Source organism: Vreelandella nigrificans (assembly GCF_002374315.1).
GTDB lineage: Bacteria > Pseudomonadota > Gammaproteobacteria > Pseudomonadales > Halomonadaceae > Vreelandella > Vreelandella nigrificans.
On sequence record NZ_NWUX01000010.1, the window covers coordinates 57,672 to 115,342 of the forward strand.

Sequence of the window (57,671 nt, forward strand, 5' to 3'; positions counted from 1 at the left end):
GTATGGCCGCGAGCTACCCAATCAAAATGGCGCCCCCCTGCGGCTAGTCGTACCCTGGAAGTACGGCTTTAAGAGCATCAAATCGATTGTGCGTATCTCGCTGGTGGAAGAGCAGCCGCTTAACTCTTGGCAGCAAATCGCCGCCAATGAGTACGGCTTCTATGCCAACGTTAACCCCGAAGTTGACCACCCCCGCTGGAGCCAAGCCACCGAGCGGCGGCTCCCCAACAGCCTCTTTCGCACCAATACCATCGATACCCTCATGTTTAACGGCTACGCCAACGAAGTCGCCGACATGTATGCGGGGTTGGATTTGAGGACAAACTACTAATGGCAGCGCAGCGGGTATGGCTACTTTGGCGCGTGGGCGTGTTTCTGGCCGCGCTAACGCCACTACTGTTCTGGAGCGGGCAGGTGGCGATTAACGCCGCAGGGCCAGAGCCAGGGCGCTACCTGCTGCTTAACATCGGCATTGGCGCGCTATGGATGCTGCTGCTCACCCTAAGCCTTACACCACTCACAAAACTCACCCGCTGGAAAGGTTTTGCACTAATCCGGCGCCAGCTGGGCCTGTGGACACTCGCCTACGCCACCCTGCATATGCTCTGCTATGCGCTGTTTATCCTGGGGCTTAACTGGGCACTACTGGGTAGCGAGATCATTAAACGGCCCTACATTATTGTCGGCATGATAGCGCTGATTGGCCTTGCGGTGCTGGGGGCTACCTCTAACCGCTGGGCAATGAAGCGCCTAGGCAAACGCTGGAAACCACTACACAAGTTTTCCTACGTTATTTTGGGCCTGGTACTGCTGCACTTCTTCTGGGTAGTGCGCGCTGATATGCGCGAGTGGGCAATATATGCCGCTATTGCTGCGCTTATCATGGCCACCCGACTTCCACCGGTAGCCCGCACACTGCCTAAACTGCGCCATCGATTGAGTCGTACTTAGGGCTTGTAAGAGGTATCAAGCGACGAAACCTAGCCAAGTATGCAGCGCAGATGATTACGATAGGCGGCTTTGTCGCGCGCTACATCTGGCGCCTTCATTACGTCGTTGGCAATAAAGGTCGGCAACGCTTCTAAGCCGATAAATTCCTGAGACTTATGAAACGGGAAGTAGACACCATCCACGCCGCGCCCTTCGAAGAAGTTGTCCGGTTCATCGAACGCTTCCAAAGGCGCGTTCCATGTCAGCGATAGCATATAGCGACGGCCCTGTAGCAGGCCACCACTGCCATACTGCTTGGTCGGATCTTGGCGGCTGCGGCCATCGCTGGCGTAGAGCGAACCGTGGCCTTCTGTGAACACCTCATCAATGTAACGTTTAACGATCCAGGGTGCGCCCATCCACCAGCCGGGCATCTGATACACAATAGTGTCCGCCCATAGGTAGTTCTGCACCTCGGTATCAAGATCGTACCCTTGATCAATCACCGTCTCGCGCACCTCGTAGCCCATTTCCTGCAAAGTACTCACCGCCACGCCGTGTAGCGTATTATTGAGTTCACCGCCAGAGTGGGCAAACTCTTTACCGCCGTTAATCAGCAGAATTTTCATTAATCAAACCTCTCACAATAGCTAGCACGCTCATACCAAAAAGCGTTGGCATGGCATTAAGTGAAGGGCATTGTGGATTCAATGAATGCGGAAAAACAGCGACGTTTCATCAAGACACCTTTGATTTAAAATCAACAATACTAGACGGCTATCACTGCCGCGCTGACCACCTTGTAGAGAACATTTTATGAGAAGCACACCATGAAAAGCACTCTTGAAGAACAGCAGGCCTTTGTGACGGTGGTCGATAGCGGCTCAATCACCAGCGCAGCCGAACGGCTAGGCATTACGGTTTCTGGGGTTAGCCGTGCGCTCAACCGCCTGGAGCAAAAACTTGGCGCCACTCTGCTGCGCCGCACGACCCGTCGCTTGGAGCTTACCGAGGAGGGAGAGACGTTTCTTGGCCACTGCCGCCGTATTTTAGCGGCCGTGGATGAAGCCGAAGAGGCAATGCTGGATCGCCACAATCAGCCCCAAGGTCGGTTACGAATCAACGCCGCACCCAGCTTTATGCAGTTTGTGATTGTACCGGTGATTGGCGAGTTTCGCGCCCGCTACCCTGGCATTACCCTCGAACTCGACACCCACGACCGTTTTATCGATCTGCTGGAACAGCGGGTTGATTTGGCCATCCGCATTGGCAAGCTTGAAGATTCATCGCTACACGCCCGTCTCCTTGGCTACAGCCCGCTGCGCCTTCTAGCCAGCCCCGCCTACCTTGATCGCCATGGTACGCCGCAAAGCGTCGATGACCTTCAAGATCACAGCTTGCTAGGTTTCAGCCAACTCGATCATCTCAACCGTTGGCCACTGTGTCGCGCCGATGGTCAACCCCTGCACATCACCCCAACACTGGCTGCTTCCAGCGGCAGTACGCTGATCGAGTTAGCCGTTGCGGGAGAAGGCATCGTTTGCCTGGCCGACTTTATGACCATTCTTCCTCGCCAGAGAGGCACGCTAATTGACGTATTACCCGGCCATATCGAACTACAAACCCAAGCGGTGAACGCCGTGTACTACCGCCAAACCACGCTTTCACAGCGCACCCGGCTGTTTATGGAGTTTTTAGTAGAACGGCTGCCGGGGAAGTATTTGCAGGGGTGAAGGGCAAGCTAATCAACGCCATTGCTTGCCAGAAAAGCACTAGCGCCAACGGTAAACATCTCTACCTTCTTTGGGTTTCCATACAACGCCCATTTCCACTTTGTTCGCCTTTTACCGACGCCACGATCCTTCCGGCATATCAATGTCACGCTGCGCCTCGTCGAGTGCCTGACGCAAACCCTCCTGATCGTACGGTAGGCAATAAGCTGGCTTGGCGCGCTCAAAACGCCAGCCTTCCGCCAGCGGCCCGGCATCAACAACATCGAAGCCAAACTCGCGCACCAAGCTTGCAACGATTTCCTTGGCCGCGTCATCGTCCCCCGCGATAGGCAAGGCGCGCCGTATTCCCGAAGGTAGCGTTTGCCCGCCTTTCTCCAGATCAGTGGCCAGGATTGCGTTAAATGCCTTCACGAGACGGGAATCTGTCAAATGCTGCTCCAGCAGTTCACTCGTCGTCGCCCGGCGCTCATCCAGATTAGGAATCGCTCCATCACGATCTGGATAGTAGTTATTGGCGTCCAACACGATCTTATCGCGTAGCGGCTCAATCGGAAGCGTGGCGTATTGATGAAAGGGAATGGCGATCAGGATAATGTCGCCGAAGCCGATGGCCTCATGCACGGTACCGATCTGGACGCCAATTTTCGCCGGGATGCCGCTGAGTGTCTGCGGCCCCCGCGAGTTACTGATCATGACATCATAGCCTGCCGCAATCGCTAGGCGTGCAAACGCTTGTCCGATTAAACCTGCACCAATAATTCCGATCTGCATGTTTTGCTCCCGATAGTTTTAAGACAAGCAGCACTTTATTCTGCTACCCAAAAGTGATAAACATCACTTAAGTGACTTAACTATCTACTGAGAGCTGATAATGCTGGATCGGTTAACGAGCATGGCTATTTTTGTGAGGGTTGCCGATCTTGGCTCTTTCACGGCCGCCGCCGCAGAATTCGGCCTATCGACGCAGATGGTTTCCAAACACATCATGGCTCTGGAGCAGCAGCTTGGGTCGCGGCTATTGCACCGAACCACGCGTAAACAGAGCCTGACCGAGATCGGGCATCTCTATCACGAAAGATGTCAGGTTATCCTTGCAGAAGTCGAGGCGGCCGAAGCGCTGACGGAACAGGCCCGGGCTGTTCCACGGGGCCGCCTCAGAATCAACGCGCCCGTCACATTTGGCAGTCAAAGCCTGGTGCCTCTTGTCACCCGCTACCTTCGTAAGTACCCTGAGGTGGAGGTCGACCTCACCTTGTCGGATCGTCTGGTCGATCCTATCGAGGAAGGTTACGAAGCCGTCATTCGCCTCGGGCCAATCAACGACAGCACTACATTGGTGGCACGTCCGCTTGCTCCTTATCGGCTCATCGCCTGTGCTTCACCTGCCTATCTAGCTGAACACGGTAAGCCTGAGACACCGGCAGATCTGTTGGTGCATGAGTGCCTGGGCTTTGCCTATTGGTTCGGCACTTTGGGCAGAAATTGGCGTTTCAGTCGCGACAGCTGCATATATGACGCCCCTGTGAACGGGCGGCTACAAATCAATGACTGGAAAGGGCTGCTTCACGCAGCACTGGAGGGGTTCGGCATTACATTGGGCTACGAAGCTGCATTAACGGAGGCGTTATCCGCCGGGCGGCTGGTGCGCATCTTGCCAGACTATGAGGGGCCTTCGAGACCCATGCACCTGCTCTACGCCGCCGATCAACGCATGACACCGAAGCTACGCTATTTCATAGACGACGTTGTGGCCACGTTCGCTTAGTTGGCTATTGAGGGAACAGCTGCTTCAATCTGTACCACTTTCACTGAGAGCGGGTACATGGCGAGGAGGCTTAATCAAGCTTTCTGCTGGAATGCCGAACATCTCATGGAGCTTCCACACCATGGCCAGAGTCAATTTGCGCTTCCCATTAAGTATTTCGTAGACACGGTTGCGTTTACCGATAGCAGGTTCCAAATCCTTAGCGGTAAGGCCCTCCTGATCCATCCGGAACTTGATAGCTTCAATTGGATCAGGCAGGTCTACAGGGAATTGATGAGCTTCGTAGTGCTCAATCAACGTCAGCAAAATATCGAAGCGATCGCTGTCCTCGCTGCCAAGCTCTGGCTCGTTATCGAAGTAGGCTGATACGTCACGCAATGCAGCTTTGTAGTCAGCCTCTGTGCGAATCGGGCGAATGTTCATAAAATCACTCCATTTCAACGGTTTCGGCGTCTATCTTGTCGTACTCAGCGTGGGTACCGATGAACTTGATATAAACCGCGCCATGCCGATAAACAACGCTTACGATAAGCCGGTAGTCGTTGCCTTTAATGTCAAATACGATGCGCTTGTTTCCCAATATGCTGGCTCTTGGGTATCTCGCCTTGATGTCATGAGCACTCTCCCACTGGGCATGCTTTACTTCATCGATCCAGGCCTCCAGCGAACCTTTAGCGCCAGGATGCTTTTCCCAGAAGTCCCTTAGATTTCTAATCGCTATAACTCTCATGCCGTCTCCTTACGGCTCATTTTGTCCCAAATTGGGACTAACTTCAAATCTTACTTACGCAACTGAAGCCATTCTAGCGGGTGAGCTATCAAGAGGCTTGTACAAAAATGAGCAAATACTGTTTAACCCACTACCCACTCATTAAAAGCCTGCTTCTCGGTATCGGCTCCCTTGTGGGCATAGTAGACCAGCCGCAGGTGGCGCTCTTCATCAACGGTGAGCGTGGTATGTTCAAACGCGACAGCGCCGATCCCATCCAGATAAAGATGACGCACTCCCTGGCAAGGCGCGTTGACCTCCTGGGTTTTCCACAACTGCTTAAACTCAGGCGAGACCTTGGTTAACTCGTCGACCAGCTCATCAATGGTGGGGTCTTGCGCCGCTCGGGCAAAGTCGCGCCGAAAGCTGGATAGCATTTGGCTGACCTGCGTTTCCCAGGGTGACAAGCGCTGACGCATGGCAGGGTCGGTAAATAACAACCACAGCATATTGCGGCGCTCTGGTGCATGGTCAGAAAAGTTGAACAGCTTATCGGCCGCGCTATTCCACGCCAGCACATCCCAGCGCAAGTTCAGGATATACGCAGGTCGCGTAGGCAGGTCGTCCATCAATGTTTGAACCAGCGGCGGCACGCTGCACCAGGTTTTACCTAGCTCAGAGGGTAAGCGCTGATGAGTAAGCAAGAATAGATGTCGGCGCTCAGCCGTATCCAGCTTGAGCGCTTTGGATAGATTGTCCAGAAAAGTGGCCGATACGCTGATATTACGGCCCTGCTCCAACCAGGTATACCAAGTCAGCCCCACGCCTGCTAAAGCGGCGACTTCTTCACGCCTTAACCCCGGCGTACGCCGCCGACGGCCACGGGGAAGTCCCACCTCTTCCGGGGTAATTTTCTCGCGGTGTTTGCGTAGGAACTCAGCCAAGTCTTCCCGTGTTCGAGTAAGTATCCGGGCAGCGGTCATCTTATTACCTTTAATAACTGATCATTTTTAACAACTTATCATTTTTACTAACTTAGAAATTTTAATAACTTATCACTTTTAGTAATAGCATAAACAGTTAAATTGTACCCCTCTTAAAGCCTCTCCAGAATAGCCCTTCGCTGGCAAAAAACAGCGCTGGCGGATTCTTTCCTCATGCTTATGCCTGGAGCACGTTATGGCTGACCAATCTCGTTTATCGGTATATCTAGTGGCACTGGGTGCTTTTGCACTTGGGATGGCCTCTTATGTTACTGCGGGGCTTATTCCTCTAATACAAAGCTCGTTTACTGTCTCTGCCGCCACCGCAGCTCAGTTAGTCACCGCATTCACACTCGCCTATGGCTTAGGCTCGCCTATCGTCGTGGCACTACTGCCCGGTCATCGACAACGTATTGGGTTACTTGTGGCATTGGTTATTTTTATTCTCGCCAACATCGCCAGCGCGCTGGCCACCAGCTTTGTATCACTTGCTGTATGGCGAGCTATCGCTGGCATTGGCGCGGGAGTTTATCTCGCGATGGGAATTGCAGCCTCTGCTGCGATTACACCCGAAGTAAATCGAGGTAAAGCCATTGCTATTATTATGGGCGGCATGGCGAGTGGCACTGTATTGGGTGTGCCGATCAGTCTATTGCTGGCGGAACGTTTTGGCTGGGAGTCGGCGATGTGGCTTATTTCAATATTAGGGTTAATTGCCTATATAGGACTACATGCCAAATTACCTGCGCTGCCATCTATACCGTCCCTTCCGCTGTCCCGCAAACTGGCTATTTTGAAAGCCCCCCATGCCATGGGCGTTCTAGCCGTTTCCTTGTTCGGCGCTATTGCCAGCTTGGGCATGTATACCTTTATCGCTCCTTTTATGGCAGCTACTGAGTCAGGTTCCGTTCAATCCATAGCAGGGTATTTGTGGGTTTGGGGGATTGGAGGTGTCGTGGGCAGCTTTTTGATTGGCCCTCTCGTAGACAAATTTAACGGCCTCGTGATTACCTTGGCGATTATGCTACTGCTCTCTATGGCACTTATCTCACTGCCCTTTTCAGCATCGGCTCACCCACTACTGACATTACTGCCTATTGCGCTTTGGGGAGCCGTCGGCTGGGCGTTGCAAGTACCGCAAAATAATGAGCTTGTGCGCACTCGCCTGGCTCATGGCGATGGTAACTTGGCAGTCGCGCTTAACGAATCAGCACTCTATTTAGGCAGTGCCATTGGTGCGGCGAGCGGGGGAATTATGCTTGCTCTCAATCTTCCCGTTGCGTCATTAGCGTTTGGCGCGGGGTTTGTCGCCGTGGTAGGTGCGGCAACGCAGCTAATTATCGTGGCTCGCCATAAGCGTTAATTCTAACAACGCAGAGATGGGCGAGTGGCTTGTGGCATATTAATCTTCTGGCACATAGATCATTCGTCCATCGTCCATGCGGTAGGTTACACCTGCGCGCGCGCCCTGCCCCTGGCCAACTTCCCCGCTGGATTCGTAGCGTGTCAGTTCCTGGCCCTCTTTGATGGTGATACGCATATCCGCTTCGCCGGGATTTTCGATCACCACCACCCGCTCCTGAGAGAATGGGTTGAGCGGGTTCTGGGCGATCACGATCATCAAAACGCCAATAATCACTAAAAAAAGATCGATCAAATTGACGACGGAGAGCATGGGGTCGTTATCTTCCTCATCCAGAAAGCGCATCAGAATTGCCCTCCGGTTGTTCGCGCTGGCGCTCCAGCAAGCGGAGATCCTGTAGTAACCAGCGCCGCCGCACCGTCAGAATAAAAAAGCAGATGCTGGCGGCCAATAGCGCCAGGATAACCGCCGAGAAAGCAGCCACCATATTAGCTCCCACCGCCGCCGCATCGTTCTCACCCAACGCCAGCAGAGCTGGCCCCATGGGGATCATGGTCGCGATTAATCCCAGCATGGGAGCGGTACGCGACACAATACGCAGCCACTCCAACCGGTGCATGATCCACAGCTCCAGGTCATCGCTTGCCAGGAGTGAAGCGCCTCCTTGCTGGGCGTAATAAAAGAGCGCTCGTGGCCGAGTGCTCCAGCGGCGTTGCAGGGACTCAACGACAAAGGCTCCCAACATTATCAGTGCATAAACCAGCGCCGCCATAATCAGCAGCCAAACAGGCCATAAGAAGACGCGCGAAGCGTCGTAGAGCAGGGTTTCCATCTCATTCAATACGGGCATTTCACTCTCTCGCTGGGTACGTTCAATCTTCGTTCGCTGTCAGTAACGCCGACGGCACGCCTGCACTGCACCACCGCTGGCTATCAACACAAGCATCAATAAAATGGCCCATCGTAAGTGATCATCATCGCGGTGAGTGTTGGCCTCTACGGCTTCAAGCACTTGCCCTTCCACGCTCTGCATAACGGGTTGGCTCTCTGTGCTCTGCGTCATGTCGGCATCAGAGGTAGCCTGCGTAGGTGAAGGGGCGTTCATATCCAAGCCAAATCCTTGAACCAAATCGGCAATGAACGCGCGACTGATTGCGGCACCGGTGTCTACCTCGAACTGTTCTTCCAGGGTTTGCCAACGCTGAGCCAGCTCCCGTTGGGTCTGCTCAGAGGCATCCCAGTATCCCTTGCGAATAGCTTCGGCCATGCGCTCCAGGATTTGCGCCTGAGCCGTCGGGTTGTGTGTTTCAAACCACTCCTGGGTGCCCAGGTCACGTGTGTCATTCACATAAGTATCAAACAGGGCCTGCCATTGGTCATCGCGCACCGTGGAGGCATCCATTGCCTGCCAGCCAAATAGATTATTAGTGACATTGAGCACTTCAAGCGTGCCCGCGTACCCCTCTGCCTGCATGGCTTCTATCCACTGTGGGTTTAGATAGCGCGTGCGCAGTTCGTCAGCCAGAAAGCGCGCCAGTCCCGTCGTTTTGATATGGCTGCGCAGGTCTGAGACCAAGAGTTGCGGCGCCTGCCCATCCAGATGCCGCACAGCTGCCGACAAGCCTCCTAAGAATTCAAAGGGGTGATCCGTGGATAACACGCCGTGGAGGTTTGAAGAGCGCGACATAACCGCGGCTTGCGTCCCGCGCAGCTGTTCAGCCAGCAGATTGACCTGCCCAGCTGCCTCGCCCCAGCGCTGGCTTGCATAGGCGTAGCGACTGCTGGCAAGAAACTGCTCTGCCAACACTGCGTCGTCATCCCATTCAGTTGAGCGCATAGCCAGTTCGGTAACACCAGTGCCATACGCCCCCGGGGCACTACTGAAGAGCCGATGCTGAGCCATGGACTGCGCGTCATCGGCTGGTACGCCCTGCTGTTCAAGCTCAGCGGCGATACGTTGGTTATTGGCTGCAATCAGGTTCTGTGGCTCATCCAGTTGGGCAAGCCGTACCATCGCATCGTCGAGCAGCCGCATAAAGCTGTCGAACTGGTCACGATAAACGCCTGTCACCTGAACCACGACATCCGTTCGAGGGCGCCCCAACTCGTCGGCTGGCACGATCTCCAATGAGATGACTCGCCCCCCCTCATCCCATACCGGCCGCAGCCCTAACGCATGGAGTACCTGCGCTTCCGTTACCCCTAGATGCCGAATCGCTTCGGAAGACCACAAACTAAACGCGAGTTTTTGCGGCCATGCCCCTGCGTGCTCATCGCGAAATGCCTGAACCAGTTGCTCATAAGCCTCGGCCCCGGATTCAAACGCAGCACGTGTTGGCAGCTTATCGGCCTCAAATGCGTACAGGTTGCGGCCACTCATCACCTCGGGGTTGCGAATAGGATCACCGCCGGCCCCTGGTGGCACAAAGCGACCCGCTAATCCAGCCAAGAGTGCTTCATTCTCCTGGGTATCCAACAAGCGCTGATTCAGCTCACGAGCGCGGGGGGCAAAGTCGGTGAGACTATCCGGCAACGCTTCGTCATCGGATGAGAGCATTTGTCGTACCGTCTGGTGAGCGGGGTTTTCAGACAAACCATCACCATCCTCCGCAAACAGCTCCTCCACATCAATATCCAGCGCGGTATAAAAAGGCTCCCCCAACTGCTGCATAACGGTACTAATACGATGATCAATATCCGCTGGCTGCCCAAAGGTATGTAGGCCCAGCGGCATAGCCACCCGCGCCAATTCATGCAGGTGGTCATGCAACTCCGCCAGAAAATCCTCGAATGCCATATCGATCTGCTCATGTGACCATCCCAGGTCGTCGTGCAGATTGGCTTCGATCGCCACAGCGGCAATTTGCTCTGTCACCCGTTCACGAACATTGCCTTCATCAAGTTGCTCATACTCATGTATCAGCTGATGTAAATCACGCAACTGATCGTAAAGGCCAGCGGGCGCAAAGGGGGGCGTTTGATGGCTGATGGTGACCGCACGACCTCTCCGTTTGGCCTGGATCGCCTCGCCAACATTGTCCTGAATATAGGGGTAGAACACCGGTAAACTGCCAAGCGCCAGCCATGGGTAGTCACTTACCGCCAACCCTCGCTCTTTGCCGGGAAGCCACTCCTGGGTGCCATGGGTACCCAGGTGAATCAATGCATGGGCATCGTAATGGCGCTGAAGATAGAGATAAGCAGCCATATAGTGGTGGTCAGGCGGCATAGCGGTGTCGTGATAGCCGCCATGGGCAGCGGCATGACGCGGCAACTGGGGCATAATAACCAGATTGCCTAACTGCCAGCGGGGAATAACAAAGTAGCGCTGACCATTGATCTCCCGTAGCGCATGATGGCGCTCAGGCGCGCCCCCCATATGGCGTAGCTCACGTTGATGTTGACGGGGTAGCGCCTCCAGCCAGCGCTCATACTCGGCCAACGGGAACACATCGGCCAGTCCCTCTTCAAGCAGGGTATCCAGGTGATCGCTGCTATATAACGCCTTCAGCATACGCTGACTGGTGTCGATGATCTGTTGCTCTTCAAGCGTATCTCCTACTGCATACCCCTGTTCAGCAAGGGCTTGATGGAGCGAGCGTAGGCTACGTGGAATATTGAGGTGCGAGGCTCCCAGGTTCTTCTCCCCCGCAGGATAGTTCCAGAACATCAGCGCCAGGCGTTTCTCCGCAGCAGGCGTATGCCGCAACAACACCAAACTGTGCAGCTTTTCGATGAGAGCATCAGCCTGCTCAGGCAAGAGTACTTCCCGGCCCTGGGACGTCGCAGAGAGCACCAGTGGATCGCTGATCCCCCATCCTTCCGGCCCCGCCAGAAATACCGCTGTGGTGCGTGGCGCAACACCGCTAGGCGCATCAAGCCATTCGCTTGCATCGCCTTCACGAAAACGCAGTGTTTGGATAACGGGAATATCCAGCGCGAGGAAGTCACGGCTACGAGCCGCACCATCCTGCATATGCGACAAGTTGACCAACACATCAACCTTGGCCTCCTCAAGTGCACCTACCAGCCCTTCTGGTGCTGCGTTATCCAGCCAGAAGACGATAGGCGTCAACCCCGCTGCCTCGGTCCGCTCAATCAGCTCGTCGATCTCATCGGTCACCATGCTGGTGATCATGCCTTGATAAACGAGAAAGGCTACGCGCCCGCTGGGGCCGGGTTCAGCATCGTTACCGTCAGACCGAACATTTTTAGCGTGCCAGGCAAGATAGGATGCAACCTCCTCAAAGGGGTGCGGCGCACTGGAATGATAAAAGCCCGTAGCGGGTAGCTGCTGCGGTGGCTCAAGTAGTTCATCCGGGGGCGTTTCCGTCTCTAGTACAGTGCGGGTTAATGCAAAAAAACGCCGGAAGTTATCTTCGCCGCCGTTAGCGTAAAGCGCGGCCAGAGCACTGCCATGCTCTGGCGCGATCCCCACCCATTGCGGGCGGCCGCCCCCCACGGTCAGCATCGGAGCATTCACGTCTACCGACAGCGCCTCTACATGCTGCTCGACCATTGCCCGGTCATTGGGGCGCGGACCATCAAGCACAATTAACGCTGCCTCATTGAGTGCACCGAGCAGCGTATCGGGCGAGGCATCTTCAACACTCAAATGGCGTATAACCACGCGCTCCCCTTCGGCAAGGGGGGCAAGACGTTGAAACTTCTCTGCAGTGACAAAGCTGTTATGTAGCACCAGCACAATAGGCTGTGAAGAACCATCATCGGCCCAAGCTGAGCAAGCACCTGTTATGACCAACAAACAGCTGAGCGATACCCAACGTTTCAGCATCCAACCCTGCAATAAGCGCCCTATGCTCAGCCACTCTCTACACACTGCTCTACGAATTTCTCTGCACATTTCTCTGCGCATCAGAACCGCACCGTTACACCAGCAAAGTAACGCCGCCCTTCATCTGCCCGGCCATAGACGCTGGCATCGTCATTGGCCAAACGCTCATCGCCGATGTTTTCGACCCCCGCCTGTAGGCTAACGTTAGCGCTTACACCGTAATCGGCATACCAGTTCCACAACGTATATCCAGGGCGCTCATCCTCTCCTGCGGAGCGGTATTGAGATCCAATGTATTCCGTTTGCACCCGTGTCGTGAAGCTATGTGTCGGCGACCAAATCAGTGACGCATTGGCACGGTGGCGGGAGCGATCAGGCAAACGCTCGTCGATTGTCCGATCCTGGGCATCCAGGTAGGTATAATTCGCTTCGGCACGCCACTGGGTGGTGATATCGACACCCGTGGTTAATTCCACCCCCTGAAGGCGCGCCCTGGCCACGTTCTCGTACTCCAGGCAAACGCGACCCGGCTCGTTACAGGTCGGCTGGCGAACGGTTTCAATCAAGTTGCGAACATCATTATGGAAAACAGTGGCGCCAGCCGACCAGCGGCCGGGGGCATAAGTTACCCCCAGCTCATAGGACTGATTGGTTTCCGGTTCCAGGCTAGGGTTACCGCGAATGATGCCGCGCCCCCCCATGGCCGCACGCGACTCAAACTCGGCTGATAATTGCTTGAGGGTTGGCGCTTTAAAGCCACGCCCCGCTCCCGCTCGGAAGGTCAGCTCATCACTGGGGTGGTAGAGCAAATAGGCACGGGGACTAAACTCCCAACCAAACTCTTCATGGTTATCAAAACGGCTCCCCAGCACTATTTCCCACTGCTCGTTGAGATAAATTTCATCTTGGCCGAACAGCGCAAAATGCGACTGTGATGCCTTTCCACGATTGTTGATATTGGGGTCTTCTAAGCTTTCTCGCCTGGCCTCTGCTCCTAACGTCAGCGCATGATAATCACCTGCCTGAAAGTCGACCTGTCCATCGAAAACAGTATCAACAAAACGATTAGGGCTCGTTGTGTCATTGCCATCACTACGCCAAGCGTCACGATCCAGGGTACTGCGATAAAGCCTGATCTGGCTGTTCCCCCACTCCCAATCGCCGTAATGAGCGGCAGAGTAACGCCGCCGCTGAACATGGTTATCGGATTGATAGCGGCTACCCTGAGTGCCTCCCCTGACACCCTCCAGTGTTTCATTGCCTGCATCAACGGCAACGTCTATGCGCTGCAGTGCATCAGGTGTCCAGGTAAGCCCTACGTGGCCTGAGGTGACACGCTGATCATCCAGCGCGGTAAGATCGTTATTGTTGGCATCGCGTAGCGCGTCCCGCTGGCGGTATTCACCCCATGCATTAATGCCTAACGTGCCAGGAATCACCGGGCCACCCACATAAAAACCACTTTTATGTCCGTCGCCATCCAATCCGTGATCATTGATCAGCGCGTAGCTGCTAACCGACCCTTGCCACTCATCCGTGGCAGAACGAGTAATAATATTGACAACCCCACCCAAGGCTTCCGAGCCATACAGCGATGACATCGGCCCACGGACGATTTCAACTCGCTCAATGGCCTCGGCTGGCACCCAGCCAAGCTCAAAATCGGAATGGGCAATGGCGGATGAAGAGGAGTTGATACGCTGCCCATCGACGAGTACCAGGGTGTGCTCGGAGCTCATACCACGAATCGAAATACCACGACGCCCCAAACCAACACTATCCAGATCAACACCCACACTGCCCCTAACAGCATCGGCCAGATCATTAATGGGGCGACGACGTAGCTCCTCCCCTTCCACCACGGTGACACTAGCCGGCGCATCGGTAATATCGCGTTCAGAAGCTGTTGCGGTGACAACGATTTGTGGCAACGCTCCGTTCTGAGATGAGCGCTCTCGCTCAGCCCCCACCGCTCGATCCCCTATCGACTGAGCCCAACTGGCACTCACTGGCATCAACGCCAATAGGCAGGTAATCGCGATATCACGCTTTTTGTTCATCGTTCTCTTATCTCGATTGCTGAGTTTGAGGGGATTAGTGGTGTGTTTTTTCGAAGTGATTCTGTAAAAACATTATGTAATAACATAACAATAATAACAACGAGGTCTGTCATGTGGATAGCGCTACTCTGGCCTAGACCACACCTAATTTATCTTAGCCACAAAGTGTCAGCATTCGATGTGTCGAACGCCCTACCATGGCGTCAACAGCTACTGCCCAGATAGCCGACTCCGGATTGGATTGGATTGGATTGGATTGAATAATACAGCCATCAGGAGACTTCTTAATCCGGTTTGCCTTCACGCTCTATGATGATACTTTCGCTATCTACATTATCTCGTCTTCCCCATGCCAAAGACGTAAGTGCCGCTACTAAAATAATCAGAGTTTAACGCCAATGAACCAACTACTCGCAATGCGCGCGTTTATCCGCGTGGTGGAAACCGGCTCATTTAGCCGGGCCGCTGAGCAGTTGGCACTCCCCCGCTCGACCATTAGCAAGTTGATCATAGATCTTGAAACACATCTGGCGATTAAACTACTTAATCGCACCACTCGAAAAGTCGCCACCACGGCCGAAGGCGTGACGTATTACCATCAAGCAGTGCGTCTGCTCATCGAGGTGGATGCGATGGACAACGCGGTGCGAACCAGCAAATCAAACCCTCAAGGGCACCTGCGCATTGATGCTCCCTCCACCTTTGCCACTAGCCTACTGATTCCCGCACTGAAAGCGTTTCAGCACGAATACCCCGATATTACCATTGCACTCGGGGTCAGCGACCGGGCTGTCAATATTGTCGGCGAAGGGGTGGACTGTGTTGTTCGCGCAGGCCGTCTCGATGAACAGGCTATGGTAGGTCGTCACTTAGTCGAGCTTGGCTATATGACCTGCGCATCCCCCACCTACCTGGAGCGCTATGGAGTGCCCAGCCACCCAAACGAGCTTGAAACCCAGCACGCACGACTAGGCTACTTTATAGCGGCCAACAACCAGCCGATGCCAATGGTGTTTGAGAGGGGGGCTGAGCGGCTTGAGATGGGCGGCGGAACCTACTCTGCCAATGATGGCAACGGTCTGTTGGCAATGATGCTGGCAGGGCTAGGCATAGGTCAGCACTTCACCCGCTGCTTGCAACCCCATATCGATAGCGGCGAGCTGGTACCAGTGCTAACCGACTGGATACGGCCTGGCTTACCGTTTCATATCCTTTACCCACCCAACCGCCACCAAAGCGCTCGGCTAAAGGTATTTATCGAGTGGCTGCTGGCAACGTTTAGGGATAGGTACCCAGCTATCTAAGCAATAATTGCCGTCACACGAATTTCAACGTGCATAGTGGGTAGTCCAAGCGCCTCGACACCGACTTGTGTCCAGATAGGCGCGTGATTAGGCATGTAATAACGGTATAGGCGAGTCATCGTTTCGTTAACTTCCGGAGGGAAACCACCTACATGATAAGAGTTAACGTGAATCACGTGCTCCCAGCCAGCGCCTGCAGTTTTCAGGGTGCGCTCAACATTGCGAAATGCCTGCTCAATCTCTTCCACCAGCGAGGTTGATATTTGGAATTCATCATCCCAACCGCCTTGCCCTGATATCTCCACACGATTATCAACCTTAACCGCCTGAGAGTAATTCAATAGCTCTAGCGCCTTATCCCCATAACCGGGTGTCACAAAAAACTCAGGTTTACTCATGGTGCTCTCCAAGTGAATCAACGATGCAGCTTAGTAACGATGCTGCATAGTAAGGAGAGAGGCCAAGGTACAAAAGATGCGAAACCTGACATGTCTGTGCATGGCTATGGATAATTGTATGGGTATTCGCTATCGAGGCCGAGGCGGTAATTCATTTCAGACAACTCTGACATCCAGCCACAGCCACGCTGTCCAAGAAGTAGGATGCTAGCCATTGCCCATTCTACTGGTCAATTTCACTGCCTCTTGGACTCACGCTACCTAAGTGTAATTTACACACCCCACACAAACTTAATACTAAGAATTCTCATACACATTTACATTCAATAATCATTTTTATATGATCATTCACCCTCAGCATGAGCAAATCTTCAAAAAAGCACCGTAAAAAGCGCGCCTCAGGGGATATTATGAAAACGTCATCACCTCGTGTCTTAAGCACGGCACGATATCGTGTGCCTAACTATGCAGGCTTTGTTGGCGATCTTTCCTGGCGGTGCGCCACGTTAATCGCCGTTGCTTCTGCCTGTGTGCTTGCTGCAGGCAGCGCTGCAGCACAAACCGCTGATGCCAACAGCACGCAAGCGCTGGAAACCGTTACCATCACCGGCACAAATCTCTATGAAAACGTCGGCTATACCCGCAGAAGCACCAGTGCAGGCACCGGCCTAACGCTTAGCCAAAAAGAGCTACCCCAGGCGATCAGCATTATCACAGAACAACGCATACAAGATCAGAACCTGGACTCCATTGAAGCGGTACTAAGCAATACCACCGGCATTTCGGCACGCCATCTGGACAGCGACCGCGTTGCCTTCTCATCTCGTGGTTTTCGCATCAACAGCTACCAGTACGATGGCATTCCCACGCTCAATACCGATAATCGCTGGTACTTCGGTGAAGGTCGGCTTAATACAGCCATCTACGACCGTGTTGAGGTCATTCGTGGCGCTAACGGGCTGGTAAGCGGTTCAGGTAACCCTGGCGCTTCGGTCAACTTCATACGCAAACATGCCGACAGCCACGAATTCACCGGTTCTGTTTCCGGCACCCTGGGCAGTTGGGATAAGCGTGGCAGCACTGTCGACCTGACGACCCCGCTAATCGCCTCTGGCGATGTGCGGGCGCGCTTTATCGGCGGTTACGAGGAAGGCGGCGCTCACCTTGACCGCCAAGACAAACGCCGCACGTTTGGTTACGGCATCATCGATGCCGACCTGACGGAGTCCACAACACTCTCACTGGGCTTCGACTACCAGGATAGCCACACCTACTCCCCCACCTGGGGCGGTTTACCGCTGTGGTTCAGCAATGGCACGCCGACGAACTACTCACGCTCGTTTAGTGTGGCGCCAGATTGGTCTTACTACGATTTCGAGTCCGAGAAAGTCTTCGCTAACCTGGAGCACCGTTTCGATAACGATTGGCGCGTGCGTGTCGCCGCGGCTCATGAAAAAACCAGTATGGATGGTAAGTTGGCCTACCCCTACGTTGAGGGAATGCTGCCTGACCAGATAGACGGTAGCGGCGTTGGGTTTCACACCGGCTGGAACCGAGGCGAGCGTACGGTTGATGCCGTTGATGTACTGGCCTCAGGGCCATTCACGCTACTTAGCCGCGAGCATGAGCTGGTGCTAGGCGGCAGCTACAGCGATCAGGAAAACAACTACGACAACCGCTTTATCTCTGGCATTTTTACCGTTGACGACTTCAACAACTGGGATGGTTCGGCCCCCAACGAAGGCTGGTCTGAATTTACGCCATCGGAAGCGTCCAGCGCGCGTCAGAAGGCGGTTTACACCGCTGGACGCTTCTCGCTATCTGATCCGCTAACGTTGATTGTTGGCGCACGCTACACCGAGTGGAATGGGATGACCCAATTCCACAACCTTGATCGCCAGAGCCAGAGCGAAGTCACACCTTACGGTGGCCTAGTCTATGACTTCAACGACACTTACTCGGCATTTGCCAGCTATACCGAAATCTTCGAGCCACAGAACTACCGCGATAACAGCGGTAGCTACCTGGACCCCGTAGTGGGCAAGAACTACGAGACGGGTATCAAAGCGGCATGGTTCGATGGATTGCTGAGTGGCTCCTTCTCGGTGTTTCGTATTGAGCAAGACAATGTCGCCCAGGCTAACCCGCTTATCCCTGGACAGACCGAGACCACCTACTCCACCGCCAATGGCGTGGTCAGCGAAGGCTTCGAGGTTGAGCTGAGTGGCGCAATCAGCGACGATCTTAATATGACCGTGGGTTACTCCCATTTCACCGCAAAGGCCAACGAAGGTACTTTCAATACCGATCAGCCACGTTCTCTGTTCAACCTGTTCGCAAGCTATAACGTGCCGCAACTGCGCGAGCTGACTGTGGGCGGCGGGGTGAACTGGCAGAGCAGCCTCTTCGCCAGCGGCCTTACCACCCCGGCCGGTATCCCCAGCGAGTTCGAGCAAGGTAGCTATACCCTGGCCAATCTTTTCGGCCGCTATCAGTTCACACCTGAGCTGTCACTTCAGGTCAACATCAAGAATCTGTTCGACGAGAAGCATTACAGCCATATCAATGGCTACGGCGTCTATGGCGAACCTCGCAGCATCACCTCTTCATTAACTTACGTTTTCTAGACGTCCCGCCTTAATTGCGTGTTGCACTGCATCGTTGCCGTCTCCAGTTGGCTCGACGTCCACTGGAGTCTATTCCCTCCTGAAAGAGTATTCGCTATCATGTATCTTTTATAGTTACATAAAGGCATTCGAAGAATTATGGAACGCAAAGAGCTAGAAGCTATTTTTGATCAGCAAGCCGCCACTTACGATCAACAGTGGAACAAACTGGCACCGGTCAAGGACGCAATGCACCTACTTATTGGCGCGGTGTTTTCCTCACTTCCCAAGGATGCACGTGTACTCTGCATCGGAGCGGGAACCGGTGCAGAAATCCTCTATCTTTCCCAGCGTTTTACCGGGCATAACTTCACCGTTGTGGAGCCATCTATTGCCATGCTGGACGTATGCCGACGCCAAGCAGAGGAGCACGGAATCGCCTCCCGCTGTGAGTTTCACCATGGCTACCTGGACTCATTAGCGCCCTCGGCACCTTTTGATGCAGCGACTTCGCTTCTGGTCTCCCAGTTTATCCTGGAGCCAGAAGAGCGCTCGGCGTTTTTCCGAGCCATCGCCAAGCGGCTACGGCCGGGAGGGTATTTGGCTAGCGCCGACCTGGCCTCAGACATAGAGTCTCCAGCCTATCATTGTCTATTGGACACGTGGGTAAGGATGCTCAGCGCTGGAGAGGTGCCCGCTGATATGGTTGAGCGGTTTCGTACTATGTATGGCCGTGATGTAGCGGTTACGCCCCCCGAAGGTGTCAGTGCACTCATTGAATCGGGGGGGTTTAGTACACCGGTACCCTTTTACCAGGCTGGACTGGTGCATGCTTGGTATGCCACCCGTTTAAAGGATGTGTAGCGGCTAAGTTAGCCGCTTAACACCCAAACATCAGCGTACGGTGTGCGGAAAGCCCCGCCATAGCACCATCAGCTACCGAAAAGGAGACTGATCCCATGGCACGGGCCACATCACCGCAGGCGAATACACCGGGAACTGAGGTTGCCTGCAGCGCATCAGTTTTGACGATACTGCCCAAAGGTAACTCTTCAAGTTCACACCCCAATTGCGCCACCAGTGGACTAAGATGAATGCGCGGCGCGACGAATAACCCCGACAAGGGAAACACCCGGCCGTCCTGCATCATTAGCTCAACGCCATCTGCCTGCTCATCGAGACGTGCCGCTGCGCCATATTCTATCTGGGTGCCGCGTGCCTTTAACTGAGCTAACTGCTCAGCATTAGGTTCAAAGGCATCGTTAAGAAACAACGTCGTCGCGCCCCAGTCGGGCAGCATTAAGCCATGGTGCATCGCAAGCTCTGAGGTTGCCAGCACACCTATTCCCTCTTTTCCCAGCTCATAGCCGTGGCAATACGGGCAATGGAAAACGCTCTTACCCCACTGCTCGGCAAGCCCTGGCAAGCTTGGCAGTTCATCGGTAACGCCAGCAGCCAGGATAATGCGGCGCGCTTGGTAAGTGCTGCCATCGGCCAGCTCAACCAAGAAGTTATCCACTCCCCCCGTTACTGCTTCTACTTGCCCCGTACGCCACTCAACCGTTGGGTACTCCATCAACTGACCACGAGCTTCCGCTGCTATCTCTGCAGGCGGCGTGCCGTCCTGAGTTAAAAACCCATGGGAGTGAGAGGCAAAACGGTTACGGGGTTGTCCTGCATCTACTAGCAATATGTCCCGTCGCCCCCGGGCGAGCTGTAACCCTGCGGCCATGCCTGCGTAGCTACCACCAATAATTACTGTATCAAAACTCATTGCTTTTGCTCCGATTGTGCTCAGCTTTGAAAGCCAATTCCTAACTCATCAATATCATGTATCTTTTATTGATACATTAAAAAGCACACAGAGGTCAAATCCGTAATATTGGGGAACGCTGGCTAGCGTCAGTCAGGGAGACAGAGGGGTATTAAGGCGTCGGCAGTTGGTAGCCTTTGCGCGTCGCAATATCATCGAACTGAGCGGCCAGCTCCGCTAGCGTGACCGCATCCAAGCGGTCGATCAGTAGTGCTTCCGCTTCGCGCATGGCATCAAAAAGCGCCGCATTAACCACTTGCTCTACCGCACAGTCGGGGTTATCACGGTCGGTGCCGATAGCAAAAATGCGTGGCCCACCCACCGCATTGTGGATATCCAGCAGCGTTACATTGTGCAGATCACAGGCGATGCGCCAGCCGCCATTGTGGCCTTTTTCAGACTTTACATAGCCCGCCTTACGCAGGCCTGCCATGGTACGGCGCACCACGGCAGCATTAGTACCAAGCATGGCGCCAATCTGTTCAGAGGTAATTGGCTGGGATTCCCGTGCGATGTGCAGCAGCACATGTAGCATACGAGAGAGGCGGCTATCAGTTCTCACAGGCAACAATCAACTATTCAGCGGATAAACAAAAAGGAGTGCGGCGAACCCGGACTTTAACACATCCATTTGCACGGCTAAGCATGCACACTCGTCAATGTAGTCATACCACTACTATATCCCCTCGCGCGTTGCTATAAGGCAAGATTAGCTTACGCTTTCTATACTGCTGGTTATTGCAACGTCAGAAACGATCGCGGTGCTACTGACCATCAGAGAGTTAACCTACTAATATTGTTTCTATTATTGTTCACCAGCCATGCAAGGATATTATGGGTCTTCAGGAAATCGCTGTCGGTGGCATCCTTATTAGCCCACTGCTGATCTATGCCCTATTGGGCTTCATCGTCACGCTGGTGACCCGCACGCTGCTTCACTGGGTGCTGGGGCAGCATACATTGTGGTACGCAGCGTGGTTCGACCTGTCGCTCTTCGTCATTCTTACGGCTGGTATTACCTTTGTATTTACTATCTTGCTCGGGGGTTCTTGATGCGCCATTCGCTCCGGCTGCTACTTACTCTGGTTATTGTCGCAATTGCTATTGCTGCCGGTATCTGGCTATGGCGTTACTATCTTTACACTCCCTGGACCCGCGACGCTCGCATTCATGCAGAGGTCGTAACTATTGCACCCGATGTATCGGGTTGGGTAAATACGCTCAATGTCACCGATACCGACTACGTTACCCAGGGCGATGTGCTGTTTGAAATTGATGACACACGTTATCAAACTGCAGTCGACAGAGCCCAAGCTACCGTTGAACACCTTCAGGCAACTTTAGAGCTCAGCCGAGCCGAGGAGAGCCGGCGCAACCAACTGAGCAGCAATCGTGCGATTAGTGCCGAAGCCCAGCAGATTGCTCAGATCAACTCTCGCATTGCTGCCGCCGACCTTAATCAATCCCAGGCCGACCTCGCCGCTGCCCAGCTTGATTTAGAGCGAACGCAAGTAACGGCTCCGGTCAGCGGCCACGTGCTTAATGTACAATTTGCGGCAGGCAACTACGTAAATCGCGGCACCTCGGTAATGGCACTGATCGCCGCCAACTCTTATTACGTGGTGGGCTATTTCGAAGAGACCAAAATGGCGTCGATCAACGTAGGCGACCCGGTCGAGGTCATCCTGATGAACGGCGACACTCATCTAGAGGGTCGGGTGGCAGGTATTGGCCGAGGCATTGCCGATAGCAACACGACCCTTAACCAGCAACTGCTACCACAGGTGGCACCAACGTTTAACTGGGTGCGCTTGGCCCAGCGTATTCCAGTGCGTATTTCGTTAGACAACGTCCCTGATGACACGCTACTTAGCGTCGGTATGACAGCAACAGTACGCGTCCACCCTGCCGAACATACTGAGTGACCCATGTCACCGTTTGTTAACACTTACCTGACGCCTAACGCCACAGCGGTCAAGTTCGCTATCAAAACCACCTTGGCGATGATGCTGGCACTGTATGTGGCTCTCTGGTTCGACCTGGAAAGACCTTATTGGGCGCTGATGTCGGCTGCTTTTCTCCAGGTTCGACCGATGAGCGGCATGGTGATCGAAAAAGGCATCTGCCAGCTTAGCGGCACTGTTATCGGTGCCGTTGCAGGCATCGTGATAATGGCGCTGTTCGCCCAGGCCCGTATACCTGCGCTAATCATGTTGACGGTCTGGATTATGCTGTGCACTTATGTCGGTTCACTGTGGCGTAATAACTACACTTACGGCTGCCTGATGGCTGCTGTCACCGCGATGCTAATTGTGGTGATTTCCAGCGGTAGCACACCAGCGGGTATTTTCGATATCGCCGTGGCCCGGCTTTCCGAACTGGGGCTAGGTGCAGTCTGCGCGATGCTGGTCAGCTCGCTACTCTGGCCATCTCATGTGGGTACGCACCTCGCCACCCAGGCCGACAGCGTCATCAACGAAGCCTTCGAGCATGCCGCCCTGCGCTTGGAAGCCAGCAACGATATTCCAGCGATGCAGAAAGCCCTGCGGAGTAGTCTCGAGCCATTAACACTGCTGGAAACCGATAGCCAAGCCGCCCGTTTTGAGGGCCCTGTCGGCCCCGGCCGAGTACGCGCCACTCACGTACTAACGCGACGCACGCTGCGCTTTTTCGCCAACCTCCAAGCGCTCCATCAACTGATGTGCGACCACGCCGATCGGCTCGACTCACAAAGTATCGAGCTTGCATGCCGGGTCGCTCAGGGCTTTCGTGAGGCAGAGCACGTCAAGGGGGTCGCTAAAGCAAGAAAAGCACTCCAGGCACTACGCCATCAGGTTCATGAAAGTGACCAGGAGAGCGCCATCGCCCCACTCGACCAGCGCCTCCGCTTGGGACTGCGCGAATCGATTGGCCATGCGCTGGTGATGCTCGACGCCCGCGAGGCAATTGCTTCACCGGGGCGCCATAAACTACGCTCATCGCCGCTGGCTTGGCACCGTGACCACCTCGCCGCCAGTATTAACGCCCTACGCTCGGGGTTACTGTTTGCGCTACTGGCAACTTTCTGGATTGTTACTGCTTGGAATAGCGCCATGATCGCTATGATGCTGGGCACGCTGTTCTCAGCCTTCTTCGCCAGCCGCGAAAACCCAGTAGCTATCACGATGATGTTTTACAAAGGCATGTTGGCGGCGATTCCCAGCGCCTTTCTGTTCGGCCATGTACTACTCTCCCAAGCCAATGGTTTTCCGATGCTAGCGATGCTGTTTGGCACGCCACTATTTTTAGGCTTACTGGGAGCCACTAACCCGGCCACCATGGGGTACTGCTTAGCCTTTTCTATTTTCAACATTCTGCTGACCATGCCTGGCAACGGCATGGATTTCTCTTTCGACATCTTCGCCAACCGGGTGGTGGCCGTGGTGATTGGGCTAACCTGCGTCGTTATGGCTTTTCGCCTACTGCCAGGGCCAGGTGCACGACTTAGGCGGAGGCGTCTGATTAAAGCAATTTCCCAGGATATCTATGGGCTACGCCGACGTTCGGTTCGAGATGCGGAAACCCGCTTTAGCGGCCATATGGCCGACCGACTTCTGCAGCTCGCTCAGCATGACGATATGCTCCCCGAGGACCAACGCCATCTGTTTATTTTAGGCCTGACTGGGCTCGATTTGGGTACCGCGATGTTGCGCCTGCGTGACCGTCTTGACGATTCGCCACATCCATTAATCCGCCGAACGCATCAAGACCTACTGCAGACGCTAGCCAACGGTTTTGCAGAGAGTGCCAACGGGCGGCCGCCCCAAGGCATTCGCGAAGCCGGTCAGCAGTTGGAAGCGGCGATTGAGACCTACGGCGACATCCCCGCCGAACGTCGCGTGCTACTGGAAGGTTTGGTTGAACGACTCGAACTGGCCCTAGAGCGTCTAGCGCGCATTATGGCGGAGCGGCCACATAGTAAGCCTTCAGCTAAGCAGCGCTTGTCGACACCCGCATCACAGTGAGCGAATAAATCAATCTTACAGAGCGTTTCGCCTTTGCCAGCTAGATTGCCGAGAACCTCCTTGCCCTAACTAAAGCGTAGCTGCTGGGGCGCTTTAGATTGATCAAAACGGAGGCTCATCACTATCAGTCCAATAAAAATCACCCCAAGCATCAGCCATGCCTGCTCAAACCCTCCCAGCAAGTCTTTTATCAACCCCGCCGCGATAGGTGCTAAAGAGGCAATGAGATAGCCGATGCCCTGTACCCAAGCAGTCAGTTGACCAGCTAGCACGGGATCGTCTGAGTGATCCATAGTGATGATCAAGCTTAAGGGAAATAGGCCACCAATTCCTAACCCCAGCAGCGCGGTTGCCAACCAAGCCATTGTTTTAGGCATTAGCCCAAGAAGCAAAAAGCCCGCCACCGACAACAGAAGTACCAGCAATAACACCGGGCGACGGTCTTTCATTTGTTGAGCCAGTATCGGAAACGTTAGGCCAGCCATCACCTCGATGGCCGTTAGCCAACTAAGCGCCAGCCCCGCTTGCGTTTCAGACCAACCTAAATGGATAAAGGTGGGCGGAATCCAAGCCAGAAGGCAGGTATAACCCGCCGTGCCTAAACCAAAGAAAATCGCCAACGACCAAAACCGAGGCTGCCGCGCCATCGCTGAAAAAGCGATGCTAACTCTGTTGTTTTGACTAGGGGCTGGCAGTACTTGCTGCCTGCGCATCACCCAGCAAACGAGCCCTGCAAGTGCTAAAAGTCCCCATAACGCCAAGGCGCTCTGCCAGCCAATATAGTCGCTCACTACAGGGGTAATGGCAGAGGCGAGCGCCGCGCCCCCCATAATGGAGGCAATGTAGAACCCCATCACCATTGGGGTTTTCTCACCTGCCGCCTGCTTTATCACCGCAGGAAGTGCGGCCTGGATAAACGCTATGCCAATGCCGGCACCCAGCGCGGCTACCCATAAGCCTGTATACCCGAAGCCAAACCAATGCAACGCGTCCGATAAAGCAATCGACGCAAGCGCCAGAGTAATCACGCTGTTAAAGCCGATCCGCTTTGCGAGCAATGCGCTAGCAAAACACCCCAGCCCCATCGCTAGTACCGGCAACGTGGTTAAAAGCGACAACTGTGTAAATGAAAGGCTTACATCGTGACGGATTGCCTCAACCAGCGGCCCAATAGCCGCCATGGATGGCCGCAGGTTGAGCCCAATCAGAATGATCAGCAGGATCGTTCTTACCAACGGTATTGATCTCGAATTGCTATTGCGCATACCCACTGCCCACCCTTTATCGGCCATTGCTAAATAAGAATCGGCGCTTACTGTAAAACCTCAGGTTAACTTGAGGTCAAGAGAAATAATGGATCAGCACATAGACTCTGGCGAATGGGCATTGAGTGTGGGCGAGGTGGCGAAAAGGAGCGGACTTAAGGTATCGACGATTTATGACTACGGCGCTGAAGGACTAATAACAAGCTGGAGAATTGAAGCTTCGTGGTCAGGTAGGATGCGTATTGTCTATGGCGGCCTGTCTCTTCATCAATACACGTTTCATAACCCAGGAGATATCAGGGCGCTTAACTTTACTGTTTTCTTATTTCTGTTTCTTCTGAAATGCATCGCTAAACGCCGCTGCTAAAATGCCGGTGGGTATCGCAATAATCCCGATGCCCGCCACCGCCGTTAAACCCGCAAAGAACTTGCCTAACCCTGTGATAGGAACCATATCGCCATACCCCACCGTCGTCAGCGTAGTAACACTCCACCACAGCACACGGGGCACGCTGCCAAAAGCAACCGGTTGGTCTGACGCTTCCGCCAAATACAGGCAGAAAGAGGAAAATAACAGCAATAACATCGCCAAACCCACACTCAACCACAGCTCATGAGAACGAGACTTCAGCGCCTCTGTCAGCGCTGCCCAAGCTTGGCTGAATCGACCTAAACGAGTTAGCCTCAGCATTAGCCCCAAACGCAACAGGCGCAGTAAAAAGCCGTTGTCTTGAACCATAATCCCAAGGAAATAAGGCAAAATCGCCAGTAAATCCACCAAAGCCCAAAACGAAAACACATAGCGTAACCGGCCTCTTACCCCGCGATAATGAGGGTCTTCACCGACAACATACAGGCGCAATAAATACTCACCGATAAAGATCACCACAAACACGGTTTCTAAAGTAGGAAAAAGGCGCGGCGAAAGCGCCCGCAGCATTGGCTCCGTTTCCAAAATAGCCACAAACGATGCCAGCAAAATCAGTACGCAGATAACTCTGTTTATGGCCGACAGCCCCTGACGCAAATGCGCCTCCAAGGCTAACTCCCGGTATAAATCAGCTCTTTTTATGTTCATTTTCAAAACAACGTAGTTAGTGGATACAGCGACCTAAAACTCCAGCAACCGCTTACGCACTGGGCGGATAGAAAACAGTACCAATGCGCCTAAGGCCAACCACTCTAGCCACTCAGGTAGCAGTTCCTGAACTTGGCTGGCCTGTTGCACAGGATCCCACCCTGTCATCGCCAACCCTTGATCAAACACCCAGCCAATCAGCACCGTCACCAGCAGAATGCTCCCCAGATAAATCACCAACGCTTGGCTGCCAAACTCACGACGCAAAATAGCCAGCGTTGCTAAGCTCGTCACAGGGCCAGCAAGTAGGAAAACTAACGCCATCCCCGGTGAAATGCCCGCCAATAGTAAGCCTGCGGCAACCGGTGTGGCTGCGGTAGCACAGATATACAAAGGAATGCCGATGACCGCCATAAGGATTAGCGCCAACAAACCACCCGAAAAACCTACCAGGGTTTCTGGCGGCACAAAGGTAACCAGCACCCCCGCCAATAATAAACCGGCAAACATCCAACTACTAATGTCATCCAATAAATCACTAAAGGCATACTTTAATCCTGCGATTACCCCCGTCGGCTCAGTGGCATGTGCGTGAGCATTGCCATCATCAGACCCTTTTGATGCACAGCAGCTGCTAACAGGGGTGCTTTTCGGCAGCACTGCTTGGCCGGTAAAGCCCACTAAAATACCCGTCACTATCGCGGTTACCAACGCTCCCAGCACCCGTGCCAGCGCCATTAATGGACCTAAAAGCACACTGGTGATGAGCATTGAGTCCACCCCAACGCCGGGGGTACTAATCAGGAAAGACGTGGTTGGCCCACGACCCGCTCCCCCCCGATGCAACGCCAGCGCGGTGGGAATCGCCCCACACGAACACAGCGGCAACGGCATACCAATCACCGAGGCGCGTAAAATGCTGCCCAGCCCACGCCCCCCCATCCAACGTTGCAATAAGTGTTCTGGCATCAACGCTTTAATTAATCCCGCAATCACCAGCCCCAGCATTAGCCAAGGCGCAGCACTTAGCGCAATACTCAACAGCTCATTGATCAGACTCATCGTCGGTTACCTGCTTGTTAGCCAAGAGAATAACGACTAGCCTAAACCCTGTAATCGTTACAGGGTCAAGCCAATGAAACGCTACTATCGTATTGGGGAAGTCGCCAGCCGAACCGGATGTTCGCCAGAAAGCATTCGACACTATGAAAAGCTGGGGTTATTGGCACCGCCGCAGCGAGGTGAACAAGGCTATCGGTTTTACGATCAGGCAGCGCTGGAGCGCATTGGCTTTATTCGCCATGGCCGCAGCCTAGGGCTAGACCTGCACAGTATTCAGGAGCTATTAGCACTTTCCGACACCCCCGATACCGACTGCACCGCCGCCGATGACATCGCCAGCCGCCACCTAGAACACCTGGAAGAACGCATCGCTGCCTTACAAGCACTGGCAGGGGAACTGCGCCAAGTGGTGCATCAATGCCGAGGCGGCAAGGCGGCTAACTGTCAGATAATTCAAACGCTGTATGACCACCAACCCACCTGCACCGAGCGAGGATGCGGAGAAGTGACGGCGTAAAGACTGCCCCCTGCAATGTCGCAGTTCAGTATCGTAACAAAGGAACACCGCATGATTGAGACAAGGGAATAACTCGACGTCATTAAAAAGTCATGCTATTCGATGGTGACCAAAAGCGCAGGGATCTCGGCAGGCACCGCCATTATTCCCATACCTGGGCTGGATATCGGCTCAGACGTGGCCATCTTGATGCGCATAATTCCCAAAATTAATGCCCAGTTTGGTTTATCGCCTGAACAAATCGAAAGCCTAGATACTGAAACCAAGCTTTTTGTAATGACCGCCATTTCCAATACGGGAAGCAAGTTAGCCGGAAAATACATCACCAAGACGTTAATCATAACGCTACTGAACAAGATGGGCGTTAAAGTTGCTGCCAAAGGTGTTTCTAAGTTTGTTCCCTTTATTGGCAGCGCTGTGGCGGGCAGTATTAGCTTTACTGCCATGAAGTACATGGGCAACAGACATATCGAGGATTGCTACAAGATTGCCTTGGCAACTCTGGAAAACAAGCAGCTACCTCCAGTGGCAGAGCCTACGACCTTTATCCCTGCCGACCACCCTGCTAATTCCCATTAGCGGGTAGCGTACGGCCTGACAGAGTAGTTTCCACCTTGAGACATCGATTAACACGCCTAGAAGAAGTTACAGTGTCATCTATGGACTGGAACCAGGGCTATATCGTTGGCCTGCATGAATATTACCCATGAGCAGCAAGCTTAGTACGCCAAAACAGGCGAGCCCTGCTAACAACATTGCCAAATGAAAACCACTTTCCATCGCGCGGGTAAAAAGGTCTTGAAGAGCGATTGAGGTGTTGGGGAATACGTGCTGAGTAATAGCCTCACGCGCAATCTGTTCCACACTACCCACTCCTTGCTCAACTCCTCTCTCAGCTACGGCAGAGGCAAAAACATCAATCGCCCGCTCACTCATTAATGTACCAAGCAGCGCAATACCAATTGTCATGCCAGCTTGGCGAAGTGCATTCATTGTTGCAGAGGCGGCTCCCGATAGTTCAGCCGATGCCAAGCTCATCACGGCAATGCTAGTGGCAGGAACGGCCAGCCCCACCCCGACACCGAGTAACGCAAACCATACCCCTACAATCCAGTAAGGTGTTTGTGCCGTGGCCGTTGCCATTAATAGCAAAGCGAGCCCAGCGAAGCCGTATCCTACTGCCGTTAACCGCCGTAGAGGAATCAGCTTATTTAATCTTCCGAATAGCAGAGAAACGCACAGCGTCATGACAAATTGCGGCATCATGCGCCAGCCAGCCTCAACAGGCGACCACTGCTGAATCTGCTGGAGAAAAATCGAGAAAAAGAACAGGCTGCTGTAGTAAGAGAATCCCAATATGAACGAGGCGAAATTCGCCACTAAAAAAGCGCGCTCCTGCAGAAGTGCTATCGGCAGTAAAGGCCGTTCTACTCGACTTTCTACCACCGCGAACAGTACAAAGCTGATCACGGCGACCATCAATGCAATGCCTCCCATTTTGATATTTTCGCCTGCCTCAATCATGCCAAAAGCCAATGCGCCCAGGGCTACCACACTAAGAATTTGGCCCAACGGATCACGTGCAGCGTGTTCGGGATACTTACGCTCGGTAATGCCGTACATGCCTAGCACAACGACCAATATACCCAGTGGAAGATTAATCAAAAAAATGCTCTGCCAGCCAAAATGATGCAGCAATAGCCCCCCGCATAACGGCCCCAGGATTAGCGCCAAGGCGTTGGAGGCTGACCAAGCACCGATTACGTGCGAACGCTCCTTTGGATTGGGAAAGGCAGAGGTAAGAATAGGCATAGCACCACAGATCAGGAAAGCGCCAGCAGTTCCCTGGATGGCCCTACCCACCAGCAACACCGGCAATGACGGCGCCCAACCGCACACTGCCGAGCCCAGCGTGAACAGGATAACACCACTGAGCCAAGCGCGCTTTTGACCATACCTATCCGCTATTGGACCCGCAGACAGCATGAACCCAGATAGGCAGATCGCATAAGCGTTGACTACCCACTGCAGCCCTACGATATCGGTGCGTAATGCCGTCTGCATGGTAGGGAGTGCCACGTTGACGATGCTGATATCAAGTGTGGCAATAAAGCTTCCAAGACAAACAGCGCACAATGCGCCGTAGCGGCGAGAAGGCTGCATGACAGTTCCTTACGGTGAGATAGAAAATTGCGTGCTCTTTGCTTAAGCATACAAATCGACCGACCGTCGGTCAATAAATTATACTGTATCGATCGCCTATGCTCTGAGCCTTAGCTCGCCTAAACTAGGCCGTATTTTCTAAGGGATGTTGAAGCCAACCAAGAGTTAAAAATCGACATAATGGATCATAAGACAACGAAGCCAACGCCGCTGGCAGCTAAAGCGCCAAGAACCAAACCGGCTGAAATTCGCCTAAATGAGCTGATGACTGCCGCCGAAAAGCTCTTCCTGGCCAAAGGCGTTGAAGCCACAACAATCAACGAAATTGTTAAGGAAGCCCAAGTTGCCAAAGGCACGTTCTATCACTACTTCTCATCCAAGAACGACATGCTGGTTGCTTTGGGTGAACGGTACACGGCTGACTTTCTAGCGCGCCTCCAGAAAGCCCTGGATGCCTGCCCAGACCACGATTGGCTGCAGCGATTGAGAACATGGATTGAAGTTAGCGTCGACGTGTATGCACAAACATACCGAACGCACGACATCGTCTACACCAACCATCACCATCATGATCGTTCCAACCAAGCCAGGAACGCCCTTCTTGATCAACTGCTAGCCATCATTGAAGGTGGACAATTGGCGGGCACCTGGCGAGTGGAGCAACCAAGGGTAGTGGCTCTGCTTATTTATTCAGGAGTGCATGGCGCCACAGACGATATCATTGCAGCCAAGGCTAACGACCGTGCACGCTTTGCACACCAAGTGGCAGATGCTTGTCTGCGTATGCTGCCCCCTCCGAAAAAGACAACCAGATAAACTTTTTTATCGCGGATTTCAGCGCCTATGATTAACGCCTTTGCCGTATCCAACTATCGCAGTCTGAAAAACGTTGTCTCTCCCCTAACAGGCCTCAATGTGGTTACCGGGCCCAATGGGTGTGGAAAATCCAACCTGTATAAATCGCTGCGGCTACTGGCAGAGACGGCTAAAGGCAATCTGATCTCATCGATTGCCCAGGAAGGCGGGCTTGATTACACCTTCTGGGCTGGCCCGGAAAAACTCACCAAAAGCATGAAAGATGGCACTGCGCCCATTGAAGGCTCCGCCAAGAGAAACAATCCCCGCCTTAGACTGGGTTTTGTGGGTGAAGACTTTGGTTACGCCATTTCACTGGGAATGCCCGCGCCGCAGGGGTTTGCTGGCTACGGGGACCCTTCCATGTTTCAGTTCGACCCCGAGATAAAGCGCGAGTGTATCTGGGCTGGCGACGTCTGCCGCCCCAGCAGTTGTCTGATCGACCGAGTCGGATCAGTGGTGAAAGTACGTGTTGGCCGCAAATGGCAGGTTTACGACGCCCACCTCAATAGCTACGAAAGTATTTTGAACGAAATCAGTGATCCGATCGCCGTGCCTGAGGTTCATGCGGTCCGGCAAGCCATTCGTAGTTGGCGCTTCTATGATCAGTTCCGAACCGATTCGCAATCTATTATCCGCACACCACAGATTGGTACCCGCACCCCGGTGCTGGATCACGATGGCCACAGCCTAGTGGCCGCATTACGAACCATCCACGAGATTGGCGACAGAGAAGCGTTGTACGAGGCGATTGAAGACGCCTTTCCCGGTGCAACCATCAATTTTGCAGCCGACGCCGGTAACCGCTTCCTATTACAATTTCTTCAGGATGGACTGCTGCGCCCCTTAAACCAGTCAGAATTATCCGACGGCACACTTCGCTACCTACTTTTGGTAGCAGCGTTGCTCACCCCTCGGCCACCTGCCCTGCTGGTGTTAAATGAGCCGGAAACCAGTTTGCATCCGGATCTGCTACCTGCCCTAGGACGCCTGATTATCCGCGCATCGCAGGAAACCCAGGTCTGGGTGGTTTCCCACGCCCCGCGCTTAGTGGTCACTCTGGAAAAAGATGAGAGTTGTAACTCGATCGCTCTCAATAAAGAGTTTGGTGAGACCGTTATCCTCGGCCAGGGATGGTTGGACGAACCGCCCTGGCATTGGATGGATTAAATGGACGGATTAAACGAAAGAAAGCAACTCGCCATTTCAAGTACGATCAGTAATAAACCTCAAGCAGGCTGAGGCTTATTGAATTCCTCACCGACCAGCTTACCTGGTAGAGGCCCTGTCATCGTTTCTTGAGGTTGATAATGCATAACCGAGCGAATCGCTTCACCTCGGCGCAACAGATCAAACGCCATATTGATATTATCGTGGGTCATGTTGTGCGTAATATAGGGATCAACATCGAAACTCCCTGACAGCCACTCATCAACCATGCCCGGCAGTTCGGAACGCCCCAGCACACCGCCAAACGCGCTGCCCCGCCAGACCCGGCCAGTCACCAGCTGGAAGGGACGTGTCGAAATCTCCTCACCTGCCCCAGCCACGCCGATGATGATACTTTCTCCCCATCCCTTGTGGCAGCACTCAAGCGCAGCACGCATTAAGCGAACGTTGCCAACAGCTTCGAAAGAGAAGTCAACGCCACCATTGGTCATCTCGATGATCACCTCGTGTAGCGGCTCGGGATAATCGTTAGGATCGAGGCACTCCGTCGCGCCCAGTGACAAGGCGAGCGGAAACTTGGCCGGATTAACATCAATGCCGATGATCCGCCCAGCCCCCTGGAGTTTGGCCCCTTGAATAACGGCCATACCGACGGCGCCCAATCCAAACACGGCCACCGTATCGCCCTGTTTCACCTTGGCGGTATTTCTCACCGCGCCGATGCCGGTGGGTATCGCACACCCCATCACACTCGCCTTGGCCAGGGGAGCTTCACGGCTGATCTTGGCTACGGCGATTTCGGGCAGCACCGTGTACTCGCTGAAGGTGCTAGTGCCCATATAGTGGTGCAGCATTTTACCTTTATAGGAGAAGCGACTGGTGCCATCCGGCATCAACCCTAGCCCTTGGGTCTTACGAATAGTCTGGCTTAGGTTGGTCTTACCCGAGCGGATATAGGGGCAATTTGGATCCTCCGGCGTATAGAGTGGAATCACATGGTCGCCGGGTTTTACCGAGGTTACCCCGCGCCCGAGCTCCTCAACGATGCCTACGCCCTCGTGGCCTAATACGCATGGAAACAAGCCCTCGGGGTCTTTGCCGGATAGCGTAAACATATCCGTGTGACACAGACTGGTAGTGACAATCCTGACTAAGACTTCGCCCTCTTTCGGCCCTTCCAGATCGATTTCTTCAACTTCTAGTGGCCGATTGGGCTCCCAGGCAATGGCTGCACGTGTCTTCATCATCATCTCCGCGGGTTGGATTGGGTATTAACGCGTTGTGCTCCCAGCAAGCCTTGATATTCAAGACACCAATTATGTTATGTTATAACATAATTGATATGCAATGAGAGCCACCGATGAACATTTGGATACAGCTAGAGAATGCCGAGCGTGGCGAGCGCCGACCGCTAGCAGCGGTGATCGATGCTATTCCTTGGAACGCCGACGGCTTGATCACCGCCATCGCTCAGCAGCACGACAGCGGCGAGGTACTGATGCTGGCCTGGATGAACCGCGAGGCGTTACTCGAAACGCTAACAACTGGTCAAGTGTGCTACTGGTCACGCTCACGCCAGACCCTGTGGCGCAAGGGCGAGAGCTCCGGTCATCGCCAGCGGCTGGTCGAGTCGCGGCTAGATTGCGATGGTGACGCGATACTGCTGCGGGTTGATCAGCACGGACCAGCCTGCCACACCGGACGACCCAATTGCTTCTACAACGCCATTCGCAACGAGATGGTTGAGGTCATTACCGCGCCGTTGAGCCATTGACATATAAGCCACCTAACGCCTAACAGGACACAACGCCACAGGAGCCAGATGCAACTCTTCAACACCCTGACACGCCGCCGTGAGCCACTGCGCACCGAGCAACCGGACCGCGTGACGCTCTATGTCTGCGGGCCCACCGTCTATAACTATGCCCATATTGGTAACGCGCGTCCGGCAGTGGTGTTTGACCTGTTATCACGGGTACTACGCCACGACTATAAACGTGTCGTTTATGCACGCAACTTCACCGATGTGGACGACAAAATTAACGCGGCGGCACTGGCTGCTGGTGTGCCAATTGGCACCATCACGGAGCGCTACATTGCCGCCTATCACGAGGATATGCAGGCACTGAGGGTACTATCGCCAGACCTAGAGCCCAGAGTCACGCAGCATATTGCTGATATCGTTTTGCTGATTACGACGCTCATTGAGCGTGGCCATGCCTATGAAGCACAAGGGCATGTGCTGTTCCACGTCCCCTCTTACCCCGAGTATGGTGAATTATCCCGCCGCCAACCAAGCGATATGCTCGCGGGTGCTCGAGTAGAAGTTGCCCCTTACAAACGTAACCCGCTGGACTTTGTATTGTGGAAACCATCAACCCCAGAACAGCCAGGCTGGGAGAGCCCATGGGGCCGCGGGCGCCCAGGGTGGCACGTGGAGTGTACCGCCATGATTGGCAGGCACCTGGGCCACACTATCGACATACATGGCGGCGGCCAGGATCTGATTTTTCCCCATCATGAAAATGAGATCGCCCAAGGCACCTGCGCCCATGGTGCCCGCTACTGCCATACCTGGGTACATAACAGCTTTGTTACCGTAGATGGTCAGAAGATGTCCAAATCCCTCGGTAACGTGCTACTGGTGCGTGACCTGCTCGCCCAGGCGCCTGGCGAGGCCATTCGCTTGGCGCTGCTCGCTACCCACTACCGCCGCCCGCTGGACTGGAATGCCGAACGTTTAACCCGTGCGCGGCGTACGCTAACCCACCATTACCAAGCCCTGGCCGAGGTGGAAACGCTTGATGTTGGTAGCAATATCCAACCTGATGGCGCTCTACTCGACGCGCTGCACCATGACCTTAACGTGGCTAAGGCGCTAGCGCGCCTTCAACAACTAGTTGATGGATTAAAAGCCGCCCAAAGTGATAACGAACGCGCTCATGCCAAGGGATGTGTGTTGGCCTCGGCCAAGCTACTTGGCCTACTGCAGCAAACGCCCGCAAAGGCCCTGGAAGCACTTATGCCGGAGCACTCCAGCCTGCCGGTAGCCCGCATCGAGGCGTTGGTCGCCGAGCGCGAAAGTGCCCGGCAACAGCGTGATTTCGCCCGCGCTGATGCGCTGCGCGATGAGCTGATCGAACTGGGCGCCGAGGTTCGCGACACGCCTGAAGGCTCTCACTGGCAGCCACTCTCACGCGACCCAGCCTTGTATGCAGACAACCTCTAATGACTCTGTCTGTACCTACAACGTCATCAAATACGAGAATCATGTCATGACCGACACGCCCTTCACTGCCACCGGCGAGCCTCTTACGATCACCCTACCGGATGAGCGCCAGTTGACACTGACGTCCCCCACTTGTATCGCCGATATTGCGGCCGCTATTGGCCCCGGCCTAGCCCGCCAATCGCTGGCTGGCCGAGTAAATGGCCAACTGGTAGATGCCTGCGACCCCATCACCCATGATGCTCGCATACAGGTCATCACCCCCAACGACCCCGAAGGGCTGGAGATCATCCGCCACTCCTGCGCCCACTTAGTCGGGCATGCCGTTAAGCAGCTTTACCCAAGCGCCGAGATGGTGATTGGGCCCGTTATCGATGACGGCTTCTATTACGATATCGCCTATGAGCGCCCCTTTACGCCAGAAGACTTGGAAGCCATTGAAACGCGCATGAAGGCGCTGATCGATCAGGAGTACGAGGTTGTCAAACAACGCGTACCACGAGACGAAGCGCTGCGCCTCTTCCACGAGCGTGGTGAGAGCTACAAGCAGCGGCTGATCGAAGAGCTGCCTGACGAGGAGAGTCTTGGGCTCTACTTCCATCAGGAGTACGTGGATATGTGCCGTGGCCCCCACGTACCCAACACGCGTTTTCTCAAGCACTTCAGGCTGACCAAGCTCTCCGGTGCCTACTGGCGAGGCGACGCGCGCAACGCTCAGCTACAACGCGTCTACGGTACCGCCTGGGCTGACCGCAAAGCACTTAAGTCCCACCTTAAACGCCTCGAAGAAGCTGAAAAGCGCGACCATCGCCGCTTGGGTCGCCAGCTAGGGTTATTCCACTTTCAAGAGGAAGCCCCAGGCGCTGTTTTTTGGCACCCCGATGGCTGGACAGTACTACAGACGCTAATCACCTATATGCGCCGCCGCCAGCAAAACAGCGGCTATATAGAAGTGAATACGCCAGACATTATGGACCGTAGCTTGTGGGAGACCTCCGGCCACTGGCAGAACTACCAAGAGCACATGTTCACCACCCAGACCGAAGATGGCCGCTCACTGGCGCTCAAGCCTATGAACTGCCCTGGCAGCGTGCTGCTTTTTCGCCACGGCCTAAAAAGCTATCGCGACCTACCGATCCGCATGGGAGAGTTCGGCAAGGTGCATCGCTACGAGCCATCCGGTGCGCTACATGGCCTTCTGCGAGTGCGTCACTTCACCCAAGATGATGCCCACATTTACTGCACTCCTGAACAGATGAATGACGAGTGCCGCCGAGTGGTAGCGCTGGTACTCGACATTTACCGCGAGTTCGGCTTCGAGGATGTGCGCCTGAAGCTCTCTACTCGACCAGAGAACCGCATGGGTAGCGAGGCCGTATGGGATCGCCTCGAGGGTGCGCTGACCGCATCCCTGGACACAATGGGCCTGGACTACCAACTCAACCCTGGCGAAGGTGCTTTCTACGGCCCCAAACTGGAGTTCGTGCTGCGCGATGCCATCGGCCGCGACTGGCAGTGCGGCACCTTGCAAGTGGATATGAACCTACCAGAGCGATTTGGGCTCGACTACGTCGATGAGCATGGCCAACGCCAACGTCCAGTGATGCTGCACCGCGCACTTTTCGGCTCATTAGAGCGCTTTCTCGGCATTCTTATCGAGCACCACGCAGGCAAGTTGCCCCCATGGCTGGCACCGCAACAAGCCGTCGTGATGTCGATCACCGAGTCCCAGGCAGATTATGCCAACACCCTGGCTGCAACACTGTGCGGCGCGGAAATTCGTGCCAAGGCCGACGTCCGCAATGAAAAGATCGGCTACAAAATCCGCGAGCAGACCCTACAGCGAATTCCCTTTTTGCTGATCGTCGGCGGCCGCGAGGCGGCAGAGGGCAAAGTTACCCTGCGCCATCGTGACGGCACTGATCTAGGTACTCTGCCCGTGGATGAGGCGATCACGCTATTAGTAGAACATAGCCGTGCCCCCGACCTTGATGCCCAGCGCCGCGAACAAGCCAGCCGCCTGGAGCGCCTGCGCGCGCCAACATCCGCAGTGGAGACTCCGGCATGACCACTACCGACGACCTAAGCGCACGACTAGCCCGTCGCCACGCCGACCTGCTGGTGTTCAATGGCCAAGTGGTCACACCTGCCGGTACCGAACGCCTGGATATCGCCTGCCTGGGTGGGCGTATCGTCGCATTGGGGGAACTGCGCGCTAGCTGGACGGCTGACAGCACCCTAGAGGCCATGGGCCTGCACGTACTGCCTGGCGTCATCGACACCCAAGTGCATTTCCGCGAACCGGGCCTAACCCACAAGGAGACCATCGAAGCAGGCACACGCGGTGCCGTGCTAGGCGGCGTTACCGGGGTCTTCGAGATGCCCAATACAACGCCGCTCACCCTTACGCCAGAAGATCTGCAGGCCAAGCTCGACCTTGCTCAAGGCCGCGCCTGGTGCGACCACGCCTTTTATATCGGCGGTTCGGCGGTCAATGCTGAGCATTTGGCTGAGTTGGAACAACTGCCCGGCTGCGCTGGTGTGAAAGTCTTTATGGGCAGCTCTTTCGGCGACCTGCTGGCCGATGACGACACCGTTTTGCAACGCATTCTACGCCATGGCCAGCGGCGCATGGCCGTGCACGCCGAAGATGAGGCCCGGCTACGTGATCGTCGCGCCCTGGTCGAAGCCAGCGGCGACGTATGTGATCACCCACACTGGCGCGACCCTGAAAGCGCCCTGATGGCTACCAAGCGCATTGTGAAGATGGCCGGTGAGATTGGTCGACGGCTACACGTATTGCATGTATCCAGCGCTGATGAGATGGCCTATCTCGCCCATCACAAGCGCCGCGTTAGCGTCGAAGTCACCCCTCACCATCTAACACTCTGTGCCCCAGAGTGTTACCAACGCCTGGGCAGCTTGGCTCAGATGAACCCACCGGTGCGCGATGACACCCACCGACAGGCCCTCTGGCAAGCCATACGCGACGGCGTGGTCGATGTGATCGGTAGCGATCACGCCCCGCACACCCGAAATGAAAAAGACAAGCCCTACCCAAACTCCCCCAGCGGTATGACTGGCGTACAAACCCTAGTGCCGATCATGCTCGATCATGTTAACAAGGGGCGGTTGAGCCTGCAGCGGCTAGCCGATCTCACCAGCGCAGGGCCCGCCCGGCTATTTGGCATTGAAGGCAAAGGACGCATTGCACTTGGCTATGATGCCGACCTTACTCTGGTCGATCTGAATACCGAGCGCCTTATCACTAATGAGTGGATCGCCAGTGTTAGTCGCTGGACCCCTTACCACGACAAACCAGTGACCGGCTGGCCGATAGCCACCGTGATACGTGGGCAAGCCGTCGTACGTGATGGTGTACTAATAGGGGACCCTCAAGGACAACCCATGGCATTTTTAGAATCGTCCATATAAGCGGCCCAGCCAGGAGACAACATGCCCTTACTTGATAGCTTTACCGTTGACCACACGATTATGAATGCCCCGGCGGTGCGCGTTGCCAAAACCATGCACTCACCCTCCGGTGACACCATTACCGTATTCGACTTGCGCTTTAACAAGCCCAATGAAGACATGATGGGTGAGAAAGGTATCCACACCCTAGAGCACTTATTTGCCGGTTTTATGCGTCATCATTTAAATAGCGAAAGCGTCGAAATTATTGATATTTCGCCGATGGGCTGCCGTACCGGGTTTTATATGAGCCTACTGGGAAGCCCAAGCGAAGAGAGTGTGGGCAATGCTTGGCTCGCCGCTATGCGCGATGTGCTAGCGGTAAATCGAATGGAAGAGATTCCAGAGCTCAACGAGTTTCAGTGCGGTACCTTCGTGATGCACTCTTTAGAAGAAGCCAAACAGATTGCACAGAGCATCATTGAGCAAGGTATTGGGGTAAATAAAAATGACGACATCGCCCTCAGCCCCGAGCAGTTAAAAGCCTTAGGTAACGATGTGAAGTAGCGCCACTCAAAGCCACCTTCGAGTATTGCCACATTCAGAAGAGGGACTCCCCCAGGCGCCGCTACTATAAAAATTAGGAGGCCGAAGCCTCCTTTCAACGCATCATCGACGCTGCTCTTTTTTATAAATCAGGAGGTGACCTTAATGAACGGATCGAACCAGAAATATCCCCTGCAATTGCCTTTATCGTACACCACGAACTCAAGCCCATAACTCAGGGTTCCATCGGAGTCCCCCATGGCGAATGTTACGTAGGGGTTATGGATGCGTGGTGTCGTGGCCTTGCCGTCCTGCCCCGCCATCACTCCTCCATCATGCCAGTACTCGAGAAACGGCGAGCTATCGTCGGACCATATGGGCTGTGTGTCAGCGTAATCGAATCCATACTCATCGAGATGCTTCTCCATAAATGAGGGTATGGTGAGTGGTTTGTCATCTCCAAGCACATTAATTTGTTTTTCAGGATTGCTCGGCGTACCTGTTACGAAGACCTTAGCGTTAGCGTCACCTTCACCTTGCCACGTGTGTGCAATAAACCGCACCGGCGCTATCAGAATACTTGGCTTCCGGTCCACATCTTCCAGCCAGATATGGATCTGCTCTTCCTGAGAGACAGACACAGGATGATCACCATCGTAGGAGGACGAGGTGCCATCCCCCTGGTTAACGAGCATATTGGGATGCTTAATCGCCACGGGAGCATCAAAACTTCCGCCTTTTTGAATATCATTAGCCTTAGAGTCCAGTGTAAAAATAATCTGTATACTCATTTATTTACCCTTTGTTTGAGTTATTCGTTATCGCACACCAAGTAGCTGGCTATATATATGACTCAAAAACATACAGCAAAACAAAATTAGACTGCAAAAGTTATCAGCGCAAGCTTCTCGACATCGAAAACCATCTACCTTATATACTGCTGAGTAATTACAACCAAATCAGATAGAACTTTCCAGGTTAACAACTACATAGCGGAGATCACAAAAATCTCCTTACAAAGTTTTCTATAGCTTTGATATTACGCAGTTTAATATCATCTACCACTCATGGGCCCATCACTCACTCCCAAGCAACACAGATAACAAAAGCCTTCTAATAGCTAATTTTTTTATCTAAATTCAATCTATACAAATCTTAAGGTAGGTATGCAACCAAGATAGCGACAATATTACGAGCCTTAGTTAAGAGCACAAAACAAAACCCTTACCATAAAACAAACAAAAAATCATAAGCAACTGTTTTTAAACAGCTAATTATTCATGGAAAGAAAAAAATACTTACAATCAACACATAAATAAAAAATAACAATAATTTCAACATCTTGAAAAAACACATCAATATACACAACACCTAAAAACCAAAAGTGAAATTAATTCCATCACAAGCCTGCAGCTTATGAGAAACCTTTCAATTTTTTCAGATGATCACAACCAACAGCGATGGTGTTTTTTTACCTCTCCAATGCCTACCATCGACACACAAACCATCACATGGAAAATTTAATATATTGAATTAAATAATCATATTTACAAAGCAAACCACTTAGTAAGTACATCAGTATTCACAGACAACCAAGACCAATACTGAAAAAACCAACTCACAACAAAATAAAATTTAACATTGACACTTCCAACTCATCAAACCAATACTCATCCAGGTCGACTTAGAGCGACCAGCACCACTTAAATAAAATGACTAAAAATCTAAACTTCAATAAATTTTAATAACTTAAGTCTATATTTGGGAGAGAATACAATGAGCGATATCTTGACAGCTGAATTAATGGCCAGCGCACCGCTGAAATTCAGCTATCCAATAACCCCTGAAGTTTCTATCGACACCACTGTGACCGGAGATTCTCGCCAGTATGCTACGGTATCGATTGTCTATGGGTCGATGCAGATTTGGTCGGGCACAATGACTCAGACTGCTCCCAAGCTCACTATCCCCTTCAACATCGTCGCGGGTTCTATCACCATCGAAGAGGGTGGCACCTTCATGCTGACGATACCAACCCCACTACAGAACGGGTCAGTGGTAGCAAGCCTGACGATCAAGTCGTCCACCAGTACAGTGCCTTTCAATGCCTTTGTCGCAACCTGGCCGCTCTCCTCAGCGAGTTAATCCCAACCAAAATCCTACGCTTTGGCTCACATGCCAGAGCGTAGTCTTTGCACAGTTTCTGCGTAGTGCCGTAGTCATCCTGGCGCGCGGACTGGGTTTATCATCGATCAGACAGGACCTGCTGCCATGGCGCAAGCCGAAAAACTACTCAATGGGCGTCCTCGTGCACTCAGCACAGACGAGGTGATTGAGTTTTTCAACGCCCTTGCCCCGCATCAGGCCTCCGCAGGGCCTCTTACTATTGAGGCAAAAATCGCCCCGAACATGGGCCAGGTGGTTGTTAAGCTAGTATTGGCTGGCCGAGAGATGGGCAAGCACCTGCTCGGTTATACGGCACCGATGCTCATCCTGGATCTCGCCAATGCAGGCGCCACTGCAACGGGAAAAATCGAGCTTGAGCTTAGGCCCCCACCGCTCTTCTCTTCTTTACAGGCAGACGTCAGCGCCAAGCAGTCGGGACAAACCTTTTGCTTTAAAGGCGATATCGCTTCCTGGCAAGCTAAAGGTCAGCCGATAGTCGGCCACTATATCACCCAGCTCGACGCTACTCTCACCGCCACTACCACGGTGCGGGGCGTCTCCGCCAACACAGCCAATTTCGAATTTCGCATCCAAGGCAACGCGGTTGCCGCCATGACGGCAACCCAGCTCGCACCGGTGCAGGTCTATCCGGATGAGATCAGCATCGGCGACCTATATATCGCCAAGGGCGCCAAGATCACTCTGGCCGTGCCAACCGAAATCGGGCCCGGCATGCTGTTCCTACAGTGTTTCTTTCAGACAGCTACCACCCCCGAAACACAAGTCTCAGCCTCGGTGGCCAACATCACCTGGCCTCAGATCGCCGTCCCCAAAATGGTGTCCGACGACGCGCGCGAAGGAGATCCGCATGACTAGCAAGCCACTTTTCACCCAGGACTTCGATAGCGCACTCTATACGCTGAAACCGAGTAGAGACACAGTTGGGTGGGTAGGCTTTATCTACCGCAGTGACAGTAATCCGCCTGCGACGTTGAGCCTTTCAGATGCCTTCAACAAAGGCTACTTTCTGTTTTCCCCCTCCTCACCTCCGCTAACTGACAAAGCAGGAGCGGAGACCTTTATCACTGCCGTACAGGAGTGGCTGGACGACAAGTTCGGTATCGGTAGCCCGCAACGCTTTTCCGGGTCGGCGGTACTCTGGATACCTGAAACTGCAACACCAACCTTTGGAGCAGCAGACGAAACCACAATCACCTTCTTCGAAGGCCTTAGTGCCACCTCCACAGCCAGCAATTACAACCTGCATTTCGGCCAGCGGCTTACCCTGTCGATCCCCCAGCAGGTCATACTGACGATGCGGGACGAAGGGCTATTCTTCCGGCAATCTGGAGCGCAGCAGATTGTCTTCATCACGGACGACGGCATCGGCGCACCAGAAGCCAAGGGCGATCTGGTTATTCCATTCCAGGGAGATCTCGCTGGTTGCCTAACCATTCAGGGGCTAATGTCGCGGACGGACATGCAGAGTAGCCCGATAAGCTATTTCGAGACGGGTTTTCACTATCTCTACACTGGCAGCGACGGCAGTGAACAGCGGCAAATATACCCGCTGTTTGAGGTGGCCAAGGGGCTGCCTCCACTCAGCTTTTCCACCGCACTTGACCCCCTGGATAAGCTAAATAATGGCGTACTCTCCGACCCCGGCGCGGGTCTTTACCGCAGCTTGTTTGGTTTTACCGGAGGCACCGACATCGCCAGTTGGTTTCGTGATAAAAACGGTAATCCGGTCGGGCTGGTGGCGCTAGGTGGCTACAGAGAAGATGGCCTACCTGTGAGGAATTGCGGGGCACTGGTATTTCAATCTCGTGGTAGAGCGAATGACCCACTTTCGCAGGTCTACTTCGCACCAGCTGGCGACTATGCTTTCAGCACTGATGATACCGGCCTAGTACTACCAGGGCTGTTCGGCTCGGAACTTTTTCAAATCGATCCTTACCAAGCCGGAGCCTCCTACGACCGGGTACAGTTCCACCCCAATCGCTCAGCTTACGCGCCAATTTTCCCCTTCCCCAGTGCCAGTCTCGATAATCCGGAGGCGGCCGTTCCAAAGCAGCGGCTAGTCACAGATTACACCACCAGCCATGGCGCTATTATCAATGGCCCGAGTGGTGCAGCAGCCTATCTAGCGCAGCCCCAAGGCAGCCCACTCTATGCTCCGACTGCAGACGCCACAGCCGGAAATCTCGCCGTTTTACCGCCGTTGCCGACGCCATCACCAATTGCCCAGCCAACGAACGAAAAGTTACTGCTTCCCTTCGCACCTTATGCGGGGCTAACCAGGGGCAACAATGGCTTCGCTGACGATCTGGTCGGTACTTTCGAAAGCCAGATCCTGAGTGCGGAGCGCAAAACCCTACTAGGGGTATCCAGTATCCGCGCCGTGGCCGAACTTCGGGCGGCGAAGAAAAACAGTGCGATGCTGAACACCCACGATGTGACACATCAGTCGACGACCCCTCAGGGGCTTTACGCCGAGATCGCCACCGCCTCATCGGGAGGGGCTGAAGCGCTCTACCAGAAGATATTTTTGGCCAAGTCTAACGCCAAGAAGCCAGCAACTGGCGAGGTGAATTTTGGTTTTCTCGAGCCCGATGCCAATTTGCAGAACCTTTTCCAAACCAATCAACTATTGGCCGTCATCGTCAATCCAGAGCACCTTGGTGAACCCTCTCCAGCCGATGCCAGCGCTATCTTTGAGTGCAATGTGGTCATCGCCGACTGGGGCATGACGGCGGCAGTTGGCAATAGCCTCAATACCACCGCTTATAGCAATATTCTGATTCTGAAATACTGCGATGGGTCGCTGACCGAAAGAGTCAAAAACCCTAATCAGTGGGTCGGTGTGGATGACTTTTCGCTAACAGGCAAGGGTGATGCCGCTACAGCACTGGCTGGTCTTTCGTCCTATTTGCAAGCTTATCTAAGCGAAGGAATCAAAGAGGCAGAAGAGAGGGGCAATACGCTTTACGCTAACTTCGCCCAAATTGTGCAGGATCCAAATTGGCAAGGCTTTATCGTCCTAAAGGCCAAGGTGGACCCTTCAGGCTTCCCTGACCAGATCAAAGGGCTCACGGCAGGCATCGACTTTTCTCGCTTCGAAGCACATCACTTCGGTGCCACTGCCAGCCGGGTGAGCGTCGACGGCACCCAGGTTACCATGCAGGTGCCGAGTAGCCTGTTCGGCCTAATCGATTATCAGCTTCCCCAGTATCAAGCCTATGTCGCTGCCGGTGGCAATCCAGAGATGCCCCAGGCGCTCGCTACCCAGGGTGACTTTGGCTTCACTGTGTTGCAGTTGCAGGCGCTGTTCGAGAATGCCGCGCTAACCGACTTTCGCAGCCGCATTCAGCTCACCATGAACCAATTGTTTATGTCGCCGGTGACCACTGGCTACGGTTCAGTCGGTAAGTTGCCTGCGACGGCGGTGGTTCTACGCGGCAGCTACCAGCGCCAAGGGGCAACTCCCGTCTATGTGTTCGAGCAAAACAGCACCAATGTGTTCGAATTGAACAACAGCGCTTTGCCGAGCCTAGCGCTGCAACGGGTGGTATTCAACACCTTATCGACGGATAAAGATGGCACCATCCGCAGCCGCTTCGTCATGAGTGGTATTTTTGAATTCGCTCAACTTTCCGTGGCCGTCGACGACGCCACTCGCCACGTCGATCTTCTATCTTTCGGTCTGCCTGAGGGTGCCAAGGTCAACGATGCACCGAGTGGTCTCGTGTTCTCAGGCCTCGAAGTGGCAATGAGCTCGCCACTTGATGCGCCTAACGCGGTGACCTTTACCTTTGAGACCGAACGGCTCGGGCTGGATGCGGGTGCTAGCAAGGCTCGTGACCATAGCCTGTTCAAGGATCTTGCCCTTAGTGTCTCAGGCTTCATTGCCGGAGCAGAAGACAAGCGGCCAATCGACTTTGGCTACCTGCCCGTGGGCATCGAGCCGAAAATCCAGGCAATTTCTGGCCCCTGGTACGGCATCAGCTACACGGTGACCATGGGCACACCGGGCGCTCTAGTGTCAGCTGCTGGTTTTTCCTCAAAGATGCTGCTGGCCTGGGCACCAAGTTCGGTAAAAGGTGCGGCGGCGCCAGCGGTGTTCGTCGGCCTGCAACTACCGGGCGCATCGCCAGGCGCTAAGCTGCTCTCCATTCAGGGGGTCATGAAGCTTTCCATCGACAGCCTACTGCTGCGCCAAGAGGCCATCGTCTCTAACCAGAAGGCTTTCGTGTTACGGCTCAACAATATCGCACTCTCCTTCCTCGGGTTGGCGAAGTTGCCCTCAAGCCCGATTAATTTCTTCCTCTTCGGTGACCCAACCGGCAGCGGTGCCTTGGGCTGGTACGCCGCCTATATCGACAAGGATGCGGCTCAGAAAGAATTGCTGGCTCCAGTGAAGCAAATAGGCCACGCACCTGATCAGCCGCAGGACAAGGAGACATCGTCATGACTCGGGTAATGGTTTGGAATATCGACAAGTTTGATATTCACAAAATCAACCAGTTAAGCTTCAGTGAAAACCCGGCATTCGGGCTGAGCGAGTGGGAAGTTTCCACGGGGATATTCGGCTACATTATCGACAATCTGTCGCTGACGCTTCCCGATGGAAACCGCATCTTTCCCGACATCTTCGTTGTCATTGAAGTGTCGACTGAGTTCAATGCAAACAATCTGACACCAGGCCTTCTCGACACTGGGCTCGGTGGCGAAGGTTGCCTCTATTTACTGGAGGGCCTGCGCGAGGCCAGTGGCAATCCGAGCTGGATGTTGGTACCTCCCCTCCAGACTGGTGCCTTTGATTCCGTTGCCGTGTTCTACGACAGCAGTACTCTCTCCTTCGCAGGCCCTCGAGTCTGGCCCGGAGCGCAAGGCCCAGCCGTTGATCCGAACCAAATACCGGCTCCCACCACTGCGGCCTACCCGAATATGTTTGATGGTGCACTGCCAAACCGGCAAGTTCCTGTAGGACTACCGAACGCCGGTGCCCAGGAAAATATCTGTGCCGCAAACCCTGTCTTTCACATGAAAGCCGGAACTCTCGATGCAGGGCAAGAAATAGCTTTCAACAGACAGAGAACTCCCTATCAAGTGACCTTTGGCGAGATAGATGGCGATGGCACGGTAGTACGCATTCTTAACTTCTTCATCGTGCACTCTCCAGCCAATACAAACGATGCCACTCAGTTCATCAGTACTATGGCTGAAATTGAGGAAATTTCTTCCACTCCAGCTATCAACGAAGTCAAAGCAGTGCTGGGCGACTTCAACCTGAATCTGACTGATTACGACGAGGCTCAAACCCCTCCTATATTGGTGCAAACCCAAGCCTATGAGCCACTGACTGATCTCGGCTACGTCATGGCGCTCACCTCGCCAACTCCGGTTCCGTTTGATCCTCGGAACAAGGCAACATTTAACGGCTATACCGGTTATCTGGCAACACATCTGAAACCGTTGAAGAAAGCTACCTATCGCTATGTAGGAACAATCGCTGATTACTATCCCTGCTTCGGCATAACCGGATCCTCACAGTCCTCAGCTAAGAACTATAGTCTCGACAATATCCTGGCGCGCTATGGCACCACTGCCGCAGGCCCAATGGGCGAAGTCAGCATCATGAATGGCACAGTTCCCCAGCCCTATGATGTGGTTCCGGCGCCACTGTACAACCCGCCCGAAGGTTTCTACTCCTGGCCGATGCAGATGGCAGCCCCAGAATACCAGGCACCACCGGCGCAAATTACGAAGACCAATAAAAATGCAAACAATACGCCATTGCCAGCATTGGATGTGCTTCGCCAGTGGAACAACTACGGACGCATCTTCACCACCTCCGACCACATGGCGCTGATCGCGACGATTTAGGAGCTCCCCCATGGCTGATCCAACTCCGATCCAAAAACTGCGCGACGCCTTCGCCAATGCGCCAGACGGCCCAGTGATTCTCAACGACACCTTCTGGACCAACGCCGGGTTGGTGCCGCCGAGAAACTTTACGGCTGACATAAAAGCTGCCTTCCGGCTTGGCGACGATACCGATGGGTTGGAGATCACCTACAGTCGCGCCTCGGTAAGCGAAGTAACTAACGGGGCGTTCTCTATCCCGGAGGTCTCCCTGACCTTCCTGAATGCGCCGACCAGCCAGACACATATCACAGGCAAAGGTAACGACAGCGACACACCAATTCTCGGTATCGATGTCACGCCGCAAGGGTGGCAGTTGAAGGATTTCTTCACCGCCATGAGTGGCTACCCCTACACCGTACTGGAGCAGATTGACCAACGGTTTTTTTATACCACTGCGGATCAGTCTGTGGACGTCAACCAGGCACACGTGCGCATGGCTGCGGGCCAGAACCTGTATGGCACCTTTCGTATACCCAGCACCGTTAAGGTCATTCTCGACCTAATCCAGAACCTGCCGAGCCCTTCCAACCTAGTACTATCGGGACCCATCAAGCTTAGTTCGGCTGACCTGGAAAATACCTTCGTTCCAGAAATGGATGTCTCCGCTGGCATTCCTTCGGCAGGCGACCTCCAGCTGTTTTTCATTGATGTGGCACTGCCACGCATCGGCTTTGTCGTCAAAACAGTGGAAGGCGAGCTACCGGCGGAAAAGGGCGAAGCTGCCGAAAAAACCTACAACCAGAATCCGCAATATTTTGTCGAAACCGTTGTCACGCTGCAGTCCGCAGACGAAGGGACAGAGGTTCCGGTGCTGCTACGTAGCCTGATTCCTAAAGCCGCCGAACCGTCGTCCGGAACCAGTGCCCGGTACAGTTACGCCTTCTCGATTGCAGCCGCCGACAGTGACAAGCCGATTACGCCGAGCGCAGTCATCGCGCTGATGGCCGGCCAGAGCTATTTCCGTTCGGTGCCGCCGGTGCTGCAGGAATATCTCGCCAGCGTGCAGATGCAGGGCTTCCAAATTGCCGGACCAGCCAGCCCAAACATGGGGGTAACAAACCTCGCCGCTCGGCTTGGTTCGGTGCAGGGCAAACCAATCCCGCTGTTCATCGATCCAACATCCGGCGAACAGTTCGAGATCCAGGCCTTCTCGTTCAACTGGCGTATGCAGATGGCGGGCGATAAACCCAGTAAGACCTTCGCCAACTTCTCTGCCACTTTCACGTTATTCCCCGACATTTTCCGCCAGAAGGATGGCTCGCCGGGTGGCGAATTCCGCATTCAGATCGACCAGGACCTTAATTTCAACGGCAACTTCGATGGCAAAGCGTCCATGAATGACGTCTTGATGGGGGTCACCGGCGGCGCCATCGGTATGCCACAAGGCGTTGAGGTCGAATTTTCCGACATTATGATCGCCGTTCAAACCAGTGAAAAAGCCTATCAGTTAGGCTTTACCGTCGATGCCTCTCTGGACGTGCCTTTTATCCAGACACCAGATGGGCAGAAGCTGATCGAAATCAGCAACATGGCCTTTAAGCTCGGCGCCAGTACACCGAACCGCACGGATAATCAAAAGGGAGTAACTGTCTACACCGGCTCTATCGACGGCGAAGTCCGGGTTGGGCCGCTCTCTGCTTCTATGCGCGTTGACTACGACGGCACGGCACAGCCACCAATCTGGAGCCTCGATACTGCTCTTTTGGAGCCGATTTCCATCAGCGATTTGCTGAAGCAGTTTTTTGAGGCCTACCAACTGCCCGATTTTATCCCCGGCGATCTGACCGTCGAAGCATTTGCACTGAATGCACAAATCCCAGTGGCCCCTTCCAAGCACAACGACAACAACGCTAGTACTGCGCTTACTCGTCCCGCCAGACATGTGGCGGGCCGCCACCAGGGAGCCGGCTGGACAAGCCCAGTACGCCCGGTGGGGGCACTGACCAATGCCCAGTACCGTGCAGCGCTCCCGATACTCGCCGAAAAACAACAGCAATCGTCTTACAAAATCTCAGGCAAACTCAGTTGGAACTTTCAGCTGACGCAAGACTTTCCAGTGGCAACACTGGCTGACATCGGTTTGCAATATGATGGCAACCGCAACGCAGGAACAGAGTTTTCTGGCCAGGTCATTGGCACCATTACCCTCGACACCATCGGTGCCACGGTCGAGATCGGCTACCGTTTCGGCCCAGCCAAAAATGATGTCCAGAGCCTTGTCATGCCAATGACCCAGGCGATGCGTGCCGCCGTCGCGGCCGAGCAGTACAGTCAAGTTTTGTGGATGGCTTGGAAGGGCTTTCGCGCTGAGTATTCCTTCACGGACGAGACCATCACCTTTTCGATGAACGGCTGGACTGTTGGCGGCCTGGTGACGGCACTGATGGAGATGTTGGGCGACCCCTATTTCACCCTATCAAGCCCCTGGGATATGCTCAATACGATCTCACTCGACGGGCTGTCGATCAGTTTTGATCTGAAAAGTGGCGTTAAAAATCGGGTTAGCGCGAGTTACAAACTACCATCATCGATCAATCTGGGCTTCCTCACCATCAAGGGCTTCGTTTTCCGTCAGGTCGACGGCAAGACCACGCTGATCATCGATGGGACAACGCAAATCCCCGGTCTTGAGAACGAGCCACTGTTCAACAAAGAGAGCGAAGGGCAGGACGTCAAGAACATGCCGGATGTTCCTGGGCGCGGGAACAGCTACTTCCATCTTTATATGATGGCACTTGGCCAGCGGGTGGCCATCTATGATCCAGGTGCTTTCGATTCCACCAAAGCCGTGATTAAAGCGCTGGCGGATATTCCAGCTTCCGACGGCCCTGGAATGCCCTTCGACCCAAGCCAGCAAAAGAGTGGACAGCCCTACTATAGCCCCTCTTCCAACTGGTTGGCGGCGCTCCACTTCGGTGTGCTCAAGATTCCGGCCACTAGCACCTACTCGGTTGATATGCAGATCGTCTTTAACGATCCCAATCTTTACGGTCTGCGCATTGCGCTCAACGGGGAAAAGGTTAAGGTCTTAGATGGCCTTGAGATAGACGTTCTCTACAAGCGTATCACCGATGATATCGGGCTTTATCAAATTGAGTTCACGCTGCCAGGGGTTCTGCGCAACCTCGATTTTGGCGCCTTTAAGGTCACCCTGCCGGTTATCGGCATCCAGATCTACACCAATGGCGATTTCCTAATCGACTTCGGTTTCCCAAAAAACATGGATTTCAGCCGCTCTTTCAGAGTTGAGGCAATCATCTATGGTGTTCCGGTGCTGGGTTCCGCTGGCTTTTATTTCGGCAAGCTGTCCAATGCTACCGCACCTAATCTACCGGTGACGACGAGAGGTACTTTCCACCCGGTCATCGTGTTCGGCTTCGGCGCGGAAATTGGTCTAGGGCGCTCGGTTGAGTACGGCATTCTAAAGGCCGGTTTCTCAATCACTGTCTTCGGCATCATTGAGGGCACACTTGCGGCCTGGCACCCCTATCAACTAACCCATTCCAGCAGATCAAACGAAGTGCAAGGTGACTATTACTTCAAGCTGACGGGCACCTTCGGGCTAATCGGCCGACTTTATGGGTCGATCAACTTTGCAATTATCAAGGCTGATGTGGATATCACGGTTAAGGTTTACGTCCAGATCACCTACGAAAGCTTCCGTAAGATCCCCTTGATGCTGGCCGCTGAGGTTAGCGTCTCGGTCAAAATAAAAATCGACCTCGGGCTCTTCTCTATCTCTATCAGCCTGTCATTCGCAGCGACAATTCGCCAAGAACTGACCATTGGCAGTGATAGTCAGGCGCCGTGGGACGATCCGTCACGTCAACTGCCTGAGGCAGTGTTTATTGGCGTGATCGCTGCTGGTGCTTATCAGCGCCAGCGGCGTTTTCCTGTGCCCCGCACGCTATTCGACTACGGCGTTTATCACCGCGCCTTCCGCCTCGATGCCACACAAGGGTTAGCGCGACTGAAACATTCGAAAGGCCGCTCCGCGACAAGCCCAGATACGCTGGAGATCACCCTGGCAACCCAGATGACGGTTCTTGGTGCGGAAAGTGCTGGCTACGCTCAGCAAGAAGGTGCCCTTATTGCCCTGTTTTCAATGGATGCACCGGAGCAGCCCACTGAGGGTAAATCCCCAGCAGGAGATGGCGCTGACACCTCCTTTGGTAAGCTCTGTGCCCAACTGTTGCCATGGATCCTGAATAGCGTAACGCATGAGACCGGGCTGCCATTGCCGAGTACGGCCACCGGCACCCTGTCGCGTGCGGCGGTTGAAGGCATCCTGCAAACCCTGTCGGACCCTGACGTCGAACCCTTCACTCCTGCACAGGTTGAGGCCTTCCTAGCAGAAAACTTCACGGTGAAGATCAGCTTGCCTGACGCCAATCTGAGCGAGGAGCGGCGAGCGGCTCTCAATGCTGGTGCTACGCTGTTCCCGGCGTTGCCATTTTTGCGCCTCAGCGTGCCGGATCCTTCCCAGGACACGGGCGAAGTGACGATCGATTTAAGTGCCTATGTTAGCGCGGACACCGCCTATCAGGGGTTAATACGCCAGATTTTTGCCGAGACGGCCGCCAATGTTGAAAGCGAGAGCGATGGCGGTGGCACACAGACACTCGATCAAACCACCAATTCTTCAGTGCCGATGTCGGCCATGATACTCACCGACTACACCATTTTGTTGGCCCGGCAGTTGGTTCAGCGGGCGCTCGACGTCTTCGATGACTATCCCTACCCGCTGACCGACAAGACCTCGATCAATACAATTGTGGACTGGGCGAATGGTCTGCTGGCTAACCAACTCGATGCCGCAGACCTGATCGCGTCCAATATGAGCTATCCGCTAACGGCAGGGCTGACACTGAAGCTGGCGAGTATCCACTATATGGTGCAGTCAGGTGACACGCTGCAAGCCATTGCTGACCGCTATGCCATTGAGCCAGCGAGCCTGATCACTACGAACCGGAGCCAAAATAACCTGATCGCCTCCGGAGTCACTATCGAGCTCAACGATAAGGTCTATCACACTCAACCCGGTGACGACTTCAATGCTATCGCCGCTGGCGTGGATCTAACCCTTGAGGTGCTGGCTCAGCAAACAACGCTTTACACCCAGGCAGGACTGCTTGCCGCAGCGGTACAGACCCTTGTGCCCGATGTTGCCTATACGACCGGGGATGGCGATACCGTCGCGACGATTCTGGCGCGCTATCATGTACCGAAGGAAAGCTTCTTGACCCCGAGTACCATGGCACAGGAGAACCTGTTCCAGGCTGGAACGGATCTAGCCTTCGCCGTACCACGGCTTTCTGTACTCCCCGAGGAGAGCCTTTGGCCGTCCATCGTCGCCACCGGCTCACTCGGCCAAACCGCCGGTATGGCGGCGCGCTATATGTTGCACGGTATGCGGCTTCCTGTGGCACCAGGTCTCACGTTGCCGAAAGAGTTTCTCTACGGCGCACCCTATTGGGATACTCAAACCGCCTACGGCCTCTATCAACTGACCGGCCAGCAGGTACCACTGGCAAATCGCAGCGATAACTATACGATCACCCTTAGCCGCCCCGATACGCCAGACTACGGCTGGGTCAGTATTGGCAGCGGTACGTCAGCGAGTTTCGATAATATTGCCCAAGCGGGTTTGCTGACTCAGGTAGTCGATACCGCCCGCACCGATGGCTACAAGCCAAGCGTCGAAGCGCTGATGATAACGCCAGAGACGGAACTAGAGCCACGTAGCTATGGTATGGCCACTTATGTGCCGTGGAAGACCGCCGATAGCGCGGGGCTTGCGGCGGTTTGTGCGCCCCTGGCAGGGCAAAGCAAGGTCGCCGACCAGTCCAGTGCCCCTCAGGCAAGCCCCATTCTCTTTGGCCTATCTCCGGCGCTACAACAGATCATCGAGGCCAACCAAGCCGCGCTCGCAGCCCAAGGTTTGTCCTTCAGTGAGATGCAACCTTATCTGCCGCCGCTGATTCCCGAGGTCGGTACCACAGACCCGGCCACACAGAAGACCGCCTTCCTAGCGGTTGATGACTACAGCTTCGCGACACGGATCGACTTCCGCATCAAAGCATTAGCACAGACAGCTGATCTAGCACCACAACGGCCTGACGCCAATGACATAGTGCCGCCGGGGCCAGGGAATAGCGGCTCGCCAGCACAGGACTTCGCGCCTTATGCCTATGAAATTATTGGCCCCAATCCAGGGGAGTCGGTTCTGCTCGAACGACTGCTTACCGCCATGGCAAGCATCGGCGAAGACCTCGTCAGTGGCTTGTTCCTGACCTATGCCGACATCAACAACGGCGTACCGGGGCTGACCAGCCAAGCACCATCCGACTTCCTGTCTTACATCGTCCAGTCGAACCTTTCTACCGAGACCAACCCACCGGCAGGTGCATTCCGAGCCAGTGCCCTGTTGGCCGAGGAGCCTCCGACAGGGATTGCGATGGCCCCAGCGGAGTTCATCAAACTACTGTGGGAGCTGAGTACCGTTAATTCAGGTGGCAGCTTCCTGTTCTATCAAAACCTCGTCACTGGCTCTGGCCTACCAACGGGCTTATTCGATACCGACGGCACCGCAACGCTAACACTGGTGATCACCTTACGCCGTGACGCCGAGTTGCAATCGGCAACCAGGGTATTTAACGCAGTGAACGCCCTGGTGACCTCGGCGCCGATCGATCCAAAATCCTCGGTGGTACAGCTCACCGGCACTTCGGCACCAGCCCCCAGCGGCGACGTCTCCGGTTTGACACCAGCCGAGATTACGGCGGCCTATGGGCTCGACTTAGCCGGTCTGGCCAAGGCCAACTCCAGCGTGACGCTTACCGCTGGCGCCCATGTCCCCATCTCCGGCCTCATTGCCCAGTTAACTCCGCAACAGGCGGCCACCGCCGACCCACTGCAGACGCTTGCCGACTATTACTCTGCTGGCAGCGTACCAGGGCAAGGCGTAACCAAGACCGATATTACGACTTGGAATCCAGGTGTTCCGGTAGCCCCTCTGTCAGTCTTCCGTATTCCGCCTTTCACTTACCAGGTGGGTGGTGCAGCAGGATCAACACTCACCGACATGGCGCGCTATTTCAACACTTCGCTGGCCTCATTAATTTACGGCGCGCGTAATACAGCAGGACTCATCGGAGATGTAGTCAATATCGACCCCCTAGCCTTGGCAGCCAAACCCAACCTTGGTCTCGGTAACGCTGGCTTCAGCCTACAGCGCGAGCGCGGTGCGATACCGCAACTACCAGAGAACCCGACAACAGCAGACCTGAAAACCTATACCCAAGACACGCTGCTGCAGCTTTATCAGTTGCTTAGTGCGCAGATCGTCGCTACGCCCTATTTCGAGGCCAGCCCTATGGGCGCCTCTTTCGGCCCGAAGGATCCACCGGCCGAGCCGACCTCTGCGCCACGCTCGCGGGTGCTGACGAGACAAGCACTGGCAGAGGATACGCCTTATCACTACAGTCAGGCCCTCGGCTTCACCGGCAAGGCATTGACCAATGCCGTGCCAGGCGATACCAGCCTGCTTGATCCTTCTGGCAACCCTTACCTTGGTGTCGGAACGCCGCTAACACTGGCGTTAGACTGGCTCGACCTGTTCGGCAACCGAATTCCCAACCCCTTCAACACGGTTGAGCAGGAAGCCTCACCGCCTTATGGCACACTAGGGACAATGCTGACCTGCTCCGATGCGCTAATCCCTATCGATGCCTGGCCCTCGACTACCCGAGCCCATATGTACTCCGGCGATGCTGGAGCACCCCAACTGAGCATCGAGCTGGTATTCGACCCGACGCCCTACGAGCCAGAGACCCAACTCAGCCGCGCCAGTGACCTGCATATCGTCCGCGCTGGAGACACACTACCGGTATGGCAACGCACCGCGCGCAGTGATCTCTCTCAACTGACACGGGTCTACTTCCAACTCATCCAGGACTATACAGCGCTTGGCATGGTGGGGCTGGATGGCCCAGTGGTCACCATGGCCTTCGAAAACTCGCTGATGCCCCAGCAGACCCAACCGCTGACGGCAGCCGAACGTGCACAGGTTCTAGACTATCTGAGCACGGCGATTACCTATCTGACTGCACGTGCGGATGGCCAAACGGCAACGCCACCCAATAAAACGACGATTACCCGCAGCATCGACCTCAACGAGATCGACACCACCGCAGATATTCATCAGCTTGAGCTAGGCCTCAGCTTTACACGCCAGGCCGAATGGGTGGCACCTAACCTACGCGCCGTACGTGGTGGATTACGGGAGGTTTCCAGCATTCCCGCCAACGGCCTCATCGAGCTGCCACAGCCGAACCTTAAAGCAGCAGATGAGGCGCCAGCCTACCCGGTAGCACTGACCGAGTTCGCGCTACGCTTCGAAAAGGCCTTCCAGACTGAGAATTGGCAGATGAGAGTCGGTACTGGTTCACCTGACCCAAGTGCATCCAGCACCGGTAACGGCTCGACCGTCTGGGCGGTGCGCATGGCCAAGCCTAATGCAGCAACACCGGCAGGTATCGGCTACCAGATTGGCAACACGGCGAGTTATTTTGCACCGTTACCTATCGCGTCGAACTTGGTCACCATAGAGGTCGACTTGCTCCCTTACGAAACGGGTACGCCCTACCCGGCTGCCGACTTAGGCACACTCACTACTTTCACCAGCGTTGATCCAAATATTTGGTTGGAGGAGGTGTTAACAGCGGTCGATGATGTGCTGGCTGCAACTTTCTCCACGCCGCTCTACCAGCTCGACCGGCTACTCGGTTTAACCGACGACCCCGAAACCCAGAATGGCTTGCCCATCGAGCCCGAAAAAACGGGGTACCTGTGGCGCCTGCTTGAGCACAAAAAAACGCTTGCGAACGCCATTTCCTCAACCGCTACCTCAGTACTCGTTGGCGGTGACGATAGCCTGCGTCCAACGGCAACGGAGAAACTGAAACAGGCCCTCTTAAATCGGCTCAGTAGTGCGAACTCGTTAACGGCAGTGACGGTGCTGCCGGTTACGGGTACGTCCTATACACCACCACTGGGTCGTGCCGATGTGCCACCGCGTTTGTTCGGCCAACCCGGCGCGACACTGACAGGAGCAAGCACGAAGCTACCAAACGACAACTTCTCCCTCGCCACCGGTAAGATCCCGTTGACCCAGGGCGAAGACACCAGCACGCTGGCCTTTCTTGCCACCTCCCGATCAACCGAATCGGAAAGCTATGTAGAGTTGCAGCTTGATTACACCCTCACTCACATTGAGTACGACATCCACGGTGTACCAGGGATCGAGAACTATGAGCAATCCAGCTGGATCTCATTCCTCACCGGGCCGATCACAACAGCCATTAAACCTGCCAAGGGCGATAGCTTCTCCATTCCGGTAGCGTTACGTGCTTTGCCACAGCCTGCTACGGTTGAAGCGCAGACCGGCACCCCAAGTATGGCCGCACCGCAAAGCCCTGCCGAGCTCAAATCCTGGCGCTACGATTTCGCGTATCTGCTACAACAAGCGGCCCAAGATTCGGTTATGGCCGATGTCGTCTTTAACCAGGATGCCAGTATCTCCGACGATGACCTGGTAGGCGCAAATAAAGATAAGGCACTTTTCGATGCCTTGGCCCAATTTGTAGCAATTTACCCAGCGGTAGCGCGTGATCTGGAGTCTTACCTGCGGCCAATCAGCGGCAAAACGCCTTCCACAGACCCATCCGTTGCCTTAGCCAAGGATGCCATTGCAGCCTTCGAAGCCGTGACGTCGAATGTCGCCACGGCCTACGATGAGTGGGCCAGGGGAGTAC

At 54.4% G+C, this 57,671-nt stretch carries 43 protein-coding genes (2 of these 43 cut by a window edge); 25 read left to right on the plus strand and 18 right to left on the minus strand.

What is annotated here, in order from left to right; genetic code table 11:
- Both msrP and msrQ read left to right on the plus strand, forming a co-directional pair.
- Positions 1 to 331, plus strand: partial view of a protein-methionine-sulfoxide reductase catalytic subunit MsrP gene (gene msrP / locus CPA45_RS12445; protein ID WP_096651866.1) — the end only. 686 nt of this gene lie to the left of the window's left edge; 331 of the gene's 1,017 nt are visible here — the last part of the coding sequence; the start codon falls outside the window, past its left edge; the stop codon is at positions 329 to 331.
- Positions 331 to 951: a protein-methionine-sulfoxide reductase heme-binding subunit MsrQ gene (msrQ, locus tag CPA45_RS12450; protein WP_096651867.1), complete on the plus strand. Its 621-nt coding sequence runs from the start codon at positions 331 to 333 to the stop codon at positions 949 to 951. Before msrP ends, msrQ begins: the two co-directional genes overlap by 1 nt.
- A gap of 29 nt (positions 952 to 980) precedes the next feature.
- Here msrQ and CPA45_RS12455 read toward each other — a convergent pair whose 3' ends face one another.
- Positions 981 to 1,559 (minus strand): NAD(P)H-dependent oxidoreductase, encoded by a 579-nt coding sequence (locus CPA45_RS12455; protein WP_096651868.1) that lies wholly within the window; start codon positions 1,557 to 1,559, stop codon positions 981 to 983.
- Between the two features lie 201 nt (positions 1,560 to 1,760).
- Here CPA45_RS12455 and CPA45_RS12460 point away from each other — a divergent pair, with 201 nt between their 5' ends.
- Complete coding sequence (locus CPA45_RS12460) at positions 1,761 to 2,663, plus strand: LysR substrate-binding domain-containing protein (RefSeq protein ID WP_096651869.1); 903 nt, start codon at positions 1,761 to 1,763, stop codon at positions 2,661 to 2,663.
- A 111-nt stretch (positions 2,664 to 2,774) separates the two neighbouring features.
- Here CPA45_RS12460 and CPA45_RS12465 read toward each other — a convergent pair whose 3' ends face one another.
- Complete coding sequence (locus CPA45_RS12465; RefSeq protein ID WP_096651870.1) at positions 2,775 to 3,434, minus strand: NADPH-dependent F420 reductase; 660 nt, start codon at positions 3,432 to 3,434, stop codon at positions 2,775 to 2,777.
- Positions 3,435 to 3,534: 100 nt separating this feature from the next.
- On the opposite strand from CPA45_RS12465, the gene CPA45_RS12470 reads away from it, so the two are divergent.
- Positions 3,535 to 4,428 (plus strand): LysR family transcriptional regulator, encoded by an 894-nt coding sequence (locus CPA45_RS12470; RefSeq protein ID WP_096651871.1) that lies wholly within the window; start codon positions 3,535 to 3,537, stop codon positions 4,426 to 4,428.
- Between the two features lie 24 nt (positions 4,429 to 4,452).
- On the opposite strand, the gene CPA45_RS12475 is transcribed toward CPA45_RS12470, so the two are convergent.
- From CPA45_RS12475 to CPA45_RS12485, 3 genes are all read right to left on the minus strand, one after another.
- The gene (locus tag CPA45_RS12475; RefSeq protein ID WP_096651872.1) at positions 4,453 to 4,851 is read right to left on the minus strand and encodes a helix-turn-helix domain-containing protein; all 399 of its coding nucleotides are present in this window, start codon (positions 4,849 to 4,851) and stop codon (positions 4,453 to 4,455) included.
- Between the two features lie 4 nt (positions 4,852 to 4,855).
- On the minus strand, positions 4,856 to 5,158 hold the full coding sequence (locus CPA45_RS12480) for a type II toxin-antitoxin system HigB family toxin (protein WP_096651873.1): 303 nt from the start codon (positions 5,156 to 5,158) through the stop codon (positions 4,856 to 4,858).
- A 122-nt stretch (positions 5,159 to 5,280) separates the two neighbouring features.
- Positions 5,281 to 6,120, minus strand: coding sequence for a helix-turn-helix transcriptional regulator (locus CPA45_RS12485; protein WP_096651874.1), 840 nt, complete (start codon positions 6,118 to 6,120; stop codon positions 5,281 to 5,283).
- A 196-nt stretch (positions 6,121 to 6,316) separates the two neighbouring features.
- Here CPA45_RS12485 and CPA45_RS12490 point away from each other — a divergent pair, with 196 nt between their 5' ends.
- A complete protein-coding gene (locus CPA45_RS12490; protein ID WP_096651875.1) occupies positions 6,317 to 7,483 on the plus strand; it encodes an MFS transporter in 1,167 nt (388 codons plus the stop codon).
- Positions 7,484 to 7,522: 39 nt separating this feature from the next.
- Here CPA45_RS12490 and CPA45_RS12495 read toward each other — a convergent pair whose 3' ends face one another.
- From CPA45_RS12495 to CPA45_RS12510, 4 genes are read right to left on the minus strand one after another with little or no spacing between them, the layout of a single operon-like run.
- Positions 7,523 to 7,828 carry a DUF2149 domain-containing protein gene (locus CPA45_RS12495; protein WP_096651876.1) on the minus strand — a complete coding sequence of 102 codons (306 nt, stop codon included), beginning with the start codon at positions 7,826 to 7,828 and terminating at the stop codon, positions 7,523 to 7,525.
- Positions 7,812 to 8,333 carry a MotA/TolQ/ExbB proton channel family protein gene (locus tag CPA45_RS12500; RefSeq protein WP_096651877.1) on the minus strand — a complete coding sequence of 174 codons (522 nt, stop codon included), beginning with the start codon at positions 8,331 to 8,333 and terminating at the stop codon, positions 7,812 to 7,814. Before CPA45_RS12500 ends, CPA45_RS12495 begins: the two co-directional genes overlap by 17 nt.
- A gap of 39 nt (positions 8,334 to 8,372) precedes the next feature.
- A complete protein-coding gene (gene cobN, locus CPA45_RS12505) occupies positions 8,373 to 12,359 on the minus strand; it encodes a cobaltochelatase subunit CobN (RefSeq protein WP_244287597.1) in 3,987 nt (1,328 codons plus the stop codon).
- Positions 12,359 to 14,338, minus strand: a complete 1,980-nt coding sequence (locus CPA45_RS12510; protein WP_096651879.1) for a TonB-dependent receptor domain-containing protein — start codon at positions 14,336 to 14,338, stop codon at positions 12,359 to 12,361. The genes cobN and CPA45_RS12510 overlap by 1 nt, the downstream gene beginning before the upstream one ends.
- Positions 14,339 to 14,736: 398 nt before the next feature.
- Between CPA45_RS12510 and CPA45_RS12515 the strand changes: the two genes are divergently transcribed.
- Entirely contained in the window at positions 14,737 to 15,642 is a 906-nt protein-coding gene (locus tag CPA45_RS12515) for a LysR family transcriptional regulator (RefSeq protein WP_096651880.1), read from the plus strand.
- Here the strand turns inward: CPA45_RS12515 and CPA45_RS12520 are convergent.
- Positions 15,639 to 16,040 (minus strand): RidA family protein, encoded by a 402-nt coding sequence (locus CPA45_RS12520; protein WP_096651881.1) that lies wholly within the window; start codon positions 16,038 to 16,040, stop codon positions 15,639 to 15,641. The genes CPA45_RS12515 and CPA45_RS12520 overlap by 4 nt on opposite strands.
- 410 nt (positions 16,041 to 16,450) lie before the next feature.
- Here CPA45_RS12520 and fhuE point away from each other — a divergent pair, with 410 nt between their 5' ends.
- Together fhuE and CPA45_RS12530 are read left to right on the plus strand one after the other, a co-directional pair.
- Positions 16,451 to 18,667, plus strand: a complete 2,217-nt coding sequence (fhuE, locus tag CPA45_RS12525) for a ferric-rhodotorulic acid/ferric-coprogen receptor FhuE (protein WP_096651882.1) — start codon at positions 16,451 to 16,453, stop codon at positions 18,665 to 18,667.
- A gap of 138 nt (positions 18,668 to 18,805) precedes the next feature.
- Positions 18,806 to 19,510, plus strand: a complete 705-nt coding sequence (locus CPA45_RS12530) for a class I SAM-dependent methyltransferase (protein ID WP_096651883.1) — start codon at positions 18,806 to 18,808, stop codon at positions 19,508 to 19,510.
- Positions 19,511 to 19,526: 16 nt separating this feature from the next.
- On the opposite strand, the gene CPA45_RS12535 is transcribed toward CPA45_RS12530, so the two are convergent.
- The gene (locus CPA45_RS12535; RefSeq protein ID WP_096651884.1) at positions 19,527 to 20,420 is read right to left on the minus strand and encodes an NAD(P)/FAD-dependent oxidoreductase; all 894 of its coding nucleotides are present in this window, start codon (positions 20,418 to 20,420) and stop codon (positions 19,527 to 19,529) included.
- A gap of 151 nt (positions 20,421 to 20,571) precedes the next feature.
- Entirely contained in the window at positions 20,572 to 21,021 is a 450-nt protein-coding gene (locus tag CPA45_RS12540; RefSeq protein WP_096651885.1) for an Rrf2 family transcriptional regulator, read from the minus strand.
- Positions 21,022 to 21,293: 272 nt separating this feature from the next.
- Here CPA45_RS12540 and CPA45_RS12545 point away from each other — a divergent pair, with 272 nt between their 5' ends.
- From CPA45_RS12545 to CPA45_RS12555, 3 genes are read left to right on the plus strand one after another with little or no spacing between them, the layout of a single operon-like run.
- Complete coding sequence (locus CPA45_RS12545) at positions 21,294 to 21,512, plus strand: DUF1656 domain-containing protein (protein ID WP_096651886.1); 219 nt, start codon at positions 21,294 to 21,296, stop codon at positions 21,510 to 21,512.
- Positions 21,512 to 22,384 carry an efflux RND transporter periplasmic adaptor subunit gene (locus CPA45_RS12550; protein WP_096651887.1) on the plus strand — a complete coding sequence of 291 codons (873 nt, stop codon included), beginning with the start codon at positions 21,512 to 21,514 and terminating at the stop codon, positions 22,382 to 22,384. Before CPA45_RS12545 ends, CPA45_RS12550 begins: the two co-directional genes overlap by 1 nt.
- A 3-nt stretch (positions 22,385 to 22,387) precedes the next feature.
- Entirely contained in the window at positions 22,388 to 24,463 is a 2,076-nt protein-coding gene (locus CPA45_RS12555; RefSeq protein ID WP_096651888.1) for an FUSC family protein, read from the plus strand.
- A 65-nt stretch (positions 24,464 to 24,528) separates the two neighbouring features.
- Here CPA45_RS12555 and CPA45_RS12560 read toward each other — a convergent pair whose 3' ends face one another.
- From CPA45_RS12560 to CPA45_RS12570, 3 genes are all read right to left on the minus strand, one after another.
- A complete protein-coding gene (locus CPA45_RS12560) occupies positions 24,529 to 25,728 on the minus strand; it encodes an MFS transporter (RefSeq protein ID WP_165771551.1) in 1,200 nt (399 codons plus the stop codon).
- 322 nt (positions 25,729 to 26,050) lie between these two features.
- Positions 26,051 to 26,767, minus strand: coding sequence for a potassium channel family protein (locus tag CPA45_RS12565; RefSeq protein WP_244287598.1), 717 nt, complete (start codon positions 26,765 to 26,767; stop codon positions 26,051 to 26,053).
- Positions 26,768 to 26,839: 72 nt separating this feature from the next.
- Entirely contained in the window at positions 26,840 to 27,868 is a 1,029-nt protein-coding gene (locus CPA45_RS12570; RefSeq protein WP_096651890.1) for an SO_0444 family Cu/Zn efflux transporter, read from the minus strand.
- A 73-nt stretch (positions 27,869 to 27,941) separates the two neighbouring features.
- On the opposite strand from CPA45_RS12570, the gene CPA45_RS12575 reads away from it, so the two are divergent.
- Together CPA45_RS12575 and CPA45_RS12580 are read left to right on the plus strand one after the other, a co-directional pair.
- Positions 27,942 to 28,385 carry a MerR family transcriptional regulator gene (locus tag CPA45_RS12575; protein WP_096651891.1) on the plus strand — a complete coding sequence of 148 codons (444 nt, stop codon included), beginning with the start codon at positions 27,942 to 27,944 and terminating at the stop codon, positions 28,383 to 28,385.
- A 102-nt stretch (positions 28,386 to 28,487) separates the two neighbouring features.
- A complete protein-coding gene (locus CPA45_RS12580) occupies positions 28,488 to 28,964 on the plus strand; it encodes a hypothetical protein (protein WP_244287599.1) in 477 nt (158 codons plus the stop codon).
- Between the two features lie 78 nt (positions 28,965 to 29,042).
- Here CPA45_RS12580 and CPA45_RS12585 read toward each other — a convergent pair whose 3' ends face one another.
- Positions 29,043 to 30,548, minus strand: coding sequence for an MFS transporter (locus tag CPA45_RS12585; RefSeq protein WP_096651892.1), 1,506 nt, complete (start codon positions 30,546 to 30,548; stop codon positions 29,043 to 29,045).
- Between the two features lie 180 nt (positions 30,549 to 30,728).
- On the opposite strand from CPA45_RS12585, the gene CPA45_RS12590 reads away from it, so the two are divergent.
- Entirely contained in the window at positions 30,729 to 31,364 is a 636-nt protein-coding gene (locus tag CPA45_RS12590) for a TetR/AcrR family transcriptional regulator (protein WP_096651893.1), read from the plus strand.
- A 27-nt stretch (positions 31,365 to 31,391) separates the two neighbouring features.
- Positions 31,392 to 32,573, plus strand: a complete 1,182-nt coding sequence (locus CPA45_RS12595; RefSeq protein WP_096651894.1) for an AAA family ATPase — start codon at positions 31,392 to 31,394, stop codon at positions 32,571 to 32,573.
- Positions 32,574 to 32,632: 59 nt separating this feature from the next.
- Here the strand turns inward: CPA45_RS12595 and CPA45_RS12600 are convergent, their stop codons facing one another.
- Positions 32,633 to 33,817, minus strand: a complete 1,185-nt coding sequence (locus CPA45_RS12600) for an S-(hydroxymethyl)glutathione dehydrogenase/class III alcohol dehydrogenase (protein ID WP_208858508.1) — start codon at positions 33,815 to 33,817, stop codon at positions 32,633 to 32,635.
- 116 nt (positions 33,818 to 33,933) lie between these two features.
- Between CPA45_RS12600 and hisI the strand changes: the two genes are divergently transcribed.
- Genes hisI through luxS form a run of 5 tightly spaced genes read left to right on the plus strand, consistent with a single transcriptional unit; the run spans position 33,934 to position 39,783 of the window.
- Positions 33,934 to 34,347 (plus strand): phosphoribosyl-AMP cyclohydrolase, encoded by a 414-nt coding sequence (hisI, locus tag CPA45_RS12605; RefSeq protein ID WP_096651895.1) that lies wholly within the window; start codon positions 33,934 to 33,936, stop codon positions 34,345 to 34,347.
- A 48-nt stretch (positions 34,348 to 34,395) separates the two neighbouring features.
- Complete coding sequence (cysS, locus tag CPA45_RS12610; protein WP_096651896.1) at positions 34,396 to 35,802, plus strand: cysteine--tRNA ligase; 1,407 nt, start codon at positions 34,396 to 34,398, stop codon at positions 35,800 to 35,802.
- 46 nt (positions 35,803 to 35,848) lie between these two features.
- The gene (thrS, locus tag CPA45_RS12615; protein ID WP_096651897.1) at positions 35,849 to 37,870 is read left to right on the plus strand and encodes a threonine--tRNA ligase; all 2,022 of its coding nucleotides are present in this window, start codon (positions 35,849 to 35,851) and stop codon (positions 37,868 to 37,870) included.
- Positions 37,867 to 39,237, plus strand: coding sequence for a dihydroorotase (locus tag CPA45_RS12620; protein WP_096651898.1), 1,371 nt, complete (start codon positions 37,867 to 37,869; stop codon positions 39,235 to 39,237). Before thrS ends, CPA45_RS12620 begins: the two co-directional genes overlap by 4 nt.
- A gap of 21 nt (positions 39,238 to 39,258) precedes the next feature.
- Positions 39,259 to 39,783, plus strand: a complete 525-nt coding sequence (luxS, locus tag CPA45_RS12625) for an S-ribosylhomocysteine lyase (RefSeq protein ID WP_096651899.1) — start codon at positions 39,259 to 39,261, stop codon at positions 39,781 to 39,783.
- A gap of 128 nt (positions 39,784 to 39,911) precedes the next feature.
- Here luxS and CPA45_RS12630 read toward each other — a convergent pair whose 3' ends face one another.
- The gene (locus CPA45_RS12630) at positions 39,912 to 40,553 is read right to left on the minus strand and encodes a hypothetical protein (protein WP_096651901.1); all 642 of its coding nucleotides are present in this window, start codon (positions 40,551 to 40,553) and stop codon (positions 39,912 to 39,914) included.
- 985 nt (positions 40,554 to 41,538) lie between these two features.
- On the opposite strand from CPA45_RS12630, the gene CPA45_RS12635 reads away from it, so the two are divergent.
- From CPA45_RS12635 to CPA45_RS12655, 5 genes are all read left to right on the plus strand, one after another.
- Positions 41,539 to 41,907, plus strand: a complete 369-nt coding sequence (locus CPA45_RS12635; protein WP_096651903.1) for a hypothetical protein — start codon at positions 41,539 to 41,541, stop codon at positions 41,905 to 41,907.
- Positions 41,908 to 42,033: 126 nt separating this feature from the next.
- Positions 42,034 to 42,804 carry a hypothetical protein gene (locus tag CPA45_RS12640; RefSeq protein ID WP_096651905.1) on the plus strand — a complete coding sequence of 257 codons (771 nt, stop codon included), beginning with the start codon at positions 42,034 to 42,036 and terminating at the stop codon, positions 42,802 to 42,804.
- A complete protein-coding gene (locus CPA45_RS12645) occupies positions 42,797 to 46,399 on the plus strand; it encodes a hypothetical protein (protein ID WP_096651907.1) in 3,603 nt (1,200 codons plus the stop codon). Before CPA45_RS12640 ends, CPA45_RS12645 begins: the two co-directional genes overlap by 8 nt.
- Positions 46,396 to 47,814: a hypothetical protein gene (locus CPA45_RS12650; protein ID WP_096651909.1), complete on the plus strand. Its 1,419-nt coding sequence runs from the start codon at positions 46,396 to 46,398 to the stop codon at positions 47,812 to 47,814. The genes CPA45_RS12645 and CPA45_RS12650 overlap by 4 nt, the downstream gene beginning before the upstream one ends.
- 10 nt (positions 47,815 to 47,824) lie before the next feature.
- On the plus strand, positions 47,825 to 57,671 hold the 5' portion of the coding sequence (locus CPA45_RS12655; RefSeq protein ID WP_096651911.1) for a LysM peptidoglycan-binding domain-containing protein. 896 nt of this gene lie beyond the right edge of the window; 9,847 of the gene's 10,743 nt are visible here — the first part of the coding sequence; it begins with the start codon at positions 47,825 to 47,827; the stop codon falls past the right edge of the window.

What these genes read in the sequence shown, in the direction of transcription:
- msrQ (WP_096651867.1), top strand. Translation starts at nt 331, where the DNA reads ATGGCAGCGCAGCGGGTATGGCTACTTTGGCGCGTGGGCGTGTTTCTG.
- CPA45_RS12455 (WP_096651868.1), bottom strand. Translation starts at nt 1,559, where the DNA reads ATGAAAATTCTGCTGATTAACGGCGGTAAAGAGTTTGCCCACTCTGGC.
- CPA45_RS12460 (WP_096651869.1), top strand. Translation starts at nt 1,761, where the DNA reads ATGAAAAGCACTCTTGAAGAACAGCAGGCCTTTGTGACGGTGGTCGAT.
- CPA45_RS12465 (WP_096651870.1), bottom strand. Translation starts at nt 3,434, where the DNA reads ATGCAGATCGGAATTATTGGTGCAGGTTTAATCGGACAAGCGTTTGCA.
- CPA45_RS12470 (WP_096651871.1), top strand. Translation starts at nt 3,535, where the DNA reads ATGCTGGATCGGTTAACGAGCATGGCTATTTTTGTGAGGGTTGCCGAT.
- CPA45_RS12475 (WP_096651872.1), bottom strand. Translation starts at nt 4,851, where the DNA reads ATGAACATTCGCCCGATTCGCACAGAGGCTGACTACAAAGCTGCATTG.
- CPA45_RS12480 (WP_096651873.1), bottom strand. Translation starts at nt 5,158, where the DNA reads ATGAGAGTTATAGCGATTAGAAATCTAAGGGACTTCTGGGAAAAGCAT.
- CPA45_RS12485 (WP_096651874.1), bottom strand. Translation starts at nt 6,120, where the DNA reads ATGACCGCTGCCCGGATACTTACTCGAACACGGGAAGACTTGGCTGAG.
- CPA45_RS12490 (WP_096651875.1), top strand. Translation starts at nt 6,317, where the DNA reads ATGGCTGACCAATCTCGTTTATCGGTATATCTAGTGGCACTGGGTGCT.
- CPA45_RS12495 (WP_096651876.1), bottom strand. Translation starts at nt 7,828, where the DNA reads ATGCGCTTTCTGGATGAGGAAGATAACGACCCCATGCTCTCCGTCGTC.
- CPA45_RS12500 (WP_096651877.1), bottom strand. Translation starts at nt 8,333, where the DNA reads ATGCCCGTATTGAATGAGATGGAAACCCTGCTCTACGACGCTTCGCGC.
- cobN (WP_244287597.1), bottom strand. Translation starts at nt 12,359, where the DNA reads ATGCGCAGAGAAATGTGCAGAGAAATTCGTAGAGCAGTGTGTAGAGAG.
- CPA45_RS12510 (WP_096651879.1), bottom strand. Translation starts at nt 14,338, where the DNA reads ATGAACAAAAAGCGTGATATCGCGATTACCTGCCTATTGGCGTTGATG.
- CPA45_RS12515 (WP_096651880.1), top strand. Translation starts at nt 14,737, where the DNA reads ATGAACCAACTACTCGCAATGCGCGCGTTTATCCGCGTGGTGGAAACC.
- CPA45_RS12520 (WP_096651881.1), bottom strand. Translation starts at nt 16,040, where the DNA reads ATGAGTAAACCTGAGTTTTTTGTGACACCCGGTTATGGGGATAAGGCG.
- fhuE (WP_096651882.1), top strand. Translation starts at nt 16,451, where the DNA reads ATGAAAACGTCATCACCTCGTGTCTTAAGCACGGCACGATATCGTGTG.
- CPA45_RS12530 (WP_096651883.1), top strand. Translation starts at nt 18,806, where the DNA reads ATGGAACGCAAAGAGCTAGAAGCTATTTTTGATCAGCAAGCCGCCACT.
- CPA45_RS12535 (WP_096651884.1), bottom strand. Translation starts at nt 20,420, where the DNA reads ATGAGTTTTGATACAGTAATTATTGGTGGTAGCTACGCAGGCATGGCC.
- CPA45_RS12545 (WP_096651886.1), top strand. Translation starts at nt 21,294, where the DNA reads ATGGGTCTTCAGGAAATCGCTGTCGGTGGCATCCTTATTAGCCCACTG.
- CPA45_RS12550 (WP_096651887.1), top strand. Translation starts at nt 21,512, where the DNA reads ATGCGCCATTCGCTCCGGCTGCTACTTACTCTGGTTATTGTCGCAATT.
- CPA45_RS12555 (WP_096651888.1), top strand. Translation starts at nt 22,388, where the DNA reads ATGTCACCGTTTGTTAACACTTACCTGACGCCTAACGCCACAGCGGTC.
- CPA45_RS12560 (WP_165771551.1), bottom strand. Translation starts at nt 25,728, where the DNA reads ATGCGCAATAGCAATTCGAGATCAATACCGTTGGTAAGAACGATCCTG.
- CPA45_RS12570 (WP_096651890.1), bottom strand. Translation starts at nt 27,868, where the DNA reads ATGAGTCTGATCAATGAGCTGTTGAGTATTGCGCTAAGTGCTGCGCCT.
- CPA45_RS12575 (WP_096651891.1), top strand. Translation starts at nt 27,942, where the DNA reads ATGAAACGCTACTATCGTATTGGGGAAGTCGCCAGCCGAACCGGATGT.
- CPA45_RS12580 (WP_244287599.1), top strand. Translation starts at nt 28,488, where the DNA reads ATGGTGACCAAAAGCGCAGGGATCTCGGCAGGCACCGCCATTATTCCC.
- CPA45_RS12585 (WP_096651892.1), bottom strand. Translation starts at nt 30,548, where the DNA reads ATGCAGCCTTCTCGCCGCTACGGCGCATTGTGCGCTGTTTGTCTTGGA.
- CPA45_RS12590 (WP_096651893.1), top strand. Translation starts at nt 30,729, where the DNA reads ATGGATCATAAGACAACGAAGCCAACGCCGCTGGCAGCTAAAGCGCCA.
- CPA45_RS12595 (WP_096651894.1), top strand. Translation starts at nt 31,392, where the DNA reads ATGATTAACGCCTTTGCCGTATCCAACTATCGCAGTCTGAAAAACGTT.
- CPA45_RS12600 (WP_208858508.1), bottom strand. Translation starts at nt 33,817, where the DNA reads ATGAAGACACGTGCAGCCATTGCCTGGGAGCCCAATCGGCCACTAGAA.
- hisI (WP_096651895.1), top strand. Translation starts at nt 33,934, where the DNA reads ATGAACATTTGGATACAGCTAGAGAATGCCGAGCGTGGCGAGCGCCGA.
- cysS (WP_096651896.1), top strand. Translation starts at nt 34,396, where the DNA reads ATGCAACTCTTCAACACCCTGACACGCCGCCGTGAGCCACTGCGCACC.
- thrS (WP_096651897.1), top strand. Translation starts at nt 35,849, where the DNA reads ATGACCGACACGCCCTTCACTGCCACCGGCGAGCCTCTTACGATCACC.
- CPA45_RS12620 (WP_096651898.1), top strand. Translation starts at nt 37,867, where the DNA reads ATGACCACTACCGACGACCTAAGCGCACGACTAGCCCGTCGCCACGCC.
- luxS (WP_096651899.1), top strand. Translation starts at nt 39,259, where the DNA reads ATGCCCTTACTTGATAGCTTTACCGTTGACCACACGATTATGAATGCC.
- CPA45_RS12630 (WP_096651901.1), bottom strand. Translation starts at nt 40,553, where the DNA reads ATGAGTATACAGATTATTTTTACACTGGACTCTAAGGCTAATGATATT.
- CPA45_RS12635 (WP_096651903.1), top strand. Translation starts at nt 41,539, where the DNA reads ATGAGCGATATCTTGACAGCTGAATTAATGGCCAGCGCACCGCTGAAA.
- CPA45_RS12640 (WP_096651905.1), top strand. Translation starts at nt 42,034, where the DNA reads ATGGCGCAAGCCGAAAAACTACTCAATGGGCGTCCTCGTGCACTCAGC.
- CPA45_RS12645 (WP_096651907.1), top strand. Translation starts at nt 42,797, where the DNA reads ATGACTAGCAAGCCACTTTTCACCCAGGACTTCGATAGCGCACTCTAT.
- CPA45_RS12650 (WP_096651909.1), top strand. Translation starts at nt 46,396, where the DNA reads ATGACTCGGGTAATGGTTTGGAATATCGACAAGTTTGATATTCACAAA.